Below are 57,671 nucleotides of genomic sequence, written 5' to 3' on the forward strand. Positions count from 1 at the left end.
CATCTAATAGAAGTATAAGCATAACTGGGAAGTAGATTAGAATAGGGAATAGAAACCTCAGCTCCTTATGGGCCACGTAGCTGTGTACAAAGAAAAAAGAGAGAGTTAGCCAAGTTAGTTCATGCTTCCACTTTCTCATCCAAAATATTAACCCTGCAATAATAAGAGGTAATGATATAGGAAATACACCTTTTTCAAATGTACTTTTAAAGTATCCCCACCATGGACTTACTCCCCATTTATTTGCAAGTTTAAGAACTATATTTTGATGGTAGTACCAATAGGGCGCTAGGGTCCACTTCCCATACCCCCAATAGTCAACACCTATCCCAAGAAGTATGGCAAAGACTACTCCAAGTGATAATACGAATAATGATCTAATTGTTAGTTTATGAAATATTAGGGCCCATAAAAAGCAGAATAGAATCATAAAGCCAATATGATATCTCATTTGAAAAGAGAGTCCCATAATCAGTCCGATTATTAGGGAGTGGTGCACTTTGAGGTCTGTCTTTTGATAACTATTATCAATTATTTTATAAAGCAAAAGACAAAAGCCTATAGTAAATAATGAGCCTCCGACTGCTTCACTCGATGTTCTGGCATGTATGAATGGTATAAACCAGAGCAGATTTAGTAGAATAATTATCCACTTCTTTTGCCATTCTTTATTGGAGATCTTTAAGGTGTAGAGAGAGAGGAGAATTATGGAATAAAAGCCTACTAGCGAGGATATAAGTCTTAGTATAGTTATCCAAACAAATCTATTTTCAATACCTATAAATTGCAGTGATTTAATAACTGGGTAGTAGAGAAAAGGCTGAATCTAAGGCCTCATAGTCTCCCCGTATTCCATTGTTAGTGCAGACTCGGGGGTAATACCTAACTTAAAACTTAAAAATTCTATGATTTCAAAATGCTCATCATATTGTAGATAGCCTTCCGAAAAAAAAGCGGCGATTAAATGTACAATAAACCCTAGCAAGAACCACTTTTTATACTTACCTAGGAGTAAGTCTTTTGTTGAGGCTAAACTGGGGAAGAGATTGGGTGTCTGCATTAGTATTCCAATAAGTCTTCTGAGTCTTGAGGCAATTGCCAAGTTGGCTCTTCTTTGTGCAGGCAATTTCCTGAAATGACTTTTTCATAAAGTTTAAGGTACTCGTCAGTGAGTTTCTCTATGCTAAAGTGTTCTTCAACATATTCTCTAATCTTGTCTGGTTCATATGAGCTATCTTTTTTGGAGATTTCACTTAGAAGCTGCTCGTAATTATGACAAATTTTTCCTGCGATTGGTTGAATTATCTCTGGAAGTGATCCGTAGGGACTTCCAAGTACAGGCATCCCCATTGCCATAGCCTCGATAATTGCAATTCCAAAAGGCTCGTGCCATCTCACAGGAAATAAGAAAGCATCACACTTCTTCATAACTGCGAGTTTTTCTTCACCACCAACCATTCCATGAGAGTGAATATATTTTGAAGGAAGAAGGCTTCGTCCACCTGCAATATGCAGATTCTTTTTGGCTTTTTTACAGGCCTTAATGCAGTGTTTTAGATTTTTGACACTCCAAGAGCCTTTGGCGAGAAATAAAAAGCTCTCGAGTGATTTAGAGCTTTTTGAATTATAAGGGTACTCTGAGAAATCCAGCGCATTATGTATAAAGACCTCAGCTCCATGGTTCTCAGCATGTTTCTTAGATACAAAAACTGAATTTCTTGGAAACTTTTCCCCAATTTTTCCGTTGCACTGCATATTCACAATAGTGGGAACTTTGGTTTTTGGAATATAGTTGTAAGTAAGGTGAACAATATCTGCATCATCAGGAATGAGGTCATCTAGGTCTTGAGCCTGCTTTACACCAGGAAGGAGAGTTATACCAAATCTCTCAACATCTGACTCTGGGTGCCCAAAAAGAATGACTTCATGACCTCTTTTAGCGAGTTCTTTCATATGCCAAAAGAGTATGCGCTCAATACCACCATATTTTTTTACAGGTAGTATCCCTTTGTGTTCAAAAACAATTTTCATTCTTTAATTATTACCACTTTAAATGATATAAATGAATAGTTAATCTTTTAAACTAATGGTTTAGTATGTCCATATGCCTAGTCATTCCTTGCTATAACGAGGAGCGACGACTTGATATTCATGAATTTAGTAAATTTGCAGCCTCAAATGTCGGTTACCATATTTTATTCGTTAATGATGGTTCAGTGGATGGGACACCTTTTTTACTCGAGAAGCTAACAGCTCAATATGAGAATATGAGTTTTTTAAACCTTGAGAAAAATGGAGGAAAAGCAGAAGCGGTGAGACAAGGCTTCTTGCATGCTTTAACTTTAAACGATTTTTCATATATTGGTTTTTGGGATGCTGACTTGGCCACCCCATTAAGTGAGTTGAATCAATTCAGTACTCCCTTGAGGGAAAATAAATATGATATTGTTATGGGCTCAAGAGTCCTCAGGCTCGGAGGTCATATTGAGCGGAAGTGGTATAGACATTTATTAGGTCGGTTATTCGCAACCGTTGCAAGTGTATCTTTAAAGCTTCCCGTGTATGATACTCAGTGTGGTGCAAAGTTCTTCAAGGCATCAATCGTGAAAGATTTATTTCTGTCGAACTTCATTTCTTATTGGATTTTCGATGTAGAGCTCCTGTTTAGATACTGTCAAAAGAATGAAAATGCTTCAGAGAGAATTTATGAAATACCTCTAAATCATTGGGTAGATGTGGCTGGATCAAAGTTATCTCCTTTGGATTTCTTTAAGGCACCGATGGAGCTTTTTAAAATTTATAAAAAATATAAAGGTTAGAATGGATATTAAAGAAATTAATGAATTAGACATTCAGAGTGAGAGAAAGCATTGGTGGATAAGAACGAGATTTCAATATATAGAGAAATTATTCAACTTCTTTAATAGAGGAAATTTAAATGTCGCAGAATATGGCTGCGGTAGTGGACAGAATCTTTGGTATCTAAAAACACAGAGTCCAAGTATTGGTAAGGTGAAAAGTGCAGTTGGTATTGATCCAAATCTCCCTGCTGAATTTAAGGGTGACTGGTGTGATGAAAATTTTAGACTCTCTAGCAATTTAAATGAATGTAGTGAAGAAAAAGCCGATGTACTCCTTGCTATGGATGTTCTAGAGCACGTTGATAATGACGAAGAAGTTTTAAAGCAGTGGGTAAGTACGATGAAACCTGATGGTTCTATTCTTATTACTGTTCCTGCTTTTCAATCTCTCTGGTCGTATCACGATGAATTTTTAGAGCATAGAAAAAGGTATACTAGAAAAGAGTTATTAGAGGTCGCCAAAAAGGCAGGTTTAGAACCTGTTTATTTAAAATATGCATTTGGATATCTTTTCCCAGTTGTTTTTATTGTTAGAAAATTTTCTAAGGGGTCAAAGGATCAGCAAGATCTTAAGCTCCCAAACCCAGTGATTAATTTAATTATGATCCTTCTTGGGAAAATTGAAAAAATCCTTGGGGGAAACCCGTTTTTTGGGACATCAGTCATAGGGATATTTAAGTTTGAAAAATCTAAATAATTATAAAAGTATTCTTTATATTTCACTTCTTTTTCATGTTCTGGCCGCAGTTTTTAGTACGGGGTTCCAGCATTTTGATGAGCACTTTCAAATTTATGAATTTTTAAACTTTAAGCTAGGTAATATTCCAAGCTCAAACTTACCTTGGGAGTTTAGAGAGCAAATTAGACCTTGGTTTCAAGTTTTCATTTATTTCTTGATTTATAAACCTCTCTCTATATTTGGTGTCGAGTCTCCCTTTGTATTTGCCTTTATTTTTCGGCTTTTCACTTCTCTCTTTGGCCTATTTGCTCTTACAAGAGTTTGGCCACTCATTAAGATTTGGATAAAAGGAGAGAGGTACCAATTATTAACATGGGCCATGTTGAACCTGACTTGGTTTGTTCCTTATATACAAGTTAGAACCAACTCTGAGAGTTTTGGAATAAGTTTCTTTTTGTGGGGAATGTCTGTATTTCTTTTAGCTGCTGTAGAGAGGAAAAACTTAGTTTATGCGGGATTATTCTCTGGTTTACTTTTTGGCTTTAGTTATCTTTCAAGGTCTCAGATGGCTTTTATGGTGGCCTTCCTTTGGTTCTGGGGGATGTTTATAAATAAGTCCGGAGCAAAGCTGCTTATTAGTAGTGCTATTACTATTTTAGTTGCAATAGGTCTTGGAGTTCTTTTTGATTACTGGGGATATGGAAATTTGACTTTTTCTACTTGGCACTACTTTAGGACTAACTTTTTAGAAGGAATTATGAGTAGTGTTAAACAGTATCCATGGTGGTGGTACTTTAGACTTGCTCTCAATAGAGGAATTCATCCAGTTAGTTTGCCACTTATTATTGTGACGGTTTGGGGCTGGTGGAAGCTTAGAAAGCATCCTCTTACTTGGGCAACACTCCCTCTCTTTATTTTTCATTGCTATGTTGGTCATAAGGAGTTGCGCTATATTTTTCCAATTATTATCTTAACTCCAATATTCTGCGGCCTTTTTATTTCAACTTATAGAGATAAAATTGAAGAACTATATAAGAAGAAATGGCTTAGAGGTATTTGGAAATTTTGTGTCTATGTAAACTTTCTATTTTTAATTATTGCTACTTTTAGGGCTGCAAACCCATCTGTCGATTTCTATAAATTTGTTTGGAAGAGTGAAATTAAGACACTCAACGTTCATGGTGAGAATCCATTTACAATGCTAGGTCTCCCTCTTGAGTTTTATAAGAAAAAAGATCTAGTCATTAATGAAGTCAAATCTTTTCCTGCAGAGGGGGAGCATTACCTCTTTTTTAATAAGGGAAGGTTTGTGAAAGAAATGGAGAAGCACACTAGGTGTGAGCTCATTTATTTAACTTATCCAAAGTGGGTTTTAAAATTTAATATTGGGAATTGGATATCTCGGTCTAGGGTTTGGTCAATTTATAAATGCTTATGACTAGATTGCATTAATCAATCGACCTACCGTCCTGTAAATCCTTGAGCTTGGAATATTTTAAAAGAGCAGAAAGAGAGTTTATACAGCAAATAATGAATCCATACCTTCCATCTAGAAAACCTCTTTTTAGAAAGTAATCTTTTATAAATTTAAGAATTGGTCTTGATACGATTTTAAAGTTACTTGAACGCTTACCTTCTTTAAATGCAGCCTTTGCCGCGATCGTTGTAAACTTATTCGTTTGGTTAACATGATCACTGATTGAGTCGTAGCTATAGTGAAGAAGGTCCCCATTTATTCTTTTAATAGTTGATCCATCCTGCATTTTGATAATGTCATGTGGGTTTGTACCACTCCAAGTACCTTTATTTTTATTAAAGAGTCTTAGCTTCGAGTCAGGGTACCATCCTGAGTGATATACCCATTTGTCTACATAGTTGGTAAGTCTATTAAAGTAGTAGCCATCTGCCTTGAAATCTTCTTTTACTTTAAGAATTTCAATTTTAAGTTGCTTGTCTAAGGCCTCATCCGCATCAAGTGACAAAACATGGTCATATTTGGCAGCTTTAAGGGCAAAATTCTTCTGTTCAATATGACCAATAAATTTATTTTGAATCCATCTAACGTTATGTTTCTGGCAGATTTCCTGCGTTTTATCTGTAGAAAATGAGTCCACCACAACAATCTCATCAACGATTCCCTCAAGTGACTTAAGGCATCGTTCAATATTATGTTCTTCATTAAATGTAATGATTACTGCGGATAGTTTGATCATTTCTCAATCATAGACTGCATTATTCTTTTTGTTAACACATTGTTGCAATTTAGATATACTATTATAATGACATATCGAACAATTCTCGTTGTGAAAAATAGGGCCATGGGAGATTCCATCATGGGCCTATCGACGCTTCAATATATTCGAAAGCTTTATCCTGAGGCAAAAATTATTTATGCGATACCTTCGTGGATAACCCCGCTTTATAAAAACGTTGAAATTGAGTGTGATGAAGTCATTAATTGCGACCTTAAGGTAGCAAAGGATTGGGCAGCTCTTCTTGGGCGACTAAGAAAAATTAAGCCTGATGTTATCTTTGAAATGCAGTTGTCCGGTAGGACTTTTAAATTCTTCAATATATATTCCAAACTCTTTGGTATTCCTTATTATTTTCACGATCATCATTCAAAAAAATCTCCCAATTCATTAAAGGACAGGGGGATCTTAGATCAAGGTGTGATTAAAGCAGTCATTCAACGAGATTTAGATGGAGCTTATTCTTGTTTAGGTGCTGATGATCAAGTGCCTAATTACTTAAGCTACGTACCTAAAATCTCTTTTGAAAAGGCACCAAAGAATCGTCTAGTTTTAGGCGTTGTTGCAACAAGGGCCACTAAGATGTGGCCATTAGAGTACTATGTTGAATTAGCAAAAATTTGCAGAAGAAATTATCCTAATCTAAGTATCAAAATTCCATTATCTAAATCACTTGGTGATATTGAAATTAAAGAAAGATTAGAAGAATTAAACTTTAACGACTACGGTGAGATCGTTCACGTACCGCTGTCTCAGTTACCACGCTTTGTCGGCAACTCTAAGCTTTATGTTGGAAATGATACTGGACTTAAACATCTGGCCATTTCTACAGGTGTTAAGTCGTATACTCTCTTTGGGCCAGAACCTCCAAATGAGTGGCATCCATATGATAAAATAACTCATCCCTACTTTTATAAAGATCCTCTTGAATGTAGAACTAGAGACGCTCACTACTGTGGACTTTCTAATTGCTCGAGTATGATTTGTCTTAATGAGTTTATGCCAACACAGATTTTTGATGAAATTAAAAAGGACCTAGATGACTAAGTTAATCTCTGGAATAACATTTATAAAAAATGGGCTTACTCTCGGCTATCCAATAAAAGAGTCTATTGAAAGTATAGACTCACTTTGTGATGAAATAATTATTAATGTTGGTTTCGATAATCCAGAACTCACAGAAGATGATGGAACTTGGGATTATTTAACGACTCATTTTAAAGGTGAAAAATATATTTTCCTAAAAAGTTACTGGGATCCTGCCATGACTTCAAAGGGGTTGATTTTATCACAGCAGACTAATATTGCCCTCGAAAGAGCGAGTGGAAAGTACTGTCAATATATTCAAGGTGATGAATGCCTTCACGAAAATGATTTGGAGACCATTAGAAAAGAAGTTGAGAAGATGGAATCTGATCATTCTTATAATGGACTTGTGTTTAATTATATTCACTTCTACGGCAATGTTAATGTTCAAAAACAAACAAAGAAAACTTATAGGCGTGAACTACGATTGATTCGAAATGGCTTAGGAATAAAATCTTGGCTAGATGCTCAAGGGTTTAGGAATAAGGATGATTCTAAGGTTTTATGTAAGCAGATAAATGCTACTGTCTATCACTATGGATGGGCTAGAGCAGAGCAAGTGATGCAGGCAAAAACTAGGGCCTTTGAAAAACTATATCACGGTGACAAAAAGAAAGATGAAAGCTTTAATTATGAGAGAGTCTGGGGACTAAGACCATTCAAGGGGGAGCACCCTAAGGTCATGAATAATTGGATTGAAGCAAATAAGAATGACCTCGACATTCTCTCTCTTCCATATAAGTTTAATGTTAAAGATATAAGACTAATGCTTAGTGACCGCTTCGAATATTTAACAGGTATTCGTCTTGGGGAATTTAAAAATTTTAAATTAAAGAATTAAGAGTTCTCTTTTCTAGAAAGCCCTTCAATCGCCGCTAGTCCCATTGCTCTGATCGCTTCAATTGAAGATCCTCCAATATGTGGAGTTATAAAAAAATTATCTAGAGACAGAAGTGGATTATCAACTGGTGGTTCCTCTGAAAGAACATCGAAGGCCGCAGCAGAAATGAGCTTTTCTTTAAGAGCTTTTTCTAGATGCTCTTCATTCACAATTCCTCCTCTAGAGGTATTAATAAGCACTGACTCTTGGTTCATTAAAGATAAAAGGGATTCATCTACAAGATGTGATGTACTTTCATTGTATGGAATGTGAAGGCTTACAATATCTGATTCCTTGAAGAGTCTCTCCTTGGATACTAATTCAATATTGTGCTCTCTAGCGAAGGATGACCTATCATCAATATCATTGGCCAAAATAGTACAATTAAAGGGAGACAGAAGCCTGGCCAAGTCTTGTCCAATATTGCCAAGGCCAAGTATTCCAAACGTCTTATCACTAAGCTGTTTGCCTGGTAATTGCATCCACTGATTAGTCATAGCAAGGGAGTTTGCCTTGAAAGTATTCCTAAGAGAAAGTAATGCAAAAGAGAGTGTAAGTTCAGATACGGACCTCTTATTAACGCCAGCACTCCAGCCTAGATTTATATTTCTTCTTTTAACTTCTTGAAGATCAATATTATCTAGGCCAACGCCATACTTTGAAATGGTTTTTAAATTAGGAAGCTTATTTAAAATGTCCTTGTCTAAGATCTCAAGGCCAATAATGACAGCATTGGCATCGTAAAGAAAGTCGACAAGTTCATCTCCAGCTAACTTTAACCCTTTATGATTATACTTAATATCTTGGTACTTTTTTTCGAGTTCAGATTTTAAAAAAGCATTCTTTGAAAAAGATCTGGATGCGACAGCGACTTTCATTACTATTTCTTAGTTTGAATATATTGAAAGAGATAGCTCCCTATCATGTGATCAAGAATCATATGAATATCCTCAACAGGTCCATATTCTCCTTGGGCCGTAGGGATAAGAATAAATTGATCACAAAGCTCTTTAAGTTTGCCACCATCAAAACCGAGAAGACCAATCGTTTTATTGCCCTTTTCTTTTGCGTACTGAATAGCCCTTACAAGGTTTTCTGAATTTCCAGATGCAGAGATAGCAACAACAATATCGCCCTTATCTAGGTGAACTTGAAGTTGTTTCTTAAATACTTCTTCATATCCATCATCATTTGAAATGGCCGTGAGAATCGCAATATTGTCACTTAGGCTCATGGCCTTAAATGGCCTTTCATATTCTCGCGTCCCAATACTAATATCGTTTGCAAAGTGAGAGGCTGTTGCGGCTGAACCACCATTTCCAATGAAGAGAATTTTACTTCCATGGTCACGTGTTTTAAGAATCTTATCTATAAAGCTTGCAATGGCTTCAAAGTCCAGACTCTGAAGAAGGTCAGTAAGATAATTGATATATGACTTACAGTAAGCCGCAGGGTCTTGATTCTCTGAATATATTTTTTGGAGCTTGTTAACTGTCTATTCCTTATTGCTTTAAACTTATTGGATAATATCTTACTCACTGAAATTTAGTCAATAAAAGTGATTAAAACACCAATAACCGTCGAATATCTAGCTTTTTATTTACCTCTAATTAATCTCTCGTTATAATTTATGGCACATAATGTAATAAAGACTGGGCCCATGATAAAAGTAAAAGAAGAGCTGAAATCAAATAATAAAATCTCCATAGGTTCGTGGATAACCATACCTAATAGAATTATCGCTGAAATTATGAAGAATGCGGGATATTCTTGGGTTTGTATTGACCTGGAGCATACGATGATTACTTTAGAGCAGGCCGGGGACTTGATAGCTGCCATTGACTCTAAAGAGTGTTCTCCACTTGTTCGCTTATCCTCTAATGATTCTGTTCTGATAAAGCGAGTAATGGATGCTGGAGCTCACGGAGTTATTGTTCCAATGGTAAAAACCAAGGACGATGTCCTAAATGCTTTTGAATCTATGCATTATCCACCGCTTGGTAAAAGAGGTGTTGGTTTAGCTAGAGCGCAAAAGTATGGTGTGGCCTTTGATGACTATCAAAAATGGTTATTAGAAAACTCAGTTCTTATTGCGCAGATTGAGCATATTGATGCTGTTCAAAATATTAAAGAGCTTTTAGAGATGAATGAGCTTGATGGATATATTGTTGGTCCTTATGATTTAAGTGCTTCAATGGGGATTGCTGGAGAATTCGATCACCCTGACTTTATAAGTGTGATGAAAAAAATTGAGGACGCTATTAAAAAGTATAATAAGCCAGGCGGTCTGCATGTGGTGGAGCCAGATACTTCAAAGCTAAAAGAAGTTATTGAAAAGGGTTACCGATTTATTGCTTATAGTGTTGATATGAGAATGTTAGATAAGAGCTGTAGGGAAGGGGTCGACTTGGCCTATAGAGTTGCTGATGAGTCATAGTGTTTTTAATGTTGGAATTGCTGGGTACGGTGTCGTCGGTAAGAGACGAAGGACATGTATCGATGAGCATCCAAATTTTAAAACAGTTGCAATTTGCGATCTTTGTTTTGAAAACTCTTTAGAAGACTTTGGAGATATTTCTACCTACACAGATTACACTAAGATGTTAGAGCAGGAGCAATTAGATGTTCTCTTCGTTTGCCTTCCAAATAATATTGCTCCAATTGTAACAATTGCTGGTCTTGGGAGTGGACTTCATGTTTTTTGTGAGAAGCCTCCCGGTAGAACGGTGGATGATATCTCGAAAGTTATGGAAGCAGAGCTTCGCGCTCCAAATTTAAAGTTGATGTATGGCTTTAACCATAGATATCACGGCTCGGTAAAGAAGGCCTTGGAAGTTATTTCAAGTGGAGAGCTTGGAGAAATTATTAATCTAAGAGGAGTCTACGGCAAGTCTAAAATAATTTCTAAAAACTCTGATTGGAGAAGTAAGAGGGAACTCTCTGGTGGTGGAATACTACTTGATCAAGGCATTCACATGGTAGATCTCATGAGAATGTTTGCTGGTAACTTCTCTGAGTATAAGAGCTTTATCGATAGTAACTTTTGGAATTATGATGTTGAAGATAATGCTTATGCGCTAATGAAAACTAAAAGTGGCGTTGTGGCCTTCCTAAATTCTTCTGCTACTCAATGGAGACATAGGTTTAATTTAGAGATCTCTCTTACAAAGGGCGCGATAACATTATCCGGAATACTTTCGAGCTCAAAGAGTTATGGACCAGAGAAAATAATTATTTCTTACCCTAACGAAAGTGAGAATGAAGGGGAAGGCCCAAGAGAAGTCACTGTTAAGTATGATGAAGATAATTCTTGGTGTGAGGAAACGAATTACTTCGCCAGTTGTATACTCAATGACTCTAAAGTTGAGCAAGGAGCTTCAAGTGACGCTTTTGAAACTATGAAAGCGGTTTACAATATCTATCTAGCTGATGAAGAGTGGAAGTTAAAACACGAGCTCAAATAAAAAAAGCAGGCCTTTAGGAACCTGCTTTTTTCAAATAGGGGGAGAGATATCAAAAAGTTCTTACCTTTCGATGAATTAAATATAGCAGAAAAAAGCATTTGAATGTCTCAAGATGTAATTACTTCTAGGGGTGTATAAACATTGAACACATTAGGTGATTTCAGTGGCTTATAGCAAGTTTCTAAGAGAAAAGATCCTCGAAGTCCTTCATTGAAAGCTTACCAGTAAATAGGCTTTCATCATCATCTGGCAGCAGGTCTTTAAAGAGTTGCTTCTTCATTTCTTGTAGCTTTAAGACTTTCTCTTCCACCGAATCTTTTATAATTGGCCTGTAAACAGTAAGTGTATTTTGCTGTCCAATTCTATGGGCCCTATCGATTGCCTGAGATTCAACGGCCGGGTTCCACCAAGGGTCCATGATAAAAACGTAACTCGCAGCTGTTAAGTTTAGACCGACCCCACCAGCTTTAAGTGAGATCAGGAATACATCGGACTTTCCTGATTGGAAGTCATCAACTTGTTGCTGTCTCTTTTTAATAGATTGGCTTCCATCAATTCTTGAAAGTCTCCAATGTTTATCAGAGAGAGTGTTCTGAATTAAGTCTAAGTAAGTTGTAAATTGAGAGAAGACAATTGTCTGATGGCCTTCTTCTATAATTTGTTCAAGTTGTTCAACTAAGAACTCAATCTTGGTTGAGGCAATATTCTTATAATTTAAGCCCGCTGTAGGGGACTGCCATAAACAGCTTTGTCTTAATTGAAGAAGACCTTTTAAAATCTCACCGTATTTCTTTCTCGAAGGTGAAGCATTAATTTTCTGCTTTATAGAAACAAGGTTATTGAGATATGTCTTTCTCTCCCCATCATCAAAGTTGAGATAGACATTGTTCTCAAGTTTTGGAGGTAGATCGGTTAGAACTTGGTCTTTTGTTCTTCTTAAAATAAAAGGTGCAGCAGTTTTTCTGGCCATGAGTCTAGACTTTTGATTTGAGGTCGTCCTAATGAACTCAAGATCTCCCCAAATTCCAGGAACTGATAGATCTATAATATTATAGAACTCGGCTAGATCATTCTCTACAGGAGTACCTGTAAGACAAATTCTATAATCGGCCTTAATCTTTCTTGCAGCATAAGCTCCAAGAGATCTAATATTTTTCAAGTGCTGAACTTCATCAAGTACTAAGACATCAAAGTGCTTATCGGCGAAAGTCTCATCGATCTCTCGCTTCATTACACCGTAACTTGTTAGTATGATTTTAGTATCTTTGGGAAAACTTCTCTCTCCACCGTGATAGATATGAATATCAAGCTTAGAGAATTTTGTGATCTCTTTTTCCCAGTTTAATAGAATTGATACTGGGCAAACAACAAGTACTCTATCAATTTGTTCATGAATACTTTGAATAAAGGCAATTGTTTGAAGTGTCTTACCTAGACCCATATCATCAGCTAAACAAGCACCTAATTTATTTTCATGTAGGAACTTAAGCCAGTTGTAACCAGTTTTCTGATATGGTCTTAGAGTGGCATCGAGATCCTGTGGAAGATCATATTCCGGAACTTGTTCTAGTGTAGCAAGTCTCTCGCAGAGATCTTCTTCTTCCTTCGTAAGAGCACCTTCAATACCTAATTTTTTAAGTTCGAATAGCTCAAAAATTCTTGCTCGATTAAATGGAAGTAAAAACTTCTGAAAAGGTGTCTCTGAGTTTTCTTCTTCCTCTGCTTCGGCAGGCTTTTTCGCCTCATATTTCGTATACTTTCTCATGAACTTCATGAGATCTTTTTGTTCTTTATTAAGTAGAACAAGACCTTTGTCTGTTAGAACAAGTCCTGTTTCCATATCTGCTTGCTTTATAATTTCTAAGTCATCATTGGAGACATAGAGTTCTAGATCAAACCACTTTGTTGACGAAGCTCTTCTTTCAAAGCGAATTTTTGAGTTCCAATTTGCGAGCTCTGACTTCTCATAGAATATAGAAACTCCATAAGGAGTAACCTTGTCATGGAAAGCGGATAGCCCACCAAAAATAGAACTCATTGAAGCTTGAAAATAAATTGTTTTAGATTCGCTTCTATACTCGGCATACCTGAAGAAAAGTTCTCCAAAATGCTTGTAAAGTGAGTTGATTAGAAGAGTGAGAAATTGGTTGTTAAAATCACAAATCTCTTTTTCTTCACTATCGTAGATGAATGTCTTCTCATTTTTCATCGTATAGTTAATAAGCTCAATCCACTTATCTTTTTTACTACTTGAATGAAGAGATTTTCTATAATCAATAACGTCGTCTTCAATATGTTCAGAGAAGTGACCAATGAAGTCGTACGCATCTTTCTTCTTTTTAAAGTTGGAGAGATATCCACCTTCAAAAGTGAATGATGTTAGAAAATCAGGAGGGGAGATAACCTTACTGTCGTCGTCGTGAAAATTGAGCTCCACTTCAACTAAACCTTTACGCGATCCTGGAGATAGTGTCAGTCTACAGCCTGCATTGATTTCTTTTACTTGATTGAGAGGAATGCCATCAATAACAATTTCACACTTCTCAGAGAGCTCTCTGTGCATGGCCATTTTTATAATTTCATTCGTCGTAAGGTTTATTCCACGAATTTTAATTTTTTGTATCAACGTCTTTAAATCACTCGTTAGGTGAAAGGCATCGCCAGTTGTCCAGTCAAAGAGATAGAGGTTTTCAAATAGAGAGATTTCGTTAACTACAGAATCATCTCCTCTCTTGTGTTGAAATTTTAGCTTTGGAAAAGTTCTCTCTTCATTGGGACTGAAAATATTTAAAATAACTTTACCTTCAAATTTCTCAGGAAGCGGAAAGTTTACAACTTTCTTATTGTGTAAGAGATATTGTAGAGATGAGTAAGTTGCAGTAGTTGAAGCCCCCTGTAATTCTCCAGGTGCTTTTAAAATCGTTCCGTATTCAAGAACATTCACTCCGTTCAATCCAAAGTTGGGAATTGGAGGTGCTGATGTATCTTGTGGTTTATCGCCCTCTAGTTGAAGGTGATACCCAAGAAATAATGCCGCTGTATGAGAGCAATGTCCCTCGGTTGTCCAATCATGACAATCGCAATTAGAAGAGAGTGGACCTTCGTCAGTACCTTCGAGTCTTTTCTTGTATACGATTTTACATTCGTGCGTACGATCATGCTTCACTATTCCTGAAACAATGTAATAGGTTTCAGGGCTTCCTTTAGTGAAAGAGATATTGACCTTCGATAGACTTAAAAATTTCTTTGCATTTGTTATATCAACTTCTTTAAAGAAGTTTCGCGCAGACTTTTCAAGGTTTTCTGGCAATATGAAAATATCTTGAAGCATATTATAAGTTCCTAATTTTTAAAGCCTATATTGTATCTCGAATTTAACGAAAAAGACACCTCGGCACATTAGTCGGCTATTAGTAGCTGACCAAAATACTTGCCTAAATTGAAAATATAAAATTGCTCGAGCGATTAAGAAATCTTAAGAAAGCAGGGGATAAATATTAAAATTTATTAATAATCAATATATTGCAAGAAATCTTACCTTAAATCTGAAGTTCTCTGGCCCGAAACTCTAAACAGTGAATATTTTATTTTAATCAAAAAACTAAAAAAGGAATTTAGAATGAAATTTAAATTACTCAATTGTTTATCTACAACGGCATTTATGCTCGCTCTTGCTTCTTGTGGTGGAAGCTCAAGTGGAGGAAGTTCGGCCGGTGGAACAAGCGGATCAACAATCAAGCTAGTTGACCCATATATTGTTGGCGGAACAATGTTCTGGGATAAGAATAATAATGGAAAGCTAGACTCTGGAGAACCTGTCTCTGGTGCATCTAACGCAAGTGGTGTAGCTCAATTTTCTGTTACAGTTTCAGAAGATGCAAAACTTATACAGCTTGCTAAAGGGGTTTCTGGAGGGAAACCCTTTAAAGGGAAATTGAAAGTAAAATTCAAAAAAGATAAGAACTTTGCTACTCCAATAACTACAATGAGAGAGAATGGTTACGATGATGATGATATTCTTGCTCTTGTAAATGATGCAAGTGGATTAAGCTTTTCATCAGTTGATGACCTAATAAATAACCCAATGGAAGCAGTAGATAATGGAGCATCTTCTGATGACGATCTAGATCTACTTAAAGCAACTATGGCGGTCACAAACCTTTTGAATTCTTCTGAAAAAGGCTTTGATGCTACACCAACCGACTTAGATATTACTAATGCTGGAATTAAGACTAAGTTTAAGGACAGTGCTGATGTTTATGAAAGAGTTGTAACAAAAGCAAAGCTAGATGCTGGTTCTGATAAAGCAATAAAAACAGCTGTTGCAGTCCAGACATATATTGATAATGCTGGAGTTACAGCTTTTGGTGGTAGTGGTTCAATTAGTACTGGTGATGTTGATGCCGCCATCACTCAGTTAGAAACGGCCTATGATGGTGCAAGTGAAGATGTGCAAGAGTTAGAACTGAAATATGATGGTTCTAATTTTGTATCAGAAGCCAGAGAGAAGAATAACATTCCAAATGGAACATATGATTACATCAAGCTCAACTTAAAAAAGTTCTCAAGGACAGCTGATGAGGCAGGGGATTTTTGGGGACCTAATATGACAGTTTCTGTAGATTTTGGTCAGCAGGCTTTTCGAGATAATAATCTTGTCTTAGATGATGATGAAGATGAGTTTTCATCTACATTTGACTCATCCACTGGCCTTCTAACAGTTAAATTAGAAGAGTCAATAACTGATGGAGCTACAATTGATTGGGCAGATATTACTTTTAATAACTCAAGTAGTGGATTTGCGGTCAGTGAAGCTAGGGGTGCAGGTGTTTATAAGCTTGATGTTCCTGTGAATGGAGTATTTAGAGCTTATGGAACGATGAACTTAAGTATTGATTGGATGGGTGCAATGCCACAAGGTGATGGGAATTATGTTGTTGATAAGTCTGTAAATAACCACTGTATAGATATGAACTCTACTGCATCAGACTACACAGATGATACAGTTGTTAGATGTTCAACACATTCAGGTAATGCTTCAACTGGAAAGTTTTCATTTGTAGATGAAGAGGTTAGACAAGATGAATTTTATAATTTTATGGATAGTTCTCTTGATGAAGCCGCGCCTAGTGCCGTTACATTCACAATAGAAGATGTAGAGGGAGTATTCACACTAGATACAATAACAACTTCTGATAAAGCTTTAGTTGTAGGAAGAAATTCCTCAAATTCGTATGATGTTCTTGAGCTAGCGGATGATAGCACTAAAGATCTAGATATGAGTTTTTCAATGAGTTTTTCATCAAAGTACGATGGTAGCTTTCCTTCAAGTTATCCAATAAAGTTGATCGCTAATACTCTTAAGATTAAGAAGGGGACTACTGACCTAAATGTCGCTGTAAACTCTACAGGTTTTCCATTCTATAAAGGAGGCTTTATGTATATTCCTCTTGATGATAGTACTGGAACTTTTACTGACGATACGACACAGGATGATGAATTTAGATTTCTTCTTTTAGACACTAAGTCAAAAAAGGGATACGCAATTTCAACTGGACTAAATGGGTATATGAAATTGAATGAAGTAACAATTATAACTGTTACACCATAATTTGAACTGAGCCTCCTTCGGGAGGCTTCTTTTTTTTCAAGCTTTAAGGTAAAATTCTTATATGAATAAAATTTTATATATCGACGATAGCAAAGAAAACCTAGAAAGATTCCATCAAAAGTTAAGTGACCAATTTGAATTAACTCTTTGTGAGTGCCCCGTTGAGGGGATTAATCTCGCGAAAAAAAATGATTACGACTTGATTTTGGCCGACATTCTTATGCCGAAAATGAATGGACTAAAGCTGTATAGTGAAGTTACAAATTCGCCATGGTACTCGGGAACTCCGATAGTTTTAAAGTCCTTAAGTATGGAAGAGTCAATTAAGTTAGAGGCCCTTGAGGTAACGAAGAGCGACTTCTTAACTCATGGAATGAGCTTTGATGAAATTGCTCTCAGACTCTCTAACCAAATTCACCGTCACGTAAGTCATAAGAAAATTCAGCTAGGATATTCACTTATTCTAGATATAGATGAAGTATGTGCACTTTATAAAAGTGAAGACTTAAACTTGACCAAACAAGAATTCAAAATTTTGAAAACTCTTTCAGAGAGAAAGCTAAAGAGTAAGAGGGAATTGGTTGAATCTGTTTGGGGCGTAGGTGCTATGGTAGATGATAATAATATCAATACTCACCTCGTAAACTTAAGAAAGAAGCTTGAGCCAACAGCACATAGGGTTGTGAATGTTAGAAATAAAGGGTTCAGACTCGTTGTTGATGACAGTGTTCTAGAATAAAAAAGGCGTCTATTTTAGACGCCGTTTTTGTCACTTTGCTTAGCGCTTTTACGAGATGAAAGTGTCACATCTGCGGTACTAAATTCTTAGTACTCTTTAAGTATATAGATTTTATTGGTTAATTAGCAGTGAAGTTATAGTTAACTAAGGTAAATTTATTGTAAATAAAGTTAATTTTCTTAACTCTTAGTAAGAAAAAGCCCCGCGGTTAAGCGGGGCCTTGAGTATGAGTAAATTTAAATTGGATTATTCTTTGTCTACGTAAGACTTAAGCATCTTAGCTCTAGACGGATGTCTAAGCTTTCTAAGGGCCTTAGCTTCGATCTGACGGATACGCTCTCTTGTAACAAAGAAGTCTTGTCCAACTTCTTCTAGAGTGTGGTCTGATTTTTCACCAATACCAAAACGCATTCTTAGAACTTTCTCCTCTCTTGGAGTAAGAGTTGAGAGTACCGATCTTGTTTGCTCTGAAAGAGTCACACTCATAACTGCATCAGCAGGAGAGATGATCTTGTCGTCTTCAATGAAGTCACCAAGAGAGCTATCTTCTTCTTCACCAATTGGTGTTTCAAGTGAGATAGGTTCTTTAGAGATTTTTTGAACCTTCTTAACCTTATCAACTGGAAGCTCCATTCTCTCTGCAATTTCTTCTGGAGTAGGTTCTCTTCCAAGCTCTTGGATAAGTTGTCTAGAAGTTCTAACCATCTTATTAATTGTTTCGATCATATGAACTGGGATACGGATCGTTCTTGCTTGGTCAGCAATGGCCCTTGTGATTGCCTGACGAATCCACCAAGTCGCATAAGTTGAAAATTTATAACCACGACGGTACTCAAATTTATCAACCGCTTTCATAAGACCAATATTTCCTTCCTGAATTAAATCTAGGAATTGAAGACCTCTATTTGTATATTTCTTAGCAATAGAAACAACAAGTCTTAGGTTGGCCTCAACAAGTTGAGACTTCGCAACGTCGGCTTTTGTCTCACCTTTAAGGATAATATTGTAAACATCTTCAATATCAGTAAATTCCATTCCCGCATCTAAACTTAGTCTTCTAAGTTTTCTGATAACGTCTTCTTGGTTTCTGATTAGCTGCTCGATCTTAGCATCAGTAGTGTAGAGGTCTTTTGCAAGACGTCTCTTAAATGCATCGTCTTCAAGCACTTTCTCATAGAGAACTTTATAATCATCTTGTCCTTCAACTTCTAGGAACTTGAAGATACGTTCTTGTTGCTCGTAAAGCTCTCTAAACTGAAGGTAGTACTTCTTAACTGGCTCAACGAAACTATTGATGATTTTTCTGTTGAAAGTTAGATCCGCTAGGCGAAGAGCGATAGTGTCCATCTTCTTCTTTTCTTCCTGCGTGTACTCTTTGATAGTACCGTCTTCGTTTTCAACTCTGTTGAGAAGAGTTTCAAGATTGTCACAAACTGAATAAATCTCGTCGCGAACTTTGGCGATATCTGCGTTTGAAGACTCGTCATCAAGACCACGAACTAATTCTTTAACGAACTCATTTTGATTTTCTTGAGTTTCTACTTTTTCTTTTAGTTTGATGATCTCTTTAATTGCGTGAGTAGATTTAACAGCTGAAAGAATAATCTCTCTTTCACCTTCTTCGATTTCTTTTGCAATAACAACCTCTCCTTCACGAGTAAGGAGGGCTACAGATCCCATTCTCTTAAGATATAACTTAACTGGATCTGTTGAAGCAGACTTTAGCTCAGCTCTTTCTTCTTTAGAAAGCGTCTCTTCGATAATTTCTGTACCGTCTAAGCGGATACCGTCATCTTCTTCCTCAGATGTCTCATCCTGAATATCAATACGCATCTCTTGAATCTTGAGCATGATTTCATCGATGGCCTCTGGCTCGATAATGCTCGCTGGGATTGCGTCGTTGATTTCTTCAGCAGTTAGAAAAGATTGGTCCTTTCCTTTGATGAGAAGTTTTGAGAAATCTTTTGAATTAATAAATACGGTAACAATCGACATTTATTTTCCCCCGGGGGTTTTATATTTTAAAGCTTTCACTTTAGCTCTTTCTTGTTTCTTTGCGAGAAGCTCACTCATTAACTTATTATTTTCTTCGTCAGTGGTGCACGACTTTTGTTTTAAACTTAATTCGTCACACTCAATGTCGAGCTTCGTGAGTTCAAGTTTTTTTCTAACGTCAAAAATGATTTTAGAAATGGCCTTGTCATCATGAGAGATTGCTCTGTAATTTTTTAGTGCAGAAGCAATGACTTCTTTTAGCTCACTTGAAAAAGTTCCGTTATTTGTAAAATTTGAAACGATGGCGACAAACTCACTTTCGTCAATTTCGTAAAACAATTCTCTTAATCGCGTAAAGTAATTTTGTACCTCATTTGAGGTCACAAAATCAAGTAATTCCCCGATTTTATCGCTAGTTAGACACTCTGGGTGCTTGATGATTTCGCTTAAAAAAGTGGTCTCAATTTTGCTAAGGGATGGGGAGTCGACCAACTCCATTTCACCACTCAAGTATTGAAGTTCCTCGTAAGGAATTTCTTCATGAAAAGATTCTGTAATTAGACCTTCTGTTTCCTCACTTGGTGTCGGTGCAAAGTGCTGAACAGGTGGCTGATCTCCTGAGAGAAAGTCTTTGTAATTACTAATTATTTGAGAGGCCTCAGACTTTAGACCAATGGTCTTTGCTGCTTGTGCGGCGCGCTCTGTCGCGGCCAAGGCGTCTTTCAGAGGCGAAAGGATTGCAAAGACTTTATTTAAAATTTGAAGTTGAGCATCGAGAAGCTCGGGAACTTTGGTTGGGATCGCTCGCTCTATTTGCACATCAATAAAGGCCTTGGCGTTATCAATTCTCTTTTGTAATTCAATACTGCCCTCGGCCTGAAGAAAATCATCGGGGTCCTTGTGAGGTGCAAGGTCAATAAACTTTGCGGTGATACCGCTTTCAAGGCATTGAGTATTAATACGAGTGGCCGCATTCCAGCCTGGGTTGTCGTTATCTAAGGCGAGGTAAATATTTTTTGTAAGCGCTTTCAGTTTGACTAGGGAACTATCACCCATGGCGATCCCTTGAATCCCCACTGAGTTTGTAAATCCTTTGTTAAATAGTGCGATTTGATCCATATTTCCTTCGACCAGTATGACAGCGTCCTTGCTCCTGATACTACTCTTTGCAAGGTGCAGTCCATAAAGGATATGTTTCTTCTTAAAGATGAAAGACTCGAGGGAATTCATATACTTAGCTTTTTGATAGTCAAAGACTGCTCGACTGGTATAGCCAACGACTTGGCCATATTGGTCCCAGATAGGAAAGATTATTCGGTCCCTGAAAGTGTCATAGTGGGACTTAGAGTCATTTTTGTCTACGCGAATAAGTCCCAGTTCTTTGGCCACAGAAAGAGCAAAGTCTCTCTCTTTTTCATCGGGAATAGAACTTAAGTATGTCGTAAGTTTACTATCTTTGGGGGCGTAACCAAGATTATATGTCTTGGCTATATCTTTGGAGAGTCCGCGATTCTTTATGAATTTTGTATACTCTTCGTAGTGACCTGATTCGGCAATGCGCTGATAGAGTTGACTACTCTTAGTCAGAATTTTTTCGGCCATTAAAACCTTGGGAGGCTTGGCCTTTTGCTTATTGTAATCATCAAAATTAATTCCATGATTAGAGCAAATTTCTTTTAACGCCTCAATGAAGTCCAAGTTTTTATAGTTGATAACAAAGTCAATGGCGTTGCCACCAGCTTCACAGGCAAAACATTTGTAGCGCCCTCGAGAGTCAGTCACATTCATAGAAGGTTTGTGATCATCGTGAAAAGGACAAATAGAAAGGGCCGTGTTTCCTTTTTTGGTCACGGTAATATAATTTCCAACTATCGCAGATATTGGAATTTCATTTACAATTCTTTCTTTGAGGTCCTTAAGGGACATGTGACTTTAATCCTTCTTTTTAGATACGAGTTCAAATGCTTTGATCTTTATACCTTTTTCTAAAAAGATCTTTTCAAACTTTGTAGTAAAGCTAGCAAGAAAGTGGTCTGGTAACTCTTCTCTTAGATTTGCTGTCGACATTACAACTTCGAAATCTTCATTCTTATCCATGACTTCTTTCATAAACTCTGCATAACCATCGTGATCAGTCTTTATAAAAATTCTACCACCGGGCTTAAGAACTTTGTAGGCTTGATTAAGAAAAGGCTCTTGAAATAATCTCTTCTTTTGATGTCTTGTCTTTGGCCAAGGGTCAGGGAAGAAGTAAAAGATTCTATCTAATTCATTCTCTTCAAATAAAAAGTGAATCCTCTCTCCCTTACCGCGGAGATATTTGAAATTCTTAGTTGGATGCTCTGATAATTTTCTCGCTAACGAAAAACTTCTTTTGAATCGATAGTCGAGACCGACAAAGTTTACGTCAGGATTATTTTGGGAAAACTCCATCATGAAGTGACCATATCCACTACCAATTTCTAGATAGAGAGGAGCTTCTCTTTTAAATGCTTCGCTATTCCATTTCCCTTTCATTTCCTCAGCTTCATGATCTCGATAAACGAAATCTTTAAAGTCATCAAGCTTGTCGTGATAAGGATTTGTAGAAGAGTACTTGAACTCATCGCTATAAGTGAGATCGACCATATATTCCCCAAAATGTCTGAATTTTCCAGTGTTTCTAACTAGCACGCAAGGGGTCGAAGATCAAGATGAACTCCCTCAATAAAGTTCAGAAGTTTTGATGCAAGTTATGAAGTAGAAGTTGGTTACGTTTATGATGTTAATCTTAGTTAATCTAGGCCCCATTTTCATCTCTTAATTAGCTATCGTAAGTATATAAATTTTATAAAATGACTCAGTGTGTCGTCTGTTTGTGGTATCTATTCCTAAATCAAAATTTAGGAGTTTATATGAAAAAGACAATGTTAGCGATCACTATCGGATTTTGCACACTTACATCATCAAACGTATTTGCAGAATCTAAATCGACCTTTTGCTCTAAGCGAAACTCTTCTAATAAAATTCAAAAACAAGTGGCCAATAGTGACAATTTCTTGGCCTTTAGAAATCAAGGTGGCCTAATAAATGGTGGCGTTTGTTGGTGGCATAGCCGCTTTCAAAGAAATGCTATGGTTGTTGCTCGTTTTAGACCAGAGCTTAGTGAGCCAACAGAGAAAGAGGTTAAAAAGATAATTAAGGCCATCAGGAAAGGTAAGAGTGTTGTTGAAATTGGTGGATATTATAATATTAGAGACTTCTCTTATGATCATGCTGATCTGATTCAAAGAGAGCTTGAGAAGTGGCAAAAAGGCGATGGTTTCCTTAGGCAACAGTGGGCAGTAGGTCTATGGGGTTCTAGTGAAGTTGATGAAGAAGAAATGAAGGAGCGAATGGACGACCTTTATACATATGTAAAGAAAGAAGGAAATATCGCTTATCAAATGCTTCAGATTAAAGGAATCGACTCACATGCTTGGTTGGTTTTTGATATGGAGAAGACTTCAAGTGGCTATGATTTACTAGTTTTAGACTCTAACTATCAGCGATCTCAAGTTTATCACTACGATGAAGGAATGACTTCTTTTCATCACTCATACTATGGTGACTTCGTTCCTTATACTGGAAAAAAATCTGAGTTTAGAAAAGCTCTTAAGGCCGTAGAAAAATACTGTAATTAATGAATTGTGAAGCTAGGGAATCTCCCTAGCTTTTTTTTGGCTTAGTGAATTTCAATTTCTTTAGCGACTCGAATAGTTCCAACATCTTTATCGGTATAAGCATTAAATGGATCGTCTTTTAAATCTTCTTTAGTCATTCTCTTAATCCAGATAATATATCCATCATCGGTATTCCAAGAGTAGAATCCGTCCTTGCGAACGTCTGCAACCTTAGTTAGGCCAAAGGTCTTCTTAGCTGCAGCTACAGCTTCAGCAAATGCGTCAGCGGAAGGTCTGTATTCAAAAGACATATGTTGAACAAATGGCTTCCCCGCCTCGTCAGTGAAGACTTGGGCGTGAAAATAGCGTGTTCCTGGGAGAGAGTTATTTGTTCTAAGGACTGTCATGCTGCCAGTGTAGGGGTTTGAGTCTTTAGTTGAAACAATATCGAGTCCACTCTTAGTGAGCGAGCTCTTAAGAGCATCTACGTCGAGATTTCTTCTTCCAAATTCAGAGACGATTTCTCCGAGTTCAACCAGTGACTGACCTGCAGAATCAGTTGGAATATCAACTTCCTTTACTTCGAAGCCCTCGTCACTATTTCCGTGATCGTGACCTTGGTGTGAAGCTTTGCTAGAGGTATTCTTAGTCGCTTCTAATTTCTTTGTATTTTTAGGGGAGGTTTTCTCTTTGTCATGTGAGTGGTTATCGTCGCTATGTGCGTGATGGTCTTTGTGGTCTTGATGATCTTCTGCTTGATGCTTTGAACCTAAAAAGGACTGAGCAAAATAAATGCCCAGTCCTACTATTATTATACCGAATGTAATTTTCTTCATTAAAACTTTCCAGATTCCCATTTTTGTAAATAATGAGTTGGATCCATCAAGTCACTTCTTCTTTGAAACTTATTTCCTTTTTGAGATAGTGAACCTCGTCCGGAACCGTCAAATAATTCAAAGTGAAGCATTGGACGACAGCAATTAGAATTTACTTTGCCCATGTAACCAACTCTTTGACCCATTTTAACCTTTTTTCCACTGGAAACGCCACTTTCTTTTTTCCCTGTGAGCTCACCATATCTCACTATGAAACCGCCACTATGTCTTACCTCTAGAGCATAAGTTCCTTGGTAGAAGTAGTAGAGGTCTCTTACTACCACACCAGGGGCCACTGAAAGGATAGGCTCATCTTTGTATCTGTATAAGTCACAAGCTGCGTGAGATCTAGAACCTCCACCTCTTCTTGCTTTAAACATTCTCATTCCCGAAGTATAACTATGAGTAGGGGCCTTAACTGTTGGGAATTCACAACACTTTGGATCGTCTAGTCCGGAGATTTCGACGTCTCTAATAACGTTAATATCCTCTTCGCTTCTTAAATACTTACATTGAGATTTCTTCTTAATGTACTTACTTGCAACCCAACCAATCGTTTGATCTTTTTCTTCTCTACTAGAAAATTGAACTTTGATAAAATTGTAAACAACACCATCGAGAGTAATTTCTTTTTCTTCAGGTTCAAAAGATTGAAATCTTTTTACTTTCTCTCCCGTCTGGGATTTAAAGATAACTTTCTCTAAGCTTTCATCTCTAACGTTCAATGTATTGCTTGGAACGCAGACAACGTCTTCAAAGGTTCCCTGGATATCTCCCTCAGGAGTTCCCTTGCTAATTATAGATGAGTCTTTATTGGTAATAGTATTTCTTCTTTCGATTTCTTCATTCTTAGCAACTTCAATTTTAAATTCTTCAGTACTTGTTAGAAGATTGTCATTTTCTATGAATTGATTTTCTTCGTTAGATAGAATTTCTTCTAAGTCGTAAGTTGTTTCTGTATCAACTAACTCAACACCTATTTTCGAGATAGGTGTTGTACGGATATCTTTAAAGATTTTAGATTCATCAAAGTAAACTCCAACAAATGAGCTTGGAGCTTCGTTTTCATTTAAGGTGTTATAAACTCTAAAGAGAGTATAGTCTCTGCCTTCATTCTTTCCTGGGCAATTTAGCTTGTAGTAACTGCCACTCGCTTCAGCTAACCAATAAGTTGAATTATGATTTGAAAGTATATTCTTCTGCTCTTGTGGGAAGTTTGTATTCTCTACTTCAATGACATAGTCTTCAATTGGAAGAACTGATTTGGAGTAGAGGTAACCCTGGTCAAGACGTTGAGAGAACCATCTATTAACTCTTGCATCAGTATTTTTATTAACTCCTACGACTTCAATCTTTTCGTAGTTATTCTTCTTCTTACCATCAATCGTTTTAACGATAGATCCATTAATTAAGTGGGACTGCCTAATACCATTATAGTTTCTTAAGTTTTCCGTTTCGCTACTCTTCCAGCCAGTAAAGCTGCTCACTCTAAACGGAGTATTCTCTGAGGGTGAAATTTTACAATTTGCCGCAGGAACAAAGCCTTCTTGATTATCCCATAAGTATATGGAGGGATTAGCAAGGGCATTTGCCTGAATGGTTGCAACAAGGGGAAGTGCGAATAAAAGGTTTCGTTTCTTCATAGCAGTCTCTATTTAAATTAATATTGCTTCCATTGTAGGAAAAAATGAGAGGCGTTTGTGGTTTGGTGAAAGGTTTTCAAGGGGTGTAAAAAGATTAGTCACCCTGCAGCTGATCCATGGCCAAGAGAAGTTGGCGCTTCAAAATAGGGAGGGGATAGTTCTAAAGGTTGAATTTTACGCTTTAAGTTATTGATATGTTAAAGAACGCATAAAAAGACTGGAAAATCATTTTCAAGATATGTTATTTACTTGGCGCAAGGGGATATACTGTTGATATGAGAAGAATATTAATCTTGTTTACTTTTTTCTTTAACTTCTTAACTTTTGGGATGGAAGTTAATATTGGCGTCGAAAACTCGTGGCCTCCGTATGCAAATGAAGATGGTGAAGGGATTTCTTCTGATATTGTCATTGAGGCGTTTAAAGAAGTTGGTGTGAAAGTGAAGCTTCACGTCTTTCCTTATTCGCGAATTATGGAGATGACAAAGAGGGGAGAGTTAGATGGTTGCTATAATGTCACCAAGGACAAGAGTACCCATGAAGAGTTTATTTTTGGACAACAGCCAATTCTAGAGACAACAGCTTCTTACTATCACCTTAGTAATCGTCCGTATAAAAAAGGTCTTAAGTCTGGGGACAAGGTCGCCTTGATGAGAGGATATCAATATGGTGATGATTTCGAGAGCAAGAAAGAGAGCTATGTTGAAACGAGAGTTAATACTCAAGAGCAAATATTAAAATTAATCCTAAGAGATAGAGTTAATGTAGGTATTCTAGCGGATGGGAGTGCAAACTTTCATATCAAGAGACTAAACTTAGAAGATAAAATTAAAAAAGGTGCAGTTCACTTTAAATTAAAAGTCTTTCTTGCATTTTCAAAAGAGAAGGAAACATCTAAAAAGTTAGCCCTATTATTAGATCAAGGAATTGAAAAGCTTAAGTCTAAGGGAAAGTATCAGGAGTTAGTTAAGGGAAAGAAAAAGGGCCAAAAGACTTTGGCCCAAATTGAATTAAACTGATTTTATAATATTACAGATATATTCTATCTGCTCTTTTGTCGTAAAAGCACTTATTGGTAAGCAAAGAGTTCTACCAGCAAAAGCCTTCGCTTTTTCATCTTCACCCTCATGACCTTTAAAAGGAGTCATCTCACTCAAGGCCTCAGCATAGAATGGAGTTGTTGATACACCTTTTTCTGAAAGTAGATTCGCAAGGCTTTCTCTCACTTCAGCGCTCTCACACTGAACAGGGTAGAGGTGCCAAGAAGATGTCTGTAAATACTTTGTAGGTAGAGTTTTGACTTTAGAACCTTCAAGGTTTTGATGGTAAAGTGTCGCTACTTCTTTTCTCGACTTATTGTACTCTTCGATTTTTTCAAGTTTCTTATAGAGAACTGCTGCTTGAATATGGTCGCATCTAGAGTTTCTTCCATACATGGCATCGTCGCCTCTTCCATGGTTTCCAATTGTTTTAATTTTCTTGTATAGCTCTTCGCTTGGAACAAGAACAGCTCCTGCATCACCAAAGGCCGCTAAGTTCTTAGTAGGGTAGAATGAAAAAGTAGACATATTATTAGTTGAACCAACTGGCCCAGATGGTAGGAATGTACCTTGTGCTTGTGCTGAGTCTTCGATTATCTTAACACCCTTCGGGTTACAAACAGCTTCAAGCTCTGCGATTGGAGCAGGAAGTCCGTAGATGTGAACAGGAATAATCGCCTTAAGGTCGTGGGCCTCTACCATTCTCTTAGTAGACTCCGGACAAATAAGTCCGTCTTCAGGGTTTATATCAATATAAACAGGAGTGGCTCCTCTATTTAATATAGCTTCAATCGTCGCGTAGAAAGTGATGCCAGGAACACCCACTTTATCTCCGTGACCAATGCCTAAAACCTCGAGAGAAATCTCGATTGCATCTGTTCCATTTCCAACTAGCGCGCAGTAGTTAGCACCTTGCATTTTGGCAAAGTCTTTTTCAAATTTGTGATTATATTCACCTTCGGCAAATGCATTATTATCAATGATCTCACCAATGATTTCTTTGATCTCTTTTCTGAATTCTTCGTTATGTAAATTTTGAAAGTCGTAGAATGAAATTTCCATTTTTTAATCCTATGATAAAGGTATATAAAATGGAGTATAACAGCGTTTTTTTCTAAGAGCTATAGAGTTATTAAGGCACGAAGTGTTAGTTCTTCTTTGTCCAATTCTCTAATATCTGCGCAGCCTTCTTGGCCATGTCAGGTTCTTTTAATTTTGAATTAATAGATTTTATGTAGGCTTCAATCTCTGCTTTATCTTTAGCAGAGTCTGAGTTCGGAGTAGAGGTATTTGATTTACTCTCTGGCTTAGCAAGGCTAAGGGCAGGCTTCTTCTGCTCCTTAACCTTTTTATTTGTAAATAGATTTTGCAATTTCTTGATTCCCATTACAAAGCTTATGCCGCAATTTCAGGGTTTCTTTTAGACTTATTATAGTACTGAACAACTTTGTCCATATGGTCTTCGATGATCTCATAAAGCTCAAGCTTTGTTTCTCTTGGATCCATACCCTCAGGCATAGCAGAATAGATTACTTCTTCATTCACTTCAGTGAAAACGTACCAAGTGTTACCAACTTTTTGAAATAGAACTTCTGATTGTGCTTGTGTGTTTTGAGTAGTCATATAGTGCCTCCATGCTGGCTAGTGAAGATTCTCATCCTGAGTCTCTTAGTGTTTCTATATAACTTATCGCCTAGGAGTGTTAAAACTTTAGACATTTTTTCACTCTTAAGTTGTCGAAAATATTGACAATTAATAAATAAAATAAGGGAGCGGAAAGCTCGGTTTTAGTAGTTGGCAACAATCCCTAAGTAGAGACTAAAAGTTGCTGAAAAACCAAAGTCTACTTGATCTGAATTATTCCAAAACTCTTCGATCTCCCCTGGTGTTTTAGTTTTTAAAGAGTAGGGAAGGTTAAAGTTTGTCTCTGCACCAAAAACAAAGTCCACTTTACTCTCGGGAATAATATCTCGAATATTGTAAGAGAGTCCAAGCTTAGGAGTTAGGGAGTAACCACTAAATAATCTCTCTTCAAAGTTCTCATCTCTTGTGGCCTGCTCAACTGTGTAGCGATGAAGATTGTAAGTAAATGCACCATAAGTTGTTAGCGATCTATCTTCTGTTCTATACACATCGTAAGAAATATAAGGACCAATTCCAATTTCACCATGTGTCTCTTGAGACGTTCTATCGTTAGTAATGAAATATAAACTTCTTTGGCCATGGATTTGTAAGAGCCCTCCAAAGTAAAAACGATCAAATGAATCGAAATCAACTTTCTTAGTATAAGTTGTAACGAATGAGTAACGGTTTCCAATATTCTCCTCTAGAACATTAGAGCCATAGTTAAATCCTGATTTACTTGCCGGCCCAATACCAAACGAAATAGCTGCTCGCGCTTTATCCTGTACAACAAGTGGGTAACCTTCCTCTAGTGGCTCTTCAATTCTGTAGTCAGTAGGATCATACTTGGCGTAAGGATTCATTTTTAATTCTGATTCTCTCGCATCATTGTAAATGACCTTTACATACTTCTTAGGAATCCAGGCGACTTTCCCACTGCGAGTAAATGTTTTTAAAAATTCAACCTCTTCCCTAGGTTCATCAATTGCAATTCCATTTGAGTTAACATTGTAATTCATCTCCCAAGGACTTCTAACAATTCCTTGATTGTGAATATAGAGATTCTTTCCTTTTCTTACTCTCTGTAAAACTTTAGATTTTAGTGCTGGCTCACTAAGTAGTGGAGCTTCAAGAACGATGACTTGAGCCTCAAGTGCAAAGATATTAAAACTAATGAGAAAACAAAGTAAGAGTTTTAAAGCATCCATGTATATTGGTATCCTATTGTGAAAGCGTTTTGGGCCATCGTTTCTTTTTCATTTGAGAAACTCGACTGACCAGGTAGTTCACCTTTTGTAGATGTTCGAATAAATGATCTATCAAATCCTAGAGAGATATTGCCGTACTTCGTATGGTATACAGACTCAAGTCCTGCTTGCCACGAGAGACTCGAAAAGTTCGCTTCACTTTCAGAGGAGGTTGCACTAAAGAATAGTGATTTCTTCACTGCAAACTGTGTATTAAAAGTAAAGTTTCCTGTCTTGTAAAAGTCATATTTAATTGTTGGTCCAATAGAAAAAGATTTCCAAGTAACAGAGTCACTTTCACCCTCTGCTTTTCCGGTTTGAAAATCAAAGACGAAACCAATATCAATTGGAAGAAGAGAGTTGAAATATCCTTTTAGACTCAGTGAATTTGAAGCCGCTGTTTCTAAACTATCGTCCGTAAGAATATTAAACGATGAATAGTTAGTACTTTCATTGCGATAGAGAATATGAAATTCAAAAGGAATATTGCTATCAACAATATTGTACTTACTTTGCATAGGGTAAGTCTCATTGCCTGGTATTGTTGGACGAAGCTTAATCACTTCTTCGATGAATACAAGATTTTTAGTAAGCGTTTTATATTTTTCCTTATTATCTTTGTTATAAATATATGACCACTTCCCACCGTAGTAGACCTCTCTAGCGTTAACATAGATTTTTTCAGGGTTAGAAATGACCTTTTCACTTTCAAGAGAGTGAAGGTGTGACTCTTTTTTTAAAACTGCGTAGAGCTTCTTAGGAGTCGTAGGACTTTGTCTGATAAATTCCTTCGGTTTGTACTTTTTATATTTTTGGTTATCGATATTGAGAACATCAGAAAGTGAATCTAGATTTTGAAAGCTTATATCTTCGTCTAGGAACTGATCGAGCACATCAGTGGAAGGCTCAACAATGACAATATCATTGGCGAAGGTATTGCTTATTGATAAGGCCATAATAAAAATACTAATTATTGTCTTCAATCCAATCTCTCGCTGTAGTATATGATTTCCAATTACTTTCAAATCCAAAGCTCTCTTTCGTTAAATCATTTAAGTAAACCCATTTGAAGTCTTGATGTTCTTCTTCTGATATTTTTACTTCTACACTCTCTTCAACTTTAGCTAGAAAGACTTTTTCAATAACATCTTTTCCCCATCTATCGCGAAACTCAAATTGAAGGTTTAATTCAATTAACTCACTTTGAATCCCTGTCTCTTCTTCTAATTCCCTTTGGGCCGCGCTATAAAAAGTTTCACCTTCATCAACAGAGCCTGTGACATTTTGCCAATGTTCATCTCTATCTTTTTTGGTTTGCAATAAAAGTAATTGATTAAGTTCTTCGCCTCCAATTACTACAACCTGAACTTTCCGATGCTTTGTGTTTTCCATGTCTCTATTATAACCCCATACGCAAATCTGATAAGTTAGCGGATAAAATGTTTTACGCATAGCGTCTTTTGGCCATTTTACGACCATATTTTTATGCCAATGGGGACGCTGATTCATTGCTACTCAGTGTGCAAAATGATATGAATATAGAACTATGGCGGACATAAACAACTTTTTACACACACTCGCGACGTGCCTGCCGGGATTTTTAATTGGAGTCGTATTTCATGAATACGCCCATGCTTTTGTTGCCACAAAATTTGGCGACGATACTCCCGAGCGTTACGGTCGACTAACTCTAAATCCTGCTTCTCATGCTGACATCATGGGAACGGTAATATTTCCACTCGGATTAATGTTCTTTGGTATGACTCCTTTTGGTTGGGCCAAGCCAGTTCCTGTGAATCCAGCACGTTTTAAAAAGTATAGAATGGGATCTTTCTGGGTTGCCTTTGCTGGACCTGGGGCAAATATCATAATCTCAATCTTGAGTTCATTTCTCTTTGTACTCATAACTTTAAAAATGCCTGAGACGATCTCTTTCAAAGAGGCTCTTGTGCAAATGTTAAGGTACTCGATTCTTATAAACTTAGTTTTAGCAGTCTTTAATCTCATACCATTTCCACCTTTAGATGGATCAAAAATGGTTATGGCCTACTTAGATTACAATGCTGCAAGAAAATATGAAGAGCTACAGCGCTTCACATTCATTTTCTTTATTTTACTGTGGACGACAAATATTTTCTCGTATCTCTTAAGACCAGTCTTTGCCTTGTCTGATTTGATTACGGGATTATTTTTTATGCTACTCAACTAGCGAACGGAGTATTTGATGCTGGATACAACTATTCAGGTTAAAACAGATAATTTTGATGGACCACTTGGTCTACTTCTTTTACTCGTTCAAAAAGAAGAGATGAGTGTAAAAGACTTAGATTTAACTAAGATCACGAGCCAGTACCTTGGTTATATTGCCGAGATGAGAGAGCTCAATTTTGATGTCGCTGGGGACTATCTCTATCTTGCGGCAACACTACTTCTGCTAAAGTCAAAGAACTGCATCACTGAAGAAGAGCAAGAGAGATTAAAGGATCAATTAGGTGAAGGAGAAGGTTTAAATATTACTTCTCAAGCCGAGTTAATTAGAAGATTAGAGGAATTACAGCACTTCCAGAAAATGGGGGAGAAGCTGTGGGGATTACCAAGGCAAAATGAAGATATTTTTGTTAAGCCAAAAGTAAATAGAAAGGCCATTGTGAATTCAATTTTAACTCCAATGGAATTAGATAAATTAACTCTCGCAATGATGGACTTCCTCTTTAGAGAAAAGAGAAAGTACACAGTTGTTAAAAGAGATAGGCTATCAATTAAAGAGAAGCTTGTTTTCTTAAAGAAGCACTTAAGTGTTGGTCAGAAAACAACATTAGTAGATCTCTTAAATAATGATGGTGGGGAGAATTTAGATAATAAAGTTATCACTTTCATCTCTCTACTAGAACTAGCAAGACTACAAAGACTTGAAGTTTTCCAAAATGAAGACTTAGGTAATATTTATGTCGACGTTGTAAAGTCTCTGGAAGACTTTGATGTTACTCAAGCAGATGGTTTTGAGGACGAAGACGAGTTGGCCGAAAAGGCCATAAGTGATGAGATCGCCAACACGATCGCTGAAAATGGTGTTGAGATTTCAGAAGAGATTAACCTGAATGCACAGCCTGAGAAGGTAAGTGAAGAAGCAATTCTTCAATAATATTTGAGAGAGAAATATGGACGAAATGAACGAAACAGAAATCATTAATGATGAAATTCTAAATCAAATTGAGAATATTGTCATAGAAGATGAGTTGATCGAAATGTCGGCAAGTGAGATTGAGACTGAGGAAATGGAGCCTATTTTTCCAAGCGAATCAGATCTTGAGTATCCAAGTCTTGAGATGAGTAGTGAAGAGTCCACTGAAGCTGGAGAGCAAGAAGTTGTTGAAGAGCTTGATGAAGAGCAAGAAGATAAGCTCTGGCAAGCTAGAACGGGTTTAAATTTTGAAACTCTTTGTGGTGCCATTGAAACAATTATTTTCATGAGCGATAAGCCAGTTCCTCTCGCAAAAATTAGAAATGTTATTGATGAAGATCTCCCTTTAAGAGTTGTACACTCTTCACTTGAGAGACTTCAATCTGAATATGAATTAAAGCATCACGGTATTAGATTACAGGAAGTAGCTGAGGGATATCAGTTTAGAACAAAGGCAACTTACTCTAAGTATGTTCAGGATTTATTTAAAGTAAATTCACTTGTTCTTTCTCCTACTGCACTTGAAGTCTTGGCCATCATCGCTTACAAGCAGCCAGTTTCTAAAATTGAAGTTGAAAAAATTAGAGGTGTTGATTCTTCTCACATTGTGAGAGGACTGATGGATAAGAGACTCGTAAGAGTTACGGGAAGATCAAATGAGGCGGGAAGACCTGTTCTCTATGGTACGACTGCAGAGTTCTTAGAGGTTTTCAACCTTGCTAATTTAGACCAACTTCCTCCTGAGCATGAATTAGAAGAAATGAGTCAACAAGAGATTGGTAAGATCTCGGATATTAAGACTATCGTTCACCATGGAGATAAGACAAGATTCTCTTTTGATGAAATCGATGAATTAGATGCTCTTTCTGAGAGAATTAAGAGTATTGACTCTGAAACAGAGTTTACAAGATCATTAAAGCTTGAAGAAAAGAAGAGAAGAACTGAAGAAGGTGAAGTGGTTAAATCTGCATTCGATCTTCTAGAAGAACACTTAGATAATAGACTTGTTACAAATGCTAACGAAGACTCATTAGCTTCGGAAGTCTTTACTGCTATTACTGACCCACAGGTGATCAAAGATCTAACTGCTGGTCCTTTTAATATGCCAGAAATGATTGATGAAGAGGAAGATGACTTCCAGATGATTGATCTCGATACTGGTGAAGTGATCACAGATGATTTAGAGGATGATGGAAGCGTAGCTGATCCTGACGAAATTGTTGAATTAGATGATGACTACGATATGCTCGTTGATATTGAAATGAGCGAAGAAGAAATTAAAGAGATCTCAGAGGCCACAGGTCTTCCGATTCTTCCTGCTGATGAGCCGGAAGATTCAGTCGCTGAAGTACTTGAAGAACTAGTAGAGGCCGTTTCAACTCCTGAGTCGCCAGTAAAAGAGCAAGCAGAACAGACTGCAGCAGCTCTTTTTGATGAGAATAAAGATGAAGTGGCCTCTTTAGCGGCTGCTCTAGACGCTGCCTTTGCAAATCTGACTGGCTCTAGTCTAGATGATACTGACTTTGAAGAGAGTGAAGCAAATGTTGAAGAGAAGGCAAGTGATATTGATAGCTTAACTTCAATGATCTCTGAAAAAGCTAAGGACCTAGATCTAGATCTTGGTTTCTTAAATGATTCGTCAGAGAGTGAGCGCGAATAAATTTCTCACAATATTGACTTAGGTATGGGGTGATAGTAGATTGCCCCAAACTTTAAATAAGGGTCCTAAGGGCCCTTTTTCTTTATATTAATCTTAAACGGCCGAGATGGCAGATTAGGAGATCAAAATGTCTGAATTAAGATTACAAAAATTTATCGCTGATTGCGGAATCACTTCTAGAAGAAAAGCGGAAGAGCTTATTGTTCAAGGTCGTGTAAAAGTTAATGGTGAAACGATTAGAGTACTTGGTACTAAGGTAAATCCTGATATTGATGCTGTAATTGTAGATGGGCAAATTGCTGACTTAGGAAGTGTGGATAAGGTTTATCTCGTTATGAATAAACCAAGAGGTTATGTTACGACTGTTGAAGATCCAGAGGGAAGAAAGACAGTGATGGACCTTTGTAAGGAAGTTGCTGAAAGAATTTATCCAGTAGGTAGACTCGATTACCTCTCTGAGGGGTTACTGCTTCTTACTAACGATGGTGAAGTTGCCAATATGGTAATGCACCCAAGTTTCAATATTACAAAAGTTTATGAAGTAAAGGTCTTTGGTTCTGTAACTGAAACAATTCTTAAGAAGCTTCGTGCAGGTGTTCAGCTTGAAGAAGGTTTTGTAAAACCACTATCTGTAAGAGTGATTAAGCAATTACCAAATAAGACTTGGGTTGAGTTTAGATTAGGTGAGGGACGAAACAGAGAAATTAGAAAGATCTGTGAAGCCTGTGGCCTAACTGTTGATAAGCTTAAGCGTGTTGCTATTGAAGGCTTAACTGTTGAAGGTATTGCTCCTGGTAAATTTAGATATATTAATAAGAAGCAATTACTAAGCTTAATAGGTCTTTCGGAAGACGGAAGAAAACTAGAGAGTGTAAAGGCTTGGGTTTCTTCAAAGAAAACTGTAAATCTAAAGAAGAAAGGTGTTCAACCAGGTACAGCGGCAGATGACGAAGCCTGGATTAAATACAGAAAAGAAACTTATTTTAAATCTGTTAAAGACTTAGACGAAAGACGCAAGAGAGAGAAAGAAGAAGAAAGAGCTGCTTCTCTTGCAGCTAGAGATGAGGCGCACTTCGCTCGTAAGAAGAAAAAGGCACTTCGTGAACAGAAAAAAGCAATGCAAAACTACAAAGCTCCTCACGCAGTTATTGTAGATTAAAAGAGTCTTATTGAAGCACTTACTTAGAGTGCTTCAATAACTTTTTCAATGAGATCATTCTGCTTTTGGAATTGATCGTTATTTAAAATATCTTTTTCAAAACAATCAACACAGTCACTATATCTCTTCTTCAATCTACTACACTTATTAGAATTTATTAAACCGTTAAGAATATCGCTAGACTCTTTAACGGAGACCCCTTCTACTTCTCGGTTATCTCTGCTAATTTTCTTTCCAGCTATAAAGGCGTTGGCATTGTCCTTATCTAAGCTACAAGTGAAGTAGATTTCACTATAAAGTTTAGGCCTATATTGCCCCTCTAGTTTCTTAATCTCACTTCTTAATTGCTCGGCTTCATGTTCTCTTGCCGTTCTAAGTTTCCACTTAAGTGCACGAATTTCTTTCTCAATTCTATCGTTCTCTTTGAATTGGGCGCTGGCCTCTTCTTCGTTTAGCTTACATGGGCATCTCTTATTAGGACTTCGCATGGAGCATTTTACAAGATAGTTAAAGAAGTAATGCGCTGGCATCTTTTGATTGCATAATTTCTCGTCATCTTTTCCAAAAAGAGTATAGCTTGCTTTGGTACTGTTGCCGGGCACTTTTCCCATTTCAATACCCAGGGGAATATACATTCCTTTTGTCACTTCAAGACCAATTGATCTTGAAGTTTCTCTTGAATAGAGCTGGCGATGATAGATTCTTATTGCAGACTTTCTTGGATCTCCATAACTAAGATGATCAATCTCCTCGTATTTTAGTTCCGACTTTTCCTTTGGGATATCAGGAATCCGGATAGGAAGATCTTTAATTTTCAAGTCCCTTGTTCTATTCGTATCTATTTCTCCACTTTCTTTAAAGTGAATTCGACTACCGTTTGCAAGGGTGATAGAGAAGCTTCCTTCTTGAGTTAGGTGAATCTCTAAAGCATGTGATTTTGGAAAGAGTTGGTAACCTTTATAGGAAGTCGCCGAGCTATCCGTTGGCCCTGATCCATAGCTTCCATGAACTAAAATCTTTCCTTCTGATTGAAAAATCCACTCTCTTGTGGCGGTATATTTCTTTGTAGAGTAGTTAAACTTTCGTGTTGCTTTGGACGTTTCAACAGAAAATGAGCAGATACCGTTTATTGTCTGTACCTTAACCGATGTCTGTGGGTTTACTTGTATTTCCCTTTCCTTAATGTCCTCGCACTTTAAGCTCTTTGCTTGAAGTGAATAGGAGAGAATAAGCGAGAATATAAAAATGATTTTCTTCATACTTATTTATCGGAATAAAAAAGGCCCTACTAAATAGTAGGGCCCAGAAGTTCTATATACTTTTTAAAATTAATTGTCGTATGTAACAACAGAAGAACTAGAGATATGATCTTGAAGAATATCCATAGAATACTCTAGTGCTTGTTGAGCGTAAGGGATTTCGTTGATTCCTTTTAGATCTTCAGCAAAGTGTGCTTTCTTGATAATCGATGCGCACATTCTCATAAACTCTGCACTTCCCGTAAAAAACTCTTCTTCATCATCAGTGACTAAAACATGCTGAAGCATCATATTGACTGATTTGATTAATCTAATTTGTGATTGTGTTAATTCACTTGCATCTATTTCTATAAAGAGTTTTTCGCCTTTTGAAGTTGCACCGCTCATAAATAATCCTTCTTTTCCCGGGTTCTAGGTGTATCTAATATACTCATCGCCACTTCCACTAATATTTTTAGTATTTTAAGCTGGAGCAAAATACTTTTTTTCTTATCAAGATTAATGGTGGACAAAAGAAGTTATCTATCCTATTATGACTTCACTTTCGAAAGTTCCTACTTTCAATAATTTACCGCGGGATGGAGCAGTCAGGTAGCTCGTCGGGCTCATAACCCGAAGGCCGCAGGTTCGAATCCTGCTCCCGCAACCAATTTCCTGACCATTAAATAAATCCCCATTTCAAAGACTTTACTCTTAAATCATCATTTTGTTGTTATAAACTCCGTGCTATTTTGAGCCTATACTTAAAAAACAGCGGATGTAGTTATGACTAAGAAAATAAACCATGAACTCACTTCTCATGGGGAGACAAGAGTTGACGAATATTACTGGATGAGAAATCTAGAATCAGATGGAGATGTTCGCCAGTTTCTAAACTCAAATAATGATCAACTTTCAACATTTCTAAGTGATACGTCCACTCTTCAAGAAGAGCTCTATAAAGAAATGAGAGGAAGAAAGAAGGAAGTCGACGAGACTGTTCCTGCAAAGGATGGGGAATACTTCTATTACAATCGCTATATTGCTGGCGGTGAGTATCCTATTTACTGTCGTAAGCTTGGCATCAATGGCAAAGAGGAAATTCTTCTCGATGGAAATAAGTTGGCCGAAGGAAAAGAGTACTTAGATATTGGTGCCTATAGTATCTCTCCAAATAATAAGCTGATGGCCTATACTATTGATGAGGAAGGCGATGAAGTTTATAAACTCTATATCAAAGATCTAGAGAAAGACTCTCTATATGATGAGGTGATAGACAATGTGTATAGTTCAATATGCTGGTTCAACGATAGTGAGCACCTTTGTTATAATGTTTTAAACGATAAACTTAGACCTTATGAAGTAAGATTACACAAGCTGACTACGACACCTTCAGAGGATACTATTCTCTACACAGAAGAAAGTGGAGAGTACTTTGTTCATTGCTCTAAATCTAATGATAAAGAATTTATTTTCTTTATAAGTGCAGGAAGTATTTCTAGTGAGTACTCCTATATAAGCGCTAATGCTCCAAAAGCAGCTGTGTCTCTAGTTTCAAAGAGAGCTGAGAATTACGAATACGATGTGGATCATTATAATGGAGAGTTCTTTATTCTCACTAATGACGAGCACCAAAATTTTAGACTAGTAAAGTGTCCTGTTGATAAATGCTCTAAAGACAACTGGGAAGAAGTTATTGCTGGAAGTGATGAGCAGTACTTATTAAATTATGAATCATTCAAAGACTTCGCCGTTCTAACTCTTAGAGAGAATGGTCTTAAAAAGTTTCAAGTTATTCATCATGATAGTGGGAAAGTAGATTCAATAGACTTTCCTCAAAAGGCCTACTCTGTTTCAGAGGATGATAACTTTGAATACGATACTTCAAAATTTAGAATGAGCTATTCTGCGCTCAATACACCGTGGTCTGTAATTGAGTATGATATTCATACGAAAAATATTGAAACTCTAAAGGTGCAAGAGATTCCAAACTTCAAGAGCGAAGATTATATTGTGGAGAGGCTCTCTATTTCAGTTAGAGATAAGAGCGAGGTTCCAGTTTCCGTAATAAGAAGAAAGGGAGTTGAACTCGATGGGAAGTCGCCGCTCTTTGTCTACGGCTACGGATCTTATGGTTATAGTATAGAGCCTGGCTTTAGAGACGATTATCTCTCTTTGATTGAAAGAGGTTTTAACTTCGCTATCATTCATCCGAGAGGAAGCTCAACTCTTGGCCGCCCTTGGTATGAAGATGGGAAATTTCTAAAAAAGAAGAACACATTCTTTGATTTCGTAGACTGTACAGAGTCGCTATGCCAGCTTGGTTACTCGAGTAGAGGAAATGTCTTTGCAATGGGAGGAAGTGCTGGAGGACTTTTAATGGGGGCCATCACTAATCTCGCACCAGATCTCTATAAGACAATCGTAGCTCAAGTTCCTTTTGTAGATGTTCTCACAACTATGTTGGATAAAGACTTACCTCTCACTGAACTAGAGTATAAGGAATGGGGAAATCCAGAAGATAGGGAGTATTATGACTATATAAAGTCTTATTCTCCATACGATAATCTAGCAGAGGTTCATTACCCAAATATCTTGGCCACAGCGGGACTTAATGACCCGAGAGTAACTTATTGGGAACCGGCTAAGTGGGTGGAGAGAATTCGCGATAGAAATATAGGAAATTCTGAGGTGCATTTCTATACTAATATGGATGCTGGCCATGGCGGGGCTAGCGGTAGGTTTGAATACTTAAAAGAAGAGGCGATGGTCTTTGCTTTTGTGCTGAAGACATTTAATTTAGTATAAAGATATCAGTTAGTTAAGGCTTTGCCAGTGAGTTTAAGTTATTGAATATTTTTCAATTCACTGGCCCTATAGCGCAAATTGTCGTAATAAGACCTCTAACAATAATATTCAGACGAATAGTGGTTTTTTGAGTTGATTGAAAATTTCGTTTCAATCTTTTGAGAAGAGTAGTGAGATACTCTAGCCAGCACTAGATGTCTGAGCGATAACAAAAGGTGAATAATGAATTTTTCTGACTTAACTCTGCCAGAGTCGTTGCTTCGTGCGCTCGAAGACAAAGGTTACAAATCTCCAACTGACATTCAAGAGAAGGCAATCCCTCTTCTATTAGAGAAAGATACTGACTTTGTTGGACAGGCCCAAACAGGTACGGGGAAAACAGCTGCTTTTTCTCTTCCGCTTTTAGCGAAAATTGATTCAAAGAGTGGAGATGTACAAGCAATCGTACTTAGTCCTACAAGAGAGCTAGCAAATCAAATTACTGAAGAAATGAAATCATTTTGTAAGTATGAGAAAATTAAAATCTTATCTGTATACGGTGGTGTACCTCTTGATGGACAAATCAGAACTCTTAAAAAAGGAAGACCACAAGTTGTTGTTGGTACACCTGGACGAGTTCTTGACCTAATTAAAAGAGGTGTATTAAAGCTTGAAAATGCAAAACTTGCGGTTCTTGATGAAGCCGATGAAATGCTTGATATGGGTTTCATTGATGATGTTAAGACAATCCTTTCTGAGCTAGGTGATAAGAAGAAGACTTGGATGTATTCGGCAACAATGCCAAAAGCAATCTTAAGTCTTATTAAATCATACTTAAATGAACCAGAAGTTATTAAGATCGAAAAGAAGACTCTTAGTAACGAAGATATTGAGCAGAAGTACTTCTTAATTAAAAGAGGTAACTTAGGTGAAGCAGTTTGTAGAATCTTAGATTCTCTTACTGATTACTACGGAATTGTTTTCTGTAGAACAAAGATTGATGCGAAGAAGTTATCAGATGAGTTCAATTATAGAGGTTTCCCTTCAGATGCTCTTCACGGTGATATGTCTCAAACTCAAAGAGATTTAACGATGAGAGCTTTCAAAAAGAAGAAAGTAAAGTTACTCGTTTGTACTGACGTTGCCGCTAGAGGAATTGATGTTGATAACTTAACTCACGTTATAAACTATGGTCTTCCACAAGACTTAGAATCTTATGTGCATAGAATTGGTAGAACTGGACGTGCAGGTCAAAAGGGTTGTGCTTATACTGTAATTGATAGCTCTGAGAAATTCAGAATCAGAATGCTTGAGAGACTAATGAATACAAAAATTGAGCTAGGAACTCTTCCTTCAATTGATGAAATCAAGAAGGCCCTAGTTAAAAATGAAGTTTCTAAGCTTGAGTTTGTTGCAGAAAAGTTAGAGTCTTCTGAAAACCTTGATTCAAGTTTTTCAATCTTTAAAGAATCTCTAGAAGAAATGGAAAAAGAAGCACTTCTTAAAGTTATGTTTAACTATATGTTTAAGAAGAATATGGATAGATACTCTCAAAAATCTTCAATTGAACTTTCTAAGGGAAGTGAAAGAGGAGATAGAAACTCTAGGAATAACTCTGATAGAAGAGAGAGACCTGAGAGAAGTGGAAGAGGGCGTGGAGATAATGGTTATGCAAGATTCTATGTTGGTGTTGGAAAGAAGCACGGTGTAGATCTTAAAGAATTCTTATCATCAGTTTCTGGAGCTACAGGGGTTGCGGAGAGAGACATTAGAAGAGTTGATTTAAAGGATCAATTCTCTTTCTTCGAAGTTTCTGAAAAGTATAAAGAAAAAGTACTCTTAGTTGCAAAAGTATCAGCAGCTGGGCATACGGGAACTTTAGAGCCTACGAAGAGTGGTCCATCTACTTCAAGAAGAGATTCTCGTGGTGGAGGTCCAAGAAGATCTTCAAATGGTAATAGAAAATCATTTAGAACTTCTGGGAAAGAAAGATCTCAAAGGTCATTTAGAAATTCATAAATAATGAATAGCAAAGTTTATGATGTTCTCATTATAGGCGGAGGGGCGGCTGGTTTAATGGCCGCTTCTGTTTGCGCCAAGAGAGGAAAGACAACGCTCCTTCTAGAAGGAAATAAGGCCTTTGGTAAAAAGATTCTTATCTCTGGAGGAGGACGTTGTAATTTTACAAACCTCTTTGCTACCCACGAAAATTATCAAAGTGAAAATCAGCACTTCTTTAAATCTGCACTTAAAAGATATTCCCCATATGACTTTTTAGATCTTGTTGAAAAATATAAGATTGAATATGTGGAAAAGAAAGCGGGACAACTCTTTTGCAAACAGTCTGCAAGATCTATTGTTGAGATGCTTGTCTCTGAATGTGAGAAGAGTGGGAGCGAATTAGTATTAAATACTAAAGTGCTCTCTGTTGGTAAATTAGATGATCTTTTTCAAGTTCAAACAGCAAGTGAAGAGTTTCAAGCGCGCAATCTAATTGTGGCCACAGGAGGTCTTCCTATTGCTCAAATAGGAGGTAATGACTTTGGTTTAGGGCTCGCAAGAGAATTTAAACTTGCAACAACTGAAGTCGATCCAGCTCTGGTTCCATTTAAATTAAAAGATTCATTACTGAAGAAGACGAGCGCTCTCTCTGGAGTTTCTCTACCTGTTCGAATCTTTAATGAAAGAATTAGTTTTGATGAAGACTTGCTCTTCACTCACAAGGGGCTTAGTGGCCCAGCTATTCTTCAAATTTCTCTCTATTGGAATGTTGGAGAGAGTGTGACAATTGATTTTCTTCCAACTGAAAATAGTGACGATTTAATTTCGTATAAGAAGTCTCATCCAAAGAGAAGTATTGATACTTTTCTAAAATCTAGGTTGCCTAAGAAGTTCGTTGAATATTGGTGTCAAAGAGAGTGTCTCTCATTAGTTAAGAAGCTTGCTGATTACTCAAACGATGAGCTTATAGCTTCTATAGAAGCTCTTAAGAATTTTTCAGTTAATCCCGCTGCTAGTGAAGGATATAGAAAAGCAGAAGTTATGAGAGGGGGAGTTTCCACTGATGAAATTTCTTCTAAAACAATGGAGGCCAAGTCTGTAAAGGGGCTCTATTTCATTGGTGAAGTTGTTGATGTAACGGGACAGCTGGGTGGATTTAACTTTCAATGGGCCTGGGCATCAGCGCATGCCGCAGGCCAAAGTATTATTTGAGTAGAATATAAATATAAGGGTTGTCGACCTTTAAAGTCTCCGTCTCAGATTTTTCTAGCTCTTGAAATAATTTATTCTTTATATTGATAAAACTGGCTTTGGCCTTATCTACTTTTATGACAACTCTATTTTCTTTAGCATCATATTCCGACTTCCCGGCAATTGTAACATTTGCCGAAATGCCCATGTTGACCTTGCCTTTAAAAGAAAAGGAATTTTTCTTAATGTTTAGATTGGCATTACTAAGGCTCACTTCACTTGCATTAATACCTTCAAAACCTGGAAGATCTAAGAGGATATCATAGAGCTTATTCACCTTACTACTTAGAAGGTAAGATATAGAGAAGCTTGAATTTGTTAAGCAGGCATCAAGCACTTGTAGTCCGTAGCTTTCATTATGTGCTCTATTGAAGTTACACTTTCCTTGGAACTTTTTAATCTGAAGAGATTCACCGGCAAACTCGGAGTGAAAACTTGTGAGTCCAGTATTTAAGCTCTTTGAAATAGTGGAGTAATTTATATTATTCCAGTTTCCTGTTTCAATATCATTAATGAAAGAGGGAGGGTTTTTAAAGTGATACTCTTTATCTAGGTACTGAAGAATGTAGCCGTCTTCAACACCTCTAAGCTCAATATTTATTTTTGAAGTGAGGGCATTAGGGATTGTTAACTTACTTGCCGTAGCACTTCCATCAGGTTTCTTATAGCTACCTGTAAAGTTAGACACTTCGATATGCAAAAAGTCTGCGTGAATACTTGTAGATGCTAGAATCATAGCACCAGTGAGGACTTTGTTCATAATCTCTCCTAAATTTATTTTTGGCTTATCGGATTAATCGAGGATTTACCGCCCCGGCCTTAAAAATAGGAAACAAATATTTGTTGAAGGTAAAAAAGTTCATTATCATAGAATAATGAATAGGAGATTAAAGTGAAGAATATTGTTTTTACTGGTGGTGGAAGTGGTGGCCATGTCATGCCAGCAATTACTCTTATTAAAGAGTTGATTCCAAGAGAGGATTATACAATTCACTATATTGGTGGAAGAAATAGTATTGAGAAAAATTTAGTTGCCGACTATGACGTAGTTTATAAGCCTATCTTTACAGGAAAGCTAAGAAGATATTTTTCCATAGAAAACTTTATTGATATTTTTAAGATTTTTTTAGGAATGATTCAATCTTTCTTTATATTATTAAAGCTACCTAAGAAGACTTTAGTTTTCTCTACTGGAGGTTTTGTCTCGGTTCCTGTTGTTGTGGCCGCAAAAATAACAGGAAAGAAAATTTACATCCATGAGCAAACAAGTCGTGTGGGTCTAGCAAATAAAATTTGCTCTAAGTTTGCTGATAAAGTTTTTGTAAGTTTTGAAGAGTCATTAAAGTTTTTTCCAAATCATAAGACTCACTTTAGTGGTTATCCAATTAGAAAAGAGTGCTTTGATTCAAGTCTTCATTTTGAAAAGTTTAAGAATCTAAACTTAAAAGACTCAACAAAAGAGCTTCTCTTTATTACAGGCGGAGGGAATGGCTCCCTTCTATTAAATAATCTTATTAAAGATGAATTAGATTTTCTTAAGTCAAAGTACAATATCATTCATCAAGTAGGAAAGGCGTTCATAGATGAATATCAACAATTGGCCGATGAAAGTTATATTCCAGTGGCCTTTATTGGAGAAGAGATTGTAGATATTATGAAAGCCGCATCAATTATTATCTCAAGAGCAGGTGCCGGTACTGTTTGTGAATTAATGGCCTTGGAGAAGAGAAGTATCTTTATTCCTCTTAAAATAGCTCAAAAGAATGAACAATATCATAATGCAATGGAGGCCAATAAGAATCTGGGGTCTCTAGTGCTATCTGAAGATGAATTAAAGAATTTAAATGTAAAAACAATTCTTGAGACCTTTGAAGGTAGTCAATATCAAAAGAAAGCAGCACCTAAACAAGAGGCTACAGCGTATCTTGTCGAGCAAATTGAAAATAGTCTCTCGTGATGTGAGACTATTTTAGAAAGTTTATTTCATCCATAATTATAATAGTTTACTGAACTTGAGAGAACTCTACTCTATGTAAATAATGCATGGGGTTGTGTTTCGTAATTTAATATCTTTTATAATTTAAACAATAATTCTCTTAAACAGGATGTAGTGATGAGAATTTTTACAATAACTTTTCTATTTATATTCTTAGTAAGTTGTTCCAATAGTGACTCCCCACTTATTTCTAATAGCGCAAAAGATGACCTTAGGGATTCTGATCCAATAACTAGTGTCCAATCATTTTCTGTGACGGGTGATTACAATGGAAACCTTTGGAAATCAGATTGGACGAGTCATGTCTATGAAGCTCTTATAGACCAGAACTCGGCCCTACTAGATAACGAAGTATCTACCTATGATTTATCTTTAATTAATTGTGAGAATTATAATACCTTTTCAAGAGAAAATAAGATGAAGTTCTGGGCCCTTTTTATGGCCTCATTTTCTCACTATGAATCAAGTTATAATCCTAACGAAAGATATTGGGAATCATCACTTGGTAAATATTCAGAAGGATTATTTCAATTGAGTACCAGTGATTCGAATTACTACACATTTTGTAATGTAGATAGCTCAAATATTCTAAATCCAAAAGAGAATATTCACTGTGCTGTTGCTATTCTTGACGTTCAAATTGATGGTTCAACAAGAAGAGAGGGTGGAAGACTTTTTCCTAGCTCCTACTTCTATTGGTCAGTTTTAACGAGATCTTCAAGTAAGAGTAAAGTCATAAACTACTTTAAGAAGAGAGTTAAGCAAAAGCTTCCAGCTTGTTCTTAAAAGTAATAAGAGAGGGAAGCTTCAGATTGATTACTTCTCTTTTCCTTAACCCACTCTACAGTTACGGCCATTGAAGGAATAAAAGTGTAGCGAAGTCTTGAACCATATCGATATGTCTTCTTCTCGTGTGCAGGAAATCTCCATTTGTAATCACCAAAGAATCCAAGTTTGAAGCTCTCTTCTGTGTTAAAGATTAATTCAGCTTCTGGTCCAATACCTAATCTCGCACCTTCTTTAGAAAGCTCTTTATGAAGATCAACATCTGTCGTGATAAAGAAGTAACTCTTAAAGTATTTCCCCATCATAGAGGCTCCACCACCAACTTCAAAACCTGGAGCAAGACATTGAGCACACCCACTGTCTTTAATTGTTTCTAGCCCAGCATTAAACTTCCACGATAAATTGGAGAAATATTTCTTAATAGGACTTAGAGAAATAACGTTAACAACTTTTAAGCTATCTATTATGACTTTAGAATCTTCTTTCTTAAGTTCATCCTTATTGAAGAACTTAAGTTTTAAATTCATCATCTCCATTGTTGCCTGTGGATTTTGACCAATATCAGAATCATAGAAATCGTGAAGAGTGAAGCGGTAGGAGAGAGTTTGATAAAAACCTCTCTTATCATCTTCTCCGGCCCCTAGAGTAAATCTTCTTGAACCGTGCCCTCTCTCTGGTCTTTCTCTTTCAATGATAGGGTAAGTTTTCTCAGTATTTTGAATACCTGTTTCTGATCTACTGATAAGAAGATCTTGTTTCCACTTTGTGGCCTCTTTTTTCTCAAGTAAAATCTCTTCACTGTACTTATAGTCTAGGTAATCAATTGCAGTATCTAGAATCTTGGCCTTATCTTCATTCCCTAGTTCTTTAAGAGAGTCTGCATTTTTATCCTGTATAACGACTTTAAAGAGCTCTTCTTGCTCTTTATTAAGCTTAGATACAGAGTCCTTAGCAATTCTCATTTTAGAAGGCCTATAGCCAATTCTCTTTATTAAACCTGGTGTATTTTTTAAGGTTTTAATCGTATCTACTGGAAGAACGAAAGTTGGATTTCTCTGGGCAAGATCCCATTTCTCATTGGCAACATCAAGTAAGCCTAGCATGTGGTAGGAACAGTTTTCAGTTAAGTAGAAATAATTGAAGTAGGTTTGACCCATTTCCCAAATATGAGCAACAACTGTATCGACTTCTTCCTGAGTGAGATTTAAATCATAACTCCAAAGATCTCTAGATTCATAATCGTTATACTCTCTTACTTTATAGAAGTATGGCATGGCCGCGAATTCGCCTTTAAAGCCACCTGCAAATCCCATAATTGCGTAGAGTAGGGAATTGCTGGTTGTAACTGTAGCAGAGTAGTTAACTGCATAATCAAGTAATTCAAAATTCTGATCTTCGGTTGCAGAGTTTCTCACTGACTTATTAAGTCTCATGAAAGTATGCCCAAATGCAGAGGCCGGAGTATCTAAGAAGTAAGAAGAGAAAACAATAGAAATAGATTTTGCATTTACTTTATTCTTAAATTTTTCAAACTTCTCACAATTACTTCCAATATGATTTTTATTAATAAGACCTTCGTTTAAGAGAAATCTTGTTCTCGCAGGAAATCTACACTCAGGCCTCTTTGAACTATCTTTAAACTCAGATTTGCTTACTTTAAAATTTTTAATATTTTCTTCAAGCTCTAGAAGAGGATTACTCTTTCCCTCTGTATGAAAGAAGAAAGAGGGCTCATCAGCTTCACTAGTATAACCAGAAAAAATATTTTTCTTATAGTGAAGTAAGTTTAACCACTTCTTTGAATAAGCAATTTCTTCAAGTGAGTTTTGAGCAAGTGAATTTGAGAGAAAGAAAAATGAGAGTAATAGTAGTGCCGTTTTCATGGCAAAAAGAATATCACTGGAAGCTTAACACTTCCAGTGAATTTAAATCATGATCTAATTAGATACAAGCTTTGTTAGTTTCGATAACGTTTCTGATGCTCATGTCAATTTGAGTAGCTTCTACGTTCTCTGAAGCGAAGATAGTCTTGTAGTTCTTCTGAAGAGCTGAACCAACTGCTTTAAGGTTTGTACATCCGTACATTCTTGAAAGTGAAGCAAGAGTTGCACCTTGTCCACGAGCGATGTCGTTAGAAAGAGCTACTTTGTTTGCTTTGATAAATACTGCATTGGCCTGTCCACCCATTCCGTCTAGTTCACAGTTAGAAGTACCAGAAGTCATACCAAAAGTTTGGTTACCAGAAAGACCGTTTGTAGTTGCTCCAAGAACTTGGTGCATAAGGCTTGATCCGTCAGTGAAAAGAGTTGAACCTAGTCCACAACCTTGTGCTTGGTAAGAAGCTGCAGAAGCAGAAACAGACATTAAACCACCAGCAACTAATCCTAAAATAATTTTTTTCATTCATTCCTCCGTGAAATTTTATTATGAATGGATTTGATAATATAAAAATGTAACAGAGATCAACCTCTGTCACAACAGGAAAATTAAAGAAATTTTGTTAATACCTGACTAGATTCTTAAGATATAACCACGTGATTTAATGGTCTTTATATTTGAAGAAAATGGTTTTAGTTTCTTTCTTAAGTTGGAGAGGTGAGTATCAATATTTTGATTCTGAACGTGAACATTTGGCCATAGAAGGTTTCCTAAATACTCTCTTGAGAAAATTTTATTTGGGCTCTTTGAAAGAAGATGAATAATTTTAAATTCAATTGGAGTGAGTTGAATTCTCTTTTCTCCAACTTCTGCCATTTGTACTTCTGTGTAGAGTTTAAAGCCATCAAAAGAAATCGTTTCTTCTGTGCTATTGCTTCCTCTTTTTGTAATAATTTTATTCTTTATTCGAGCAACCAATTCATTAAGAGAAACAGGTTTAACGATAAAGTCATCAGCACCTAGCTCCATACCTTGAACAACAACATCTTCAGATGGATCACCTGTTAAGAAAATAACAGGAAGCTCTGGGTGAGTGTCTTTGAATTTTCCATAAAGTTCAAAACCATTCATCGTAGGCATGTGAAGGTCTAATAGGACTAGATCTGTTTTTTTAGAGTTTAAGTAACCAATGAGTTCAACGGGATTTTGAATGAGCTCTAAATCAAAGTTTGACTCTAGAAGCTCTTTGTAACTTAGTAGATTGTCCTGAACATCATCAACTATAGTTACGTGCATTTTCTCACCCATTTTCTACTCCGTGACCCTTTGGTCAACAACCTTAAATGCAGATAGCTCCTTAAGGTTAGTTGCATAACTTATTCTATTTATATAAATTTAAGTTTATATATTACTGGAGTCAATGAATTTAGTTTTAAAAATGAACTAATCTTAAGATTTCTTAAGGTTGCGGGGTAAAATGGAAAAAACACTCAATATTTCAATGTGGCAAAAGCGCCTAGAAGACTTTGCAAAAGAAAGAGATTGGGATCAATTTCATAACCCTAAGAATCTGGCCATGGCGTTGAGCGTAGAGTCATCTGAGCTTGTAGAAATTTTCCAATGGCTCAGTAGCGAGCAGAGCGAGAATTTAGATGAGAAGAGTCTAGAGAATACTACTCACGAAATGGCAGATATTTTACTTTATTTAATAAGATTGAGTTCTAAATTGAATATTGATCTTGAAGATGCACTTGAAAAGAAATTTGAAATCAATAAGAGCAAGTACCCCGTGGAGTTGGCCCGAGGTACTGCTAAGAAGTATAGTGAATTAAAGTCCGAGTAATCCGTCCTTAAGACCTTTATCGGTAGCATTGATAAACCAAACTGAGAGCATGGCCTTAGAGAAGTCAGCTCCGTTAATTTTCTCAAGGGCCTTTCCATTAATTGTTGATTCAACACCATCGGCCAGAAAGTTGAATGTCATCTTCTGTCCCTTTTTAATATCTGTAAAATAAGTGTAGAACTTCTCAATACGGTCTTTGAGTTTTGGCATATCATCTGCTTTTACTGAATTTTTGAAAGCGTCCTTCCATCCGCCAATAAGATCATCTGCATCTACGTCTCTTACAAACTCCATTATGATTTGCTTGGGAGATTGATCATTAAGAAAAGTCTTATAGTCCGAACTTTTCTTTTGCATATAGAGTCCGCCAACATAAACTTTAATACCAAGCCATGTGGCTTTTCTCGTTCCTAGTCCATTGAGAACAAGTTCCTTTCCACTTAGCTTAACAGTGTCGGGCAGAGTTATACCATCTTGAGTAGCGGCACTAATACTTAAGTTAAATAGAAATAGAATTGAAATTAGAATCTTATTCATTATTACTCCCTTTGTTTTCTTATAGTTTAGCACTAAATCGGCACTTGAGTAGCTATAGGCAACTAGGTTTCTTTTTTAAGTTACTATACAATCTTCTTCCATAAAAAAGGCCACTATTTCTAGTGGCCTTATAAAGTATAAATTTAAAATAGATTATTTTTTCTCGCCTCTAATAACAGATCTCTTGTTACCGGCAAGCTCTTTCTTTCTAACGCGAATATTTTCTGGAGTTACTTCAACCCATTCGTCATCATCAATCCAGTCCATGGCCCACTCAAGAGTTTTCTTAGGAACTGGAGGAAGAGCAATGTTTACATCCTTACCGGCCGTTCTAACACTTGATAGGTGCTTTTCACGAACACAGTTAACGTTTGTATCGTTAACTCTATTATGCTCACCAATAACCATTCCCTCATAACATTGATCACCTGGCTCAACGAACATTTTTCCATTATTTAATAAATTGAAGAGTGCGTATGGAGTAATCTTTCCTGCTCTATCCGCAATGATGGCTCCGTTTTGTCTAGAGAGCATTACACCTGCGTACTCACCGTAACCAAGGTACTCAGAACTCATAAGTCCTTCACCTCTAGTGTCAGTTAGGAAAGTTGATCTATATCCAATAAGTCCACGAGAAGGAATTCTGAATTCAACTCTTGTTCTATCTTCACCAATTGGCATCATATTACCCATGATCCCTTTTCTTACAGAGAGCTTTTCTGTAATTGGCCCTGTACAGTCACTTGGAATATCGAGAACAACATTTTCATATGGTTCAGTTTTAGCTCCACTCTCGTCAGTGCTAAAAAGTACTTCAGGTCTAGAGATCATTAACTCAAAGCCTTGTCTTCTGATTTCTTCAAATACGATTGCAAGTTGAAGCTCTCCACGACCTTTAAGCTTTAGAACTTTTGGATCATCTGTTGCTTCATATTGAAGGGCAACATTGAGTCTACAAGCTTCTTGAAGAAGTTCTTCTAGTTTTCTAGAAGTTAGGTATTCACCTTCCTTACCAGAGTTTGGAGAAGTGTTAACTGAAACGTTTACAGAAACTGTTGGTGGTTCAACTGAAATTCTTGGTAGTGGATCAATATCGCTTGGAGAACAAATTGTATCACCAATAGCATTTTCTTGAGAACCTGCAACGATAACAATCTCTCCAGCAGATGCTGAATCAACTTCTTTAAATCCAATTTTGTCATAAATCTGAATAGAAGAAACTTTAAATGATTTATTCTTTCCAGCTTCATCACAACGGATGAAGTTTTGATTCTTAGTAATTGTTCCTCTACTAATTCTACCAACTAGAAGTGCACCGAGGTACTCAGAGTATGAAAGGTTTGTAACTAGTAGTCTTAAATTATCACCTGCTTCAACTTGAGGCTCTGGGTAGAAATCAGAAACGATGAAATCAAGAATTGGATTCATGTCGCTTCTCTTTTCTGCTGGGTCTAAAGTCGCCCAACCTTCTTTTGCAGAGGCGTAGATAATAGGGATATCTAGGTCATAGTCTTCTAATTCAAGTTGGTCGGCCATCTCTAAGAAGAGATCTTCAATTTCAGATTTAACTTCTTCAATTCTCTCATCTGGTCTGTCGATTTTGTTAATGATCACACCAATTTTTATTCCTCTTGCGAGTGCCTTTTGAAGAACAAATCTCGTTTGTGGAAGTGGACCTTCTGCTGCATCAACAAGAAGAAGAACACCATCAACCATCATAAGTGATCTCTCAACTTCTCCACCAAAGTCGGCGTGGCCTGGAGTATCGAGAAGGTTTACTCTAAATCCTTTGTAATCAAAGGCACAGTTCTTAGCCGTGATTGTAATACCTCTTTCTTTTTCAATGTCCCCTGAGTCCATTACTCTTTCGTCGATCTTTTCTCTCTCACCAAAAGTTCCAGATTGTTTTAATAGTTCATCTACTAACGTAGTTTTTCCGTGGTCAACGTGAGCGACGACCGCAATGTTTTTCAAATTAGACATACAATTCCCTATAGGCTATGATGCTTGTTGTTAAAATATTATTATTTTTCACCCATCTTAATGGAATAGGTGGGCTTTGTAACTGAAAAGATTGCGCTATGATTCAATTGAATAACATTTCTAAATCCTTTGGAGGCCAGAACCTCTATGAAGATATTTCGTTTACTCTTGGGCCAAAAGAAAGAATTGGCCTGGTGGGAAGAAACGGTAGTGGAAAGTCCACGCTTTTTAAAATTATAACTGGGGAAATGTCCTATGACGGGGGCAGTATTAATATTCCAAAGTCTTATAAAATTGGCTATTTAAGACAGCATTTGGAGTTTTCAAAGTCCACTGTTCTTGAAGAGTGTATTGAGTCCTTGAGTGAAGAAGAGAAGTTTGATCACTACAAGGCCGAGAAGATACTCTCGGGTCTTGGCTTTAGTGAAGAGGATATGCAAAAGGAGCCGGCCAGCTTTTCTGGAGGCTATCAGATAAGAATCAATCTCACGAAGTGTCTTTTAGAGGCCCCAAATCTTTTACTTTTAGATGAGCCTACCAACTATTTGGATATTATCTCTCTTCGTTGGCTGAAAAATTTCTTAAAGAACTATCAAGGTGAAGTTATTCTCATCACCCACGATAGAGACTTTATGGATGATGTAGTTACTCATACGATGGGCCTTAGTCGTGGGGGGCTTAAGAAAATTAAAGGCGATACTGTTAAATTCTATGAAAGACTTCTAGAGGAAGAGCAGCTCTATGAGCAAACTCGCGCCAATCAAGAAAAGAAGAAAAAAGAATTGATGGCCTTTGTAGATAGATTTAGAGCGAAAGCTTCAAAGGCAACACAGGCCCAATCGAGATTAAAGCAATTGCAAAAAATGGGAACGATGGATGAACTTTCTAAAGAAGGTAATCTTGGTTTTTCCTTTCGCTATACTGAGTGTCCAGGAAAAACAGTTCTAAATGCGGACAACCTTTCTTTTTCTTACGACGGAACTGAGCAGAACTTACTATTTAAAAATTTAAAACTAGATATTAAACGTGAAGACTGTATTGGAATTATTGGAAAAAATGGGAAAGGTAAATCGACTCTTTTAAATGTTCTTACTGGAGAGTTAAGTAAAAATAGTGGAGAGATAAAATATCATCCTTCAGCGCAAGTTGGTCATTTCGGTCAAACCAATATTAATCGACTTTCTGATGCAAACTCAATTGTTGCAGAGATTACTTCCTCTAATTCTGATTTAGGTATTAGTGAAGTGCGCTCGATTTGTGGAAGTATGATGTTTGAAGGAGAGTTAGCTGATAAGAAAATTAGTGTTCTCTCTGGGGGGGAAAAATCTAGAGTAATGCTTGGAAAGATTCTTGCTCATAAATCTAATATTCTCTTTTTAGATGAACCTACCAATCACCTTGATATGGAGTCTGTTGAAACTCTTTGTGAGAAATTGGAGCAGTTTCCTGGGGCCATCGTCCTTGTAACCCACAATGAAATGTTTCTTAGAAGGTTGGCCAATAGGTTAGTTGTTTTCAGAGAGGGCGGAGCTGAAGTCTTTGAGGGAAGTTATGACGAATTCCTTGAGAAAGTAGGTTGGGAAGAGGAAAGTGCTGGCGAAGACGTTAGTGAAAAAGTGGAGAAAATATCTAGAAAAGATTTAAAGAGGCTAAGGGCAGATTTAATAAGTGAGAGAAGTAAAGAGACGAAAGATTTAAAGAAGCGAATGGATGAACTCGAAAGTGATATATTTGCAAAAGAAGAAAAAATAGATGAGATCAACGATCAAATGCTAGAGGCCAGTAGTAGTGGAGATAATAAGAAAATTTCTGAACTCTCTAGAAACTTGGGTGTTTTACAGAAATTATTAGATATTGAGTATGAAGAATTATCGACTATAACTGATAAACATGAGGAAATTATTCAGTCTTTCGAAGATAGGCTAAATGAACTAGAAAATTGATTTAAATCTTATAAAATAAACTTTGAAAAAGGCCCTAAATAGATAATGATATATTCATGAAAAAATTGGATCAAAAACAAATCATAGAGAATTTTGCTGATAATTTTAACTTAACTCCTAGAGAGACAGAAATAGTAGGGCAGCTGCTAAAGCAGATGACAAGTACGAAACAAATTTCAGAGTCTTTAGGGATAAGTACATCTACTGTTAGAAATCATTTCGAAAATATTTTTAGAAAAACAAATTGTGAAAATAAATGTGAAGTTGCTGTTCTTTTATATAAAGAATTATTTTCAAAGATGAAGAGTTTTCAATCTTTAGCAAGAACTCCAAAAGTTCTTGTTGTTGAAGATAATGAAGTAATGTGTGATGTGCTTGCTACATCAATCGAAAACCTTGGAATGATTGTTAGAAAACTTACGGATGCGAAAGAAGTTTTAGCAACATTGGAATCAGAGCGCTTTGATTGTGTTGTTTCAGATATAAGAATGCCTGATATGGATGGCGTTGAACTACTATCAGAGATAAGAAAGTCACATCCAATTTGGCCATTTGTCATTCTAGTCTCTGGTCACCATGACTATGATATCGATGAGCTACTTAACTTTGGTGCAGTAGCCTATGTTCAAAAACCTTTTAAGATAGATGAAATCTTTAAATTAATTTCTGATTACTTTATCGAGGACTTAATACAAAGAAATCAATCTATGATTGAGAGTAAAGAAATCCTTAGGGACTTCGAAAAAGAAGTTCTCGATCTAACTAAAGTCTCTGTTGGAACAGGGGGAGCTTTTATTTCTTTAGAAGATCTTCCAAAGATTGAAGATGCTAGTGTAGGAAGTTTCTATGCCTTTAATGTTAAGCTTGAAGGCGAAGTAAAGACTGTTCAAATTGCAGGTGAAGTTGTTTGGAAAAAAGGTCCAGAGATTCCTAACCCTGGAGTGGGAATTCGATTTGTATCCATCACTCCAAAGGTTGACGAGTATATAAAGAAATTTATTTCTAGAAATAGTATCTCTAGCTTTATTCCAAATATTTAATCTACTTTCTTAACCAAGAGTGATACTTGGAAACGAAAGCAAGAAGTTTATGTGGTTGATTCTTTTTCTTCCACACTCCAGCAAGGTATTTATTTGCTTCGCCAAGACTAGGGTAGACGTGCATTGTAGAAAGTATCTTATTGAGACCAAAACCATTTTTCATAGCACTGGTAAATTCAATAATTAAATCACTTGCGTGAGATGAGACAATTGTTGCACCAATGATTTTATCGCTACCAGGTTTAGTGAGTACTTTTACAAATCCTAACTCTTCACTATCAGCTATAGCGCGGTCCAACTCACTTAATTCAAATTTAGAAACATCATATTGGATACCTTCAATCTTGCAGGTTGATTCATTCTTTCCTACTGTTGCCACTTCTGGGTCAGAGTAGGTAGTCCAAGATATAGAGGAGTAGTCCACCTTAAATTTTTTAAACGCTCCGAAAAGCCCATTGACTGCGCAGTACCAAGCTTGATGAGAGGCCGTATGAGTGAGTTGGTATGGCCCTGCAACATCACCACAGGCATAGATATTTGGTATACTACTTTCTAAAAACTCATTTGTTTCTATCGTTCCATTCTTTCTTATGGAGACACCAAGCTCTTCTAAGTTTAGACCCTGAGTATTTGGAGTTCGACCGATAGCGAGTAAGACTTTATCAAATTCTAGATCTATATCTTGATTGTCTTTTTCAATGATCAAAGTATTGCCCTTGAATTCTTTGGCAGTAGAGTTTAAGTAAACTTGAATACCCTCTTCTTTTAATTGATTTAAAATAAGCTCACTTACATCCTCATCTTCTTTAGCGAGAATTCGATCACTCATTTCAATGAGACTAACGCTAGAACCTAGTCTTTGAAAACTCTGTGCTAACTCTACTCCAATTGGTCCACCACCAATAATCGTGAAGTTCTTTGGTAGCTCTTCAAGTTTCCAGATATTATCAGAACTAAGGTAGTCAACTTGATCAATTCCTTTTATCGCAGGGATGAATGGCCTCGCTCCTGTGGCAATTGTGATATTCTTTGTTGTAATGACTCTTTCGCCAATTTGAACTTCCCACGGAGAGAGAATCGTTGCATTACCACTAATGCAATCGACTCCTAAGTCGCTATATCTTTGGACGCTATCATGGGGTTCAATCTTTTTGATAACTGAATGAACTCTATTCATAATGCTCTTGAAGTCATATTTTACTTCAACGCTTTCAATTCCATATTTATGAGCATTCTTAGCTTGATAGATCGCCTTAGCACTCTTAATTAAGGCCTTGGAGGGAACACAGCCTGTATTTAAACAGTCTCCACCCATTTTCTCTCTCTCAATGAGTGCTACTTTTGCTTTAACGGCAGCACCAATATAACTGGTTACTAGTCCTGCTGCGCCACCACCTATAGCGACCATATTGTAATCATATTTCTTTGGTTTTCTAAATCTCTTGTAGATCTTTCTCTTTCTAATCACGTTCATCAGCTTCTTGGCCAGGAATGGAAAGATTGCTAGAAGAGAGAAGGAGAGAATTGTCTTTGCTTGAAAGACTTCATTCGCCGAGTTAATGGTAGAGAGCTGTGAGCCGGCGTTTACGTAAATTAATGTTCCAAGTAGCATACCTATTTGAGAAATAAAGAAGTAGGTAAGCATTTTTATTTTTGTTAATCCCATAAGAAGATTTATTAAGAAAAATGGAAATGCAGGAATAAGTCTTAGGCTTAATAAATAGAGGTGCCCATCTTTCTCTATTCCTCTATTGATCTTATCTAGTGTTGTACGGAATTTATTCTGTACAAAATCTCGAAGTAGAAATCTCGCCGCTAGAAACGAGAGAGTCGCTCCAATAGTACTAGCAAATGAAACGATTATAGTTCCTTTGAAGGTTCCAAAGATAGCTCCTCCTCCCAGTGTTAGGATAACTGCACCAGGTATTGAGAGAGCTGTGGAGAGTGTGTAGATAAGGAAGTAGGAGATAATAGTTTTGCTTGGATTTAAGCGGTAGTACTCAAGCAGGGCCTCTCTATTTTCTTTAAGAAAATCAATGGAGAGATATTGAGTTAAATTAAATTTATAAGTTATAGCAAAGAGAGCAATTATAAAAAGTAATAGGGTGATCTTTAGAGAATTTTTTTTCATAGAGGTATCTTACTTCTTTGGAATTAATATTAGTGAGACTGAGTTTAAACAATAGCGAAGACCGCTTGGCTCTGGGCCATCATTAAATACGTGACCTAAATGAGCTCCACAACGAGAGCATAGAACTTCTGTTCGGCTCATTCCGTAAGTTGAGTCGTGCTTCTCTTCAATGGCCGATTTATCTAATGGCATCCAAAAACTTGGCCATCCTGTTCCTGACTTATACTTTGTTTTGGAGGAAAAGAGATGCTTACCACAATTAGAACAAATATAAGTACCTTCTCTTTTTTCGTCCCAATACTTTCCTGTGAAGGCTCTCTCTGTTCCGGCTTCTCTAGTCACTTCGTATTGTAGTGGTTCAAGGACGCTCTTCCAGTATTTCTCATCTTTAGACTTCCAATCAACTTTATCAACATCTAATGATGAGAGGTGGCTTTCGCCAAATTCTTTACCTTCTCCTGCGGCGGACTTTTTGAAAATATTGGCCACACAGCTACTCAATAATAGGGAACTTAGAATGATGAAGATTAACTTTTTCATATATTCTCCTTACTCTCTAGATGAGTGCTTTGAGGTGAGTATTTGTGACAAATTTATTTAAGTCTCTGTTTTCTATAGGCT

Annotated in this window: 51 protein-coding genes, 1 tRNA gene and 1 pseudogene (2 of these 53 cut by a window edge); 24 read left to right on the forward strand and 29 right to left on the reverse strand. The window is 36.8% G+C overall.

The features are described from left to right. Positions 1–826: the 5' portion of a glycosyltransferase family protein gene (locus BMS_RS01885; protein WP_083885931.1), read on the reverse strand. 455 nt of this gene lie to the left of the window's left edge; the window shows 826 of its 1,281 coding nt (coding positions 1–826); the start codon lies at positions 824–826; its stop codon lies beyond the left edge, outside the window. Positions 827–1,059: 233 nt separating this feature from the next. Further along, entirely contained in the window at positions 1,060–2,031 is a 972-nt protein-coding gene (locus BMS_RS01895) for a glycosyltransferase (RefSeq protein WP_014243095.1), read from the reverse strand. Between the two features lie 65 nt (positions 2,032–2,096). Between BMS_RS01895 and BMS_RS01900 the strand changes: the two genes are divergently transcribed. Genes BMS_RS01900 through BMS_RS01910 form a run of 3 tightly spaced genes read left to right on the forward strand, consistent with a single transcriptional unit; the run spans position 2,097 to position 4,978 of the window. Beyond that, entirely contained in the window at positions 2,097–2,819 is a 723-nt protein-coding gene (locus tag BMS_RS01900; RefSeq protein ID WP_014243096.1) for a dolichyl-phosphate beta-glucosyltransferase, read from the forward strand. 1 nt (position 2,820) lies between these two features. Beyond that, positions 2,821–3,558 carry a class I SAM-dependent methyltransferase gene (locus BMS_RS01905; protein ID WP_014243097.1) on the forward strand — a complete coding sequence of 246 codons (738 nt, stop codon included), beginning with the start codon at positions 2,821–2,823 and terminating at the stop codon, positions 3,556–3,558. Further along, positions 3,542–4,978: a glycosyltransferase family protein gene (locus BMS_RS01910; RefSeq protein WP_014243098.1), complete on the forward strand. Its 1,437-nt coding sequence runs from the start codon at positions 3,542–3,544 to the stop codon at positions 4,976–4,978. The genes BMS_RS01905 and BMS_RS01910 overlap by 17 nt, the downstream gene beginning before the upstream one ends. 10 nt (positions 4,979–4,988) lie before the next feature. Here the strand turns inward: BMS_RS01910 and BMS_RS01915 are convergent, their stop codons facing one another. After that, a complete protein-coding gene (locus BMS_RS01915) occupies positions 4,989–5,753 on the reverse strand; it encodes a glycosyltransferase family 2 protein (protein ID WP_014243099.1) in 765 nt (254 codons plus the stop codon). A gap of 66 nt (positions 5,754–5,819) precedes the next feature. On the opposite strand from BMS_RS01915, the gene BMS_RS01920 reads away from it, so the two are divergent. Together BMS_RS01920 and BMS_RS01925 are read left to right on the forward strand one after the other, a co-directional pair. Further along, positions 5,820–6,839: a glycosyltransferase family 9 protein gene (locus BMS_RS01920; protein ID WP_083885933.1), complete on the forward strand. Its 1,020-nt coding sequence runs from the start codon at positions 5,820–5,822 to the stop codon at positions 6,837–6,839. Next, positions 6,832–7,719, forward strand: coding sequence for a hypothetical protein (locus tag BMS_RS01925; RefSeq protein WP_014243101.1), 888 nt, complete (start codon positions 6,832–6,834; stop codon positions 7,717–7,719). The genes BMS_RS01920 and BMS_RS01925 overlap by 8 nt, the downstream gene beginning before the upstream one ends. Here BMS_RS01925 and BMS_RS01930 read toward each other — a convergent pair. Both BMS_RS01930 and BMS_RS01935 read right to left on the reverse strand, forming a co-directional pair. Then, the gene (locus BMS_RS01930; protein WP_014243102.1) at positions 7,716–8,636 is read right to left on the reverse strand and encodes a phosphoglycerate dehydrogenase; all 921 of its coding nucleotides are present in this window, start codon (positions 8,634–8,636) and stop codon (positions 7,716–7,718) included. The two genes, BMS_RS01925 and BMS_RS01930, sit on opposite strands and share 4 nt — an antisense overlap. Positions 8,637–8,638: 2 nt before the next feature. After that, entirely contained in the window at positions 8,639–9,232 is a 594-nt protein-coding gene (locus BMS_RS01935) for a D-sedoheptulose-7-phosphate isomerase (RefSeq protein ID WP_044557191.1), read from the reverse strand. Between the two features lie 186 nt (positions 9,233–9,418). Between BMS_RS01935 and BMS_RS01940 the strand changes: the two genes are divergently transcribed. Continuing rightward, positions 9,419–10,195, forward strand: coding sequence for an HpcH/HpaI aldolase family protein (locus BMS_RS01940; RefSeq protein ID WP_044557192.1), 777 nt, complete (start codon positions 9,419–9,421; stop codon positions 10,193–10,195). Next, positions 10,185–11,222, forward strand: a complete 1,038-nt coding sequence (locus tag BMS_RS01945) for a Gfo/Idh/MocA family protein (RefSeq protein WP_044557193.1) — start codon at positions 10,185–10,187, stop codon at positions 11,220–11,222. Before BMS_RS01940 ends, BMS_RS01945 begins: the two co-directional genes overlap by 11 nt. Before the next feature lie 181 nt (positions 11,223–11,403). Here BMS_RS01945 and BMS_RS16590 read toward each other — a convergent pair whose 3' ends face one another. Then, a complete protein-coding gene (locus BMS_RS16590; protein WP_014243106.1) occupies positions 11,404–14,553 on the reverse strand; it encodes a DEAD/DEAH box helicase in 3,150 nt (1,049 codons plus the stop codon). Positions 14,554–14,841: 288 nt separating this feature from the next. Here BMS_RS16590 and BMS_RS01955 point away from each other — a divergent pair, with 288 nt between their 5' ends. Both BMS_RS01955 and BMS_RS01960 read left to right on the forward strand, forming a co-directional pair. Next, positions 14,842–16,833, forward strand: coding sequence for a hypothetical protein (locus BMS_RS01955; RefSeq protein ID WP_014243107.1), 1,992 nt, complete (start codon positions 14,842–14,844; stop codon positions 16,831–16,833). A 61-nt stretch (positions 16,834–16,894) separates the two neighbouring features. Beyond that, positions 16,895–17,572 carry a response regulator transcription factor gene (locus BMS_RS01960; protein WP_014243108.1) on the forward strand — a complete coding sequence of 226 codons (678 nt, stop codon included), beginning with the start codon at positions 16,895–16,897 and terminating at the stop codon, positions 17,570–17,572. Positions 17,573–17,818: 246 nt separating this feature from the next. Here BMS_RS01960 and rpoD read toward each other — a convergent pair whose 3' ends face one another. The 4 genes and pseudogenes from rpoD to trmB form a co-directional block, all read right to left on the reverse strand. After that, on the reverse strand, positions 17,819–19,252 hold the full coding sequence (gene rpoD, locus BMS_RS01965; RefSeq protein WP_231853115.1) for an RNA polymerase sigma factor RpoD: 1,434 nt from the start codon (positions 19,250–19,252) through the stop codon (positions 17,819–17,821). After that, positions 19,226–19,567: pseudogene (locus tag BMS_RS17960) on the reverse strand (RNA polymerase sigma factor region1.1 domain-containing protein); the annotation flags it as partial. The pseudogene BMS_RS17960 and the gene rpoD, both read right to left, overlap by 27 nt. Next, the gene (gene dnaG / locus BMS_RS01970) at positions 19,568–21,493 is read right to left on the reverse strand and encodes a DNA primase (protein ID WP_014243110.1); all 1,926 of its coding nucleotides are present in this window, start codon (positions 21,491–21,493) and stop codon (positions 19,568–19,570) included. Positions 21,494–21,499: 6 nt separating this feature from the next. Then, positions 21,500–22,195, reverse strand: coding sequence for a tRNA (guanosine(46)-N7)-methyltransferase TrmB (trmB, locus tag BMS_RS01975; RefSeq protein WP_014243111.1), 696 nt, complete (start codon positions 22,193–22,195; stop codon positions 21,500–21,502). 266 nt (positions 22,196–22,461) lie between these two features. On the opposite strand from trmB, the gene BMS_RS01980 reads away from it, so the two are divergent. Continuing rightward, positions 22,462–23,229, forward strand: a complete 768-nt coding sequence (locus BMS_RS01980; RefSeq protein ID WP_052590556.1) for a hypothetical protein — start codon at positions 22,462–22,464, stop codon at positions 23,227–23,229. 41 nt (positions 23,230–23,270) lie between these two features. On the opposite strand, the gene BMS_RS01985 is transcribed toward BMS_RS01980, so the two are convergent. Together BMS_RS01985 and BMS_RS01990 are read right to left on the reverse strand one after the other, a co-directional pair. After that, the gene (locus tag BMS_RS01985; protein ID WP_157868219.1) at positions 23,271–24,044 is read right to left on the reverse strand and encodes a hypothetical protein; all 774 of its coding nucleotides are present in this window, start codon (positions 24,042–24,044) and stop codon (positions 23,271–23,273) included. Further along, positions 24,044–25,726: a M23 family metallopeptidase gene (locus BMS_RS01990; protein ID WP_014243114.1), complete on the reverse strand. Its 1,683-nt coding sequence runs from the start codon at positions 25,724–25,726 to the stop codon at positions 24,044–24,046. The genes BMS_RS01985 and BMS_RS01990 overlap by 1 nt, the downstream gene beginning before the upstream one ends. 275 nt (positions 25,727–26,001) lie before the next feature. Here BMS_RS01990 and BMS_RS01995 point away from each other — a divergent pair, with 275 nt between their 5' ends. Next, on the forward strand, positions 26,002–26,745 hold the full coding sequence (locus tag BMS_RS01995; protein ID WP_014243115.1) for a substrate-binding periplasmic protein: 744 nt from the start codon (positions 26,002–26,004) through the stop codon (positions 26,743–26,745). Here BMS_RS01995 and BMS_RS02000 read toward each other — a convergent pair. From BMS_RS02000 to BMS_RS16595, 6 genes are all read right to left on the reverse strand, one after another. Then, complete coding sequence (locus BMS_RS02000; protein ID WP_014243116.1) at positions 26,737–27,828, reverse strand: DegT/DnrJ/EryC1/StrS family aminotransferase; 1,092 nt, start codon at positions 27,826–27,828, stop codon at positions 26,737–26,739. The two genes, BMS_RS01995 and BMS_RS02000, sit on opposite strands and share 9 nt — an antisense overlap. An 85-nt stretch (positions 27,829–27,913) precedes the next feature. Then, the gene (locus BMS_RS02005) at positions 27,914–28,138 is read right to left on the reverse strand and encodes a hypothetical protein (RefSeq protein WP_157868220.1); all 225 of its coding nucleotides are present in this window, start codon (positions 28,136–28,138) and stop codon (positions 27,914–27,916) included. A 23-nt stretch (positions 28,139–28,161) separates the two neighbouring features. Next, positions 28,162–28,389, reverse strand: coding sequence for a hypothetical protein (locus BMS_RS02010; RefSeq protein WP_014243118.1), 228 nt, complete (start codon positions 28,387–28,389; stop codon positions 28,162–28,164). 164 nt (positions 28,390–28,553) lie between these two features. Next, a complete protein-coding gene (locus BMS_RS02015) occupies positions 28,554–29,597 on the reverse strand; it encodes a hypothetical protein (RefSeq protein WP_014243119.1) in 1,044 nt (347 codons plus the stop codon). Beyond that, positions 29,585–30,619, reverse strand: a complete 1,035-nt coding sequence (locus BMS_RS02020; RefSeq protein WP_014243120.1) for a hypothetical protein — start codon at positions 30,617–30,619, stop codon at positions 29,585–29,587. Before BMS_RS02020 ends, BMS_RS02015 begins: the two co-directional genes overlap by 13 nt. Beyond that, positions 30,603–31,028 (reverse strand): NUDIX domain-containing protein, encoded by a 426-nt coding sequence (locus BMS_RS16595; RefSeq protein WP_052590557.1) that lies wholly within the window; start codon positions 31,026–31,028, stop codon positions 30,603–30,605. Before BMS_RS16595 ends, BMS_RS02020 begins: the two co-directional genes overlap by 17 nt. Positions 31,029–31,182: 154 nt before the next feature. On the opposite strand from BMS_RS16595, the gene BMS_RS02030 reads away from it, so the two are divergent. From BMS_RS02030 to BMS_RS02045, 4 genes are all read left to right on the forward strand, one after another. Then, positions 31,183–31,845, forward strand: a complete 663-nt coding sequence (locus BMS_RS02030; protein WP_014243122.1) for a site-2 protease family protein — start codon at positions 31,183–31,185, stop codon at positions 31,843–31,845. A gap of 15 nt (positions 31,846–31,860) precedes the next feature. Further along, the gene (locus BMS_RS02035; RefSeq protein ID WP_014243123.1) at positions 31,861–32,778 is read left to right on the forward strand and encodes a segregation and condensation protein A; all 918 of its coding nucleotides are present in this window, start codon (positions 31,861–31,863) and stop codon (positions 32,776–32,778) included. Between the two features lie 16 nt (positions 32,779–32,794). Then, positions 32,795–34,477 (forward strand): SMC-Scp complex subunit ScpB, encoded by a 1,683-nt coding sequence (gene scpB / locus BMS_RS16600; protein WP_014243124.1) that lies wholly within the window; start codon positions 32,795–32,797, stop codon positions 34,475–34,477. 127 nt (positions 34,478–34,604) lie between these two features. Further along, entirely contained in the window at positions 34,605–35,636 is a 1,032-nt protein-coding gene (locus BMS_RS02045) for a pseudouridine synthase (RefSeq protein ID WP_014243125.1), read from the forward strand. A gap of 23 nt (positions 35,637–35,659) precedes the next feature. Here BMS_RS02045 and BMS_RS02050 read toward each other — a convergent pair whose 3' ends face one another. Together BMS_RS02050 and BMS_RS02055 are read right to left on the reverse strand one after the other, a co-directional pair. After that, the gene (locus tag BMS_RS02050) at positions 35,660–36,895 is read right to left on the reverse strand and encodes a hypothetical protein (protein WP_014243126.1); all 1,236 of its coding nucleotides are present in this window, start codon (positions 36,893–36,895) and stop codon (positions 35,660–35,662) included. A gap of 69 nt (positions 36,896–36,964) precedes the next feature. After that, positions 36,965–37,282 (reverse strand): hypothetical protein, encoded by a 318-nt coding sequence (locus BMS_RS02055; protein WP_014243127.1) that lies wholly within the window; start codon positions 37,280–37,282, stop codon positions 36,965–36,967. A gap of 185 nt (positions 37,283–37,467) precedes the next feature. Here BMS_RS02055 and BMS_RS02060 point away from each other — a divergent pair. From BMS_RS02060 to BMS_RS02075, 4 genes are all read left to right on the forward strand, one after another. Then, positions 37,468–37,544: transfer RNA gene (locus tag BMS_RS02060), tRNA-Met, on the forward strand. A 116-nt stretch (positions 37,545–37,660) separates the two neighbouring features. Continuing rightward, positions 37,661–39,682, forward strand: a complete 2,022-nt coding sequence (locus tag BMS_RS02065) for a S9 family peptidase (protein ID WP_014243128.1) — start codon at positions 37,661–37,663, stop codon at positions 39,680–39,682. A 222-nt stretch (positions 39,683–39,904) separates the two neighbouring features. Continuing rightward, positions 39,905–41,680, forward strand: coding sequence for a DEAD/DEAH box helicase (locus BMS_RS02070; protein ID WP_014243129.1), 1,776 nt, complete (start codon positions 39,905–39,907; stop codon positions 41,678–41,680). A 3-nt stretch (positions 41,681–41,683) separates the two neighbouring features. After that, entirely contained in the window at positions 41,684–42,874 is a 1,191-nt protein-coding gene (locus BMS_RS02075; protein WP_014243130.1) for a BaiN/RdsA family NAD(P)/FAD-dependent oxidoreductase, read from the forward strand. Here the strand turns inward: BMS_RS02075 and BMS_RS02080 are convergent. Further along, complete coding sequence (locus BMS_RS02080; protein ID WP_014243131.1) at positions 42,867–43,673, reverse strand: hypothetical protein; 807 nt, start codon at positions 43,671–43,673, stop codon at positions 42,867–42,869. The genes BMS_RS02075 and BMS_RS02080 overlap by 8 nt on opposite strands. Before the next feature lie 132 nt (positions 43,674–43,805). Here BMS_RS02080 and BMS_RS02085 point away from each other — a divergent pair, with 132 nt between their 5' ends. Beyond that, positions 43,806–44,870, forward strand: a complete 1,065-nt coding sequence (locus BMS_RS02085; protein WP_014243132.1) for a UDP-N-acetylglucosamine--N-acetylmuramyl-(pentapeptide) pyrophosphoryl-undecaprenol N-acetylglucosamine transferase — start codon at positions 43,806–43,808, stop codon at positions 44,868–44,870. Positions 44,871–45,026: 156 nt separating this feature from the next. Then, positions 45,027–45,695 carry a hypothetical protein gene (locus BMS_RS02090; RefSeq protein WP_044557195.1) on the forward strand — a complete coding sequence of 223 codons (669 nt, stop codon included), beginning with the start codon at positions 45,027–45,029 and terminating at the stop codon, positions 45,693–45,695. On the opposite strand, the gene BMS_RS02095 is transcribed toward BMS_RS02090, so the two are convergent. The 3 genes from BMS_RS02095 to BMS_RS02105 form a co-directional block, all read right to left on the reverse strand. Continuing rightward, positions 45,692–47,578: an Lnb N-terminal periplasmic domain-containing protein gene (locus BMS_RS02095; protein WP_014243134.1), complete on the reverse strand. Its 1,887-nt coding sequence runs from the start codon at positions 47,576–47,578 to the stop codon at positions 45,692–45,694. The two genes, BMS_RS02090 and BMS_RS02095, sit on opposite strands and share 4 nt — an antisense overlap. Positions 47,579–47,636: 58 nt before the next feature. Continuing rightward, positions 47,637–48,098 carry a DUF3015 family protein gene (locus tag BMS_RS02100; RefSeq protein ID WP_014243135.1) on the reverse strand — a complete coding sequence of 154 codons (462 nt, stop codon included), beginning with the start codon at positions 48,096–48,098 and terminating at the stop codon, positions 47,637–47,639. A 108-nt stretch (positions 48,099–48,206) separates the two neighbouring features. Next, a complete protein-coding gene (locus BMS_RS02105) occupies positions 48,207–48,881 on the reverse strand; it encodes a response regulator transcription factor (protein ID WP_014243136.1) in 675 nt (224 codons plus the stop codon). A gap of 169 nt (positions 48,882–49,050) precedes the next feature. Between BMS_RS02105 and BMS_RS02110 the strand changes: the two genes are divergently transcribed. Next, a complete protein-coding gene (locus BMS_RS02110; protein ID WP_014243137.1) occupies positions 49,051–49,416 on the forward strand; it encodes a nucleotide pyrophosphohydrolase in 366 nt (121 codons plus the stop codon). Here BMS_RS02110 and BMS_RS02115 read toward each other — a convergent pair. Then, a complete protein-coding gene (locus tag BMS_RS02115) occupies positions 49,402–49,953 on the reverse strand; it encodes a chalcone isomerase family protein (protein ID WP_014243138.1) in 552 nt (183 codons plus the stop codon). The genes BMS_RS02110 and BMS_RS02115 overlap by 15 nt on opposite strands. A 153-nt stretch (positions 49,954–50,106) precedes the next feature. Then, a complete protein-coding gene (locus BMS_RS02120; protein WP_014243139.1) occupies positions 50,107–51,936 on the reverse strand; it encodes a GTP-binding protein TypA/BipA in 1,830 nt (609 codons plus the stop codon). Positions 51,937–52,034: 98 nt separating this feature from the next. Between BMS_RS02120 and BMS_RS02125 the strand changes: the two genes are divergently transcribed. Together BMS_RS02125 and BMS_RS02130 are read left to right on the forward strand one after the other, a co-directional pair. Next, on the forward strand, positions 52,035–53,879 hold the full coding sequence (locus BMS_RS02125) for an ABC-F family ATP-binding cassette domain-containing protein (RefSeq protein ID WP_014243140.1): 1,845 nt from the start codon (positions 52,035–52,037) through the stop codon (positions 53,877–53,879). A 56-nt stretch (positions 53,880–53,935) separates the two neighbouring features. Further along, entirely contained in the window at positions 53,936–54,919 is a 984-nt protein-coding gene (locus tag BMS_RS02130; RefSeq protein WP_014243141.1) for a response regulator, read from the forward strand. Position 54,920: 1 nt separating this feature from the next. Here BMS_RS02130 and BMS_RS02135 read toward each other — a convergent pair whose 3' ends face one another. The 3 genes in view from BMS_RS02135 to BMS_RS02145 are tightly spaced (at most 53 nt apart) and all read right to left on the reverse strand, a layout consistent with a single transcriptional unit that may run on beyond the window. Continuing rightward, positions 54,921–57,050 carry an FAD-dependent oxidoreductase gene (locus BMS_RS02135; protein ID WP_044557196.1) on the reverse strand — a complete coding sequence of 710 codons (2,130 nt, stop codon included), beginning with the start codon at positions 57,048–57,050 and terminating at the stop codon, positions 54,921–54,923. Between the two features lie 9 nt (positions 57,051–57,059). Then, positions 57,060–57,590 carry a peptide-methionine (R)-S-oxide reductase MsrB gene (msrB, locus tag BMS_RS02140; RefSeq protein ID WP_083885934.1) on the reverse strand — a complete coding sequence of 177 codons (531 nt, stop codon included), beginning with the start codon at positions 57,588–57,590 and terminating at the stop codon, positions 57,060–57,062. 53 nt (positions 57,591–57,643) lie between these two features. Beyond that, positions 57,644–57,671, reverse strand: the final stretch of a protein-coding gene (locus BMS_RS02145) for a CopD family protein (protein WP_014243144.1). 509 nt of this gene lie beyond the right edge of the window; only the last 28 of its 537 coding nucleotides appear in the window; the start codon falls outside the window, past its right edge; its stop codon occupies positions 57,644–57,646.

Origin of the sequence: Halobacteriovorax marinus SJ (assembly GCF_000210915.2) — a bacterium.
GTDB classification, from domain to species: Bacteria; Bdellovibrionota; Bacteriovoracia; order Bacteriovoracales; family Bacteriovoracaceae; genus Halobacteriovorax; species Halobacteriovorax marinus.

What these genes read in the sequence shown, in the direction of transcription:
- BMS_RS01895 (WP_014243095.1), bottom strand. Translation starts at nt 2,031, where the DNA reads ATGAAAATTGTTTTTGAACACAAAGGGATACTACCTGTAAAAAAATAT.
- BMS_RS01900 (WP_014243096.1), top strand. Translation starts at nt 2,097, where the DNA reads ATGTCCATATGCCTAGTCATTCCTTGCTATAACGAGGAGCGACGACTT.
- BMS_RS01905 (WP_014243097.1), top strand. Translation starts at nt 2,821, where the DNA reads ATGGATATTAAAGAAATTAATGAATTAGACATTCAGAGTGAGAGAAAG.
- BMS_RS01915 (WP_014243099.1), bottom strand. Translation starts at nt 5,753, where the DNA reads ATGATCAAACTATCCGCAGTAATCATTACATTTAATGAAGAACATAAT.
- BMS_RS01920 (WP_083885933.1), top strand. Translation starts at nt 5,820, where the DNA reads ATGACATATCGAACAATTCTCGTTGTGAAAAATAGGGCCATGGGAGAT.
- BMS_RS01925 (WP_014243101.1), top strand. Translation starts at nt 6,832, where the DNA reads ATGACTAAGTTAATCTCTGGAATAACATTTATAAAAAATGGGCTTACT.
- BMS_RS01930 (WP_014243102.1), bottom strand. Translation starts at nt 8,636, where the DNA reads ATGAAAGTCGCTGTCGCATCCAGATCTTTTTCAAAGAATGCTTTTTTA.
- BMS_RS01940 (WP_044557192.1), top strand. Translation starts at nt 9,419, where the DNA reads ATGATAAAAGTAAAAGAAGAGCTGAAATCAAATAATAAAATCTCCATA.
- BMS_RS01945 (WP_044557193.1), top strand. Translation starts at nt 10,185, where the DNA reads ATGAGTCATAGTGTTTTTAATGTTGGAATTGCTGGGTACGGTGTCGTC.
- BMS_RS16590 (WP_014243106.1), bottom strand. Translation starts at nt 14,553, where the DNA reads ATGCTTCAAGATATTTTCATATTGCCAGAAAACCTTGAAAAGTCTGCG.
- BMS_RS01955 (WP_014243107.1), top strand. Translation starts at nt 14,842, where the DNA reads ATGAAATTTAAATTACTCAATTGTTTATCTACAACGGCATTTATGCTC.
- BMS_RS01960 (WP_014243108.1), top strand. Translation starts at nt 16,895, where the DNA reads ATGAATAAAATTTTATATATCGACGATAGCAAAGAAAACCTAGAAAGA.
- rpoD (WP_231853115.1), bottom strand. Translation starts at nt 19,252, where the DNA reads ATGGGATCTGTAGCCCTCCTTACTCGTGAAGGAGAGGTTGTTATTGCA.
- dnaG (WP_014243110.1), bottom strand. Translation starts at nt 21,493, where the DNA reads ATGTCCCTTAAGGACCTCAAAGAAAGAATTGTAAATGAAATTCCAATA.
- trmB (WP_014243111.1), bottom strand. Translation starts at nt 22,195, where the DNA reads ATGGTCGATCTCACTTATAGCGATGAGTTCAAGTACTCTTCTACAAAT.
- BMS_RS01980 (WP_052590556.1), top strand. Translation starts at nt 22,462, where the DNA reads ATGAAAAAGACAATGTTAGCGATCACTATCGGATTTTGCACACTTACA.
- BMS_RS01985 (WP_157868219.1), bottom strand. Translation starts at nt 24,044, where the DNA reads ATGAAGAAAATTACATTCGGTATAATAATAGTAGGACTGGGCATTTAT.
- BMS_RS01990 (WP_014243114.1), bottom strand. Translation starts at nt 25,726, where the DNA reads ATGAAGAAACGAAACCTTTTATTCGCACTTCCCCTTGTTGCAACCATT.
- BMS_RS01995 (WP_014243115.1), top strand. Translation starts at nt 26,002, where the DNA reads ATGAGAAGAATATTAATCTTGTTTACTTTTTTCTTTAACTTCTTAACT.
- BMS_RS02000 (WP_014243116.1), bottom strand. Translation starts at nt 27,828, where the DNA reads ATGGAAATTTCATTCTACGACTTTCAAAATTTACATAACGAAGAATTC.
- BMS_RS02010 (WP_014243118.1), bottom strand. Translation starts at nt 28,389, where the DNA reads ATGACTACTCAAAACACACAAGCACAATCAGAAGTTCTATTTCAAAAA.
- BMS_RS02015 (WP_014243119.1), bottom strand. Translation starts at nt 29,597, where the DNA reads ATGGATGCTTTAAAACTCTTACTTTGTTTTCTCATTAGTTTTAATATC.
- BMS_RS16595 (WP_052590557.1), bottom strand. Translation starts at nt 31,028, where the DNA reads ATGGAAAACACAAAGCATCGGAAAGTTCAGGTTGTAGTAATTGGAGGC.
- BMS_RS02030 (WP_014243122.1), top strand. Translation starts at nt 31,183, where the DNA reads ATGGCGGACATAAACAACTTTTTACACACACTCGCGACGTGCCTGCCG.
- BMS_RS02035 (WP_014243123.1), top strand. Translation starts at nt 31,861, where the DNA reads ATGCTGGATACAACTATTCAGGTTAAAACAGATAATTTTGATGGACCA.
- scpB (WP_014243124.1), top strand. Translation starts at nt 32,795, where the DNA reads ATGGACGAAATGAACGAAACAGAAATCATTAATGATGAAATTCTAAAT.
- BMS_RS02045 (WP_014243125.1), top strand. Translation starts at nt 34,605, where the DNA reads ATGTCTGAATTAAGATTACAAAAATTTATCGCTGATTGCGGAATCACT.
- BMS_RS02050 (WP_014243126.1), bottom strand. Translation starts at nt 36,895, where the DNA reads ATGAAGAAAATCATTTTTATATTCTCGCTTATTCTCTCCTATTCACTT.
- BMS_RS02055 (WP_014243127.1), bottom strand. Translation starts at nt 37,282, where the DNA reads ATGAGCGGTGCAACTTCAAAAGGCGAAAAACTCTTTATAGAAATAGAT.
- BMS_RS02065 (WP_014243128.1), top strand. Translation starts at nt 37,661, where the DNA reads ATGACTAAGAAAATAAACCATGAACTCACTTCTCATGGGGAGACAAGA.
- BMS_RS02070 (WP_014243129.1), top strand. Translation starts at nt 39,905, where the DNA reads ATGAATTTTTCTGACTTAACTCTGCCAGAGTCGTTGCTTCGTGCGCTC.
- BMS_RS02075 (WP_014243130.1), top strand. Translation starts at nt 41,684, where the DNA reads ATGAATAGCAAAGTTTATGATGTTCTCATTATAGGCGGAGGGGCGGCT.
- BMS_RS02080 (WP_014243131.1), bottom strand. Translation starts at nt 43,673, where the DNA reads ATGAACAAAGTCCTCACTGGTGCTATGATTCTAGCATCTACAAGTATT.
- BMS_RS02090 (WP_044557195.1), top strand. Translation starts at nt 45,027, where the DNA reads ATGAGAATTTTTACAATAACTTTTCTATTTATATTCTTAGTAAGTTGT.
- BMS_RS02095 (WP_014243134.1), bottom strand. Translation starts at nt 47,578, where the DNA reads ATGAAAACGGCACTACTATTACTCTCATTTTTCTTTCTCTCAAATTCA.
- BMS_RS02100 (WP_014243135.1), bottom strand. Translation starts at nt 48,098, where the DNA reads ATGAAAAAAATTATTTTAGGATTAGTTGCTGGTGGTTTAATGTCTGTT.
- BMS_RS02105 (WP_014243136.1), bottom strand. Translation starts at nt 48,881, where the DNA reads ATGGGTGAGAAAATGCACGTAACTATAGTTGATGATGTTCAGGACAAT.
- BMS_RS02110 (WP_014243137.1), top strand. Translation starts at nt 49,051, where the DNA reads ATGGAAAAAACACTCAATATTTCAATGTGGCAAAAGCGCCTAGAAGAC.
- BMS_RS02115 (WP_014243138.1), bottom strand. Translation starts at nt 49,953, where the DNA reads ATGAATAAGATTCTAATTTCAATTCTATTTCTATTTAACTTAAGTATT.
- BMS_RS02120 (WP_014243139.1), bottom strand. Translation starts at nt 51,936, where the DNA reads ATGTCTAATTTGAAAAACATTGCGGTCGTCGCTCACGTTGACCACGGA.
- BMS_RS02125 (WP_014243140.1), top strand. Translation starts at nt 52,035, where the DNA reads ATGATTCAATTGAATAACATTTCTAAATCCTTTGGAGGCCAGAACCTC.
- BMS_RS02130 (WP_014243141.1), top strand. Translation starts at nt 53,936, where the DNA reads ATGAAAAAATTGGATCAAAAACAAATCATAGAGAATTTTGCTGATAAT.
- BMS_RS02135 (WP_044557196.1), bottom strand. Translation starts at nt 57,050, where the DNA reads ATGAAAAAAAATTCTCTAAAGATCACCCTATTACTTTTTATAATTGCT.
- msrB (WP_083885934.1), bottom strand. Translation starts at nt 57,590, where the DNA reads ATGAAAAAGTTAATCTTCATCATTCTAAGTTCCCTATTATTGAGTAGC.